A 53,544-nucleotide genomic window follows, 5' to 3' on the forward strand; every position below is an offset into this window, starting at 1 on the left:
CCGCTTCGGCGTCCTCCTCATGGTGCGCCGGCCGCTTCGGCAGGGCGGACATCAGCAGGAAGATCGCGCCCATGATCCCGGCGACCCACCACAGGGCGTGCTGGAAGGCGTGCACGAAGGCCGGGCCGACCTGGGCCGGGGCCAGCCGGTCGCCGATCTCACCGAAGAAGACCACCGACACGAGCCCCAGGCCGAGCGCGTTGCCCATCTGCTGCACCGTGTTGATCAGTCCGGACGCGGACCCGGCGTGCTCGCGCGGCACCTCCGACAGCACCGCGTCCGTCAGCGGGGCGACGATCAGCCCCATCCCGGCACCCATCACGACCAGCGGCAGGGCCATCTGCCAGGAGGCGATGGCGAGGCCGTACCGGTGCGCCTCCCAGAGGTAGAGCAGTACGCCCGCGGCCATGACCAGCGCGCCCGCCTGGAGCACCTTCCGCCCGAACCTCGGGACGAGCTTCTGCACCGACATCCCGGCCGCCGTCGACACCGCGAGGGAGAACGGCACACCGGTCAGCCCGGCCCGCAGCGGCGTCCAGCCCAGGCCGATCTGCATGTACAGCGTCCAGACCAGGAAGAAGATGCCGAGCGCGACCCCGAAAACGGTCTGCACGGCGATGCCCGCGGCGAAGCTCTTCACCCGGAAGAGGGACAGTTCGACGAGCGGGGAACCGTCCCTGGCCGCCTTCCGTTTTTCGTACGACACCAGCGCCGCGAAGACGACGAGCGCGCCGGCCATGCAGAGGTACCCCCACAGCGGCCAGCCCAGCTCGCGGCCGCGGGTGAGCGGGTAGAGCAGCATCAGCAGGCCCAGCGAGACCAGGGCGACACCGACGAGGTCCAGTTTCAGCGCCTTGGGGGCCTTCGATTCGGTGATGAAACGGCGTCCGAGCAGCCAGGCCAGGATGCCGACGGGGAGGTTGATGAGGAAGATGGGCCGCCATTCGAGCCCGAAGAGGTTCCACTCCGTCAGGAGAGCGCCGAGCAGCGGTCCGGAGACCGCGCCCAGGCCGACGATCGCGCCGAACAGGCCGAACACCTTGCCGCGTTCATGGGCCGGGAAGGTGGCGTGCACGATCGACAGCACCTGCGGCACCATCATCGCCGCCATACCGCCCTGCAGGATGCGGGAGGCGACCAGCATCTCCGGGTTCGCGGCGAAGCCGCACAGGGCGGAGGCGAGGGTGAAGCCGCCGATACCGAGCAGGAACAGCCGTTTGCGGCCATGGATGTCGCCGAGACGTCCGCCGGTGATGAGGGCTGCGGCGAAGGCAAGGGCGTAGCCCGCGGTTATCCACTGGATCTGGCTGACCGACGCGTGGGCGCTCCGCTGGATGGACGGGATGGCGATATTGACGATCGTCACGTCGACCAGGTCCATGAAGGCGGCGGCCATGACGATGGTCAGGGCCAGCCAGCGGGTTCGGTCGGGGGTGGGTTCGGGCAGCGCCGTGGCGCTGGGTGCGGTCTCCTGGGTGCCGGTCGTCCGGGGCTTGTCGTGCCCCGCGGCGGGGCCGCTGATCGACGCGGTTTCGCGCCCCTGGAGTGTCTTGTCGTCGCCGTGGGTCATGCGCTCAAGGTAGGAGGCCATTAGGTCAGATCGTGTCCTACTTGTGCGGCATCCTCGTACTCATGACGACAGACACCCCGGCACGGCTGTTGCAGCTCCTCTCCCTGCTCCAGACCCCCCGTGAGTGGCCCGGCGGTGAGCTGGCCGAGCGGCTCGGGGTGTCCCGGCGTACCGTGCGGCGGGACATCGACCGGTTGCGGGAGCTGGGCTATCCCGTGCAGGCCAGCAAAGGGGCCGACGGCGGATACCGGCTGGTCGCCGGCAAGGCGCTGCCGCCGCTGGTGCTGGACGACGAGGAGGCGGTGGCGATCGCGGTGGGGCTGCGGGCCGGTGCCGGGCACGCGGTGGAGGGCGTGGACGAGGCGTCCGTACGGGCCCTGGCCAAGCTGGAGCAGGTACTGCCGGCCCGGCTGCGCCACCGGGTGTCCACGCTCCAGGCCGCGACGACACCGCTGACCAGTGGGGACGGGCCGACCATCGCGCCGGAGACGCTGACCGTGATGGCCTCCACGGTGGCGGGGCACGAGCGGCTGAGGTTCGCCTACCGCGACAAGGACGGCAGCGAGTCACGGCGGCTGACCGAACCGCACCGACTGGTGTCGACCGGGCGCCGGTGGTACCTCGTCGCCTACGACCTCGACCGCGCCGACTGGCGGACCTTCCGGGTGGACCGGGTGAGCGAGCCGTTCGCGACCGGAGTCCGCTTCGCGCCACGGGAGTTGCCGGCCGGAAGCGCGGCGGAGTACCTGCGGCAGTCCATCCACCGGCGGCAGGAGACGTACGGGTTCGAGGTGCGGTTCGCCGCGCCGGCGGAGCAGGTCTCCGCGCGCCTGTCGGCGTGGCTCGGGGTACCGGAGGACGACGGCGCGGGCGGTTGCGTGCTGCGGGGCACCTCCGGTGATCCGCTGGAGTGGCTGGCGGTGCGGCTGGCGATGACGGGGTACGAGTTCACGGTCGGAGGGCCGAGTGAACTGGCGGAAAACATAAGGGAGTTGGGCGGTCGACTGAGTCGGGCCGGGGGCGGGTGAACTCGAGGAGGCCGCCGAGGCAGGGTCGTTCGGTGACGGACTAGGGCCTGGCGTTGCTCCAGCCGAAGTCCCGCAGGGACGCGAGGTTGCGCAGCGCCAGGGCCGCGGGGCCTTCCGGACCGGTGGGCGGGGAGGAGGTGGCGGCCCAGGACTCCACGGCCACGCGGACGGCGGCGCCGGCGACGGCCGCGGCGAAACGGAGGTCGGGGGTGACCGGTGCGGGGGGTATGGGTTCCGGGGCAAGGTTGTTGCGCCCACCAGGGCGCCCATCGCACCCGTCGCGCCTATCGCACCCATCGTGCTCACCGTGCCCGTAAGCGCCAGTTGACGCGATCCGGTTCGCGAGGATCTCGGCCAGGGTCTGCTCGGACGCCTGGCAGACCTCTGCCCAGACCTTGCGCAGGGCGGGGCTGGCGTCGGCCAGGCGGATCAGGGTGCGGACCCATTCCCAGGACGCCGCCGAGACACCGACACCGGGGGTGAAAGTGTGCCGTACGGCGTGCTCCAGGGCCTCGGGAACACCGAGGTGGGCCGGGGCCGAGCGGACCGCTTCCGTCCAGCGCTGGGCGCCCGCCCCGTAAAGGGGGGCCACCGCTTCCTCCTTGGTGGCGAAGTAGCGGTAGAAGGTGCGCGGCGCGATGCCGGCGGCCTGTGCGATGTCCTCGGCGCGGGTCGCCCGCAGGCCCTGGCGGACGAACAGGGCGGCCGCCGCCCGGGCGATCTCCGTGCGGGTCTCGGCCTTCCGGCGTTCGGTCAGTGAGACCGGCGCGGAGGCGGAAGGCGGCTGGTGGGCGGTGCCGGGGGTGGTACTGGGGTTGGTGCCGGGGGTGGTGCTCACTCCGGCAGGCTATGCCCATGTGGCAGAATCTGCCATCCGACGGTCCACCCCGGGGTTCAGGTACGGGGTGGGCCGTCGTTCCAGGATGTCCGAGTGCCCCCACCGGCCCACCACCCGTGCAGACTTGAGTCTCCCGCAAGGGGAGACCGGAAGGTGGGCTCATGCACGGCGGCACCTCTCACTCGCACGGCGACACCTCTCACTCCGGCGTCTCGCACTCCGGCGTCTCGTACTCCATCGGTGAGCTGGCCCGGCGTACCGCGCTGTCGGTCAAGACGATCCGCTTCTACTCGGATCAGGGTCTCGTGGTGCCGGCGAGCCGTACCCCGGCCGGTTACCGCCGCTACGGACCCGAGGCGGTCGCCCGGCTGGCGCTCGTACGCACGCTGCGCGAACTCGGCCTCGGCCTGGATGTGATCCGGCGGATCGTGGACCGGCCGCTGTCCCTCGGCCGGGTCGCGGCGGAGCAGGCTGCCGCACTGGACGTGCAGATCAGTGTGCTGCGCCTGCGCCGGGCGGTGCTGTCCGCCGTGGCGGCCAGGCGTGACCCGACCCTCGAGGAGATGGAGCTCATGCACCGGTTGGCGACCCTGTCCGAAGCGGAACGGCGACGCCTGATCGACGGTTTCCTGGACGCCGTATTCGAGGCGCCGCTCCGGCCCTCCCCGGCCGAAGTACCCGAGCCGTCCGAGGTGCCCGGCCCCTCCCCGGCCGACGTGTCCCACCGGGCCGAGGCCGGGCTTCGGCGTTCTCTCACCCCCGAGTTGCCCGACAACCCGGCCGAGGAGCAGGTGACGGCATGGGTGGAGCTGGCCGAGCTGTCGCTGGACGACGGGTTCCGTGCGGCCGTACGAGGCCTGGTCCAGGAGCAGGCCAGAAACCGGCGCGGGGCCGAGGGCGGAGTCGGCATGCCGCCCGTGCCGGATGTCGTCGCTGTCGCCCGGGATGTCGTGGACCACGCCCTGGCCTCCGGTACCAGGCCCGAGGCACCGGAAGCGGACCCCGTCGTCGCGGCCCTCGTCACCCGGTGTGCCCGCGCCTGCGGGCACGCCGGCCCCGCCGAGCCGCACGCATGGCTGGTCCAACGCCTCGAAGCCGCGCGCGAACCCCGCAGGGACACCTATCTCCGCCTGCTGGCCCTCGTCAACGGCTGGCCGGCCCCGGAGCCGGTGACCCCGGTGATCGACTGGGCGGCCGCAGCGCTGCGCGCGCGGGTGGTGGCCTGATGACAACGTTCGGACAGGGATGGCCGGTTGATGGGCGCGGTCCGGGGGACCCGCAACTCACCTGCGATCAGGCACATACGGACGGGGGCACACCTGGACACACATGAAGCCGGGCCCCGGCACCCGGGGGGGATGGGTGCCGAAGCCCGGCTGGGAAGGTCCCGGCGCCGGGGGGGATGTGCGTCGGGACCTGGCTGTGTGGCTCGGGTCGTACGGGTGGGCGCGTGGGGTCGGCCCGTCTGCGCGGTGCGTGGGGAGTGCGGTTCCGAGGCCTGGCTGCTGTGGGGCCCGGAAGGGTTGTTCCCGCGGGCCCGGGAGTTGAAGCGATGGGACCGCGCCATGTTTGCGCCGCCTTCCGTCACCGGCGTGCGCTCCCTCAGGCACCGTACGCCCACAGGCACCACAGGTTGCCGACCGCCGCGCCCCGCCTCACCCCACAGGCAACCCCCTCACAGCACCGGCACGGCACGGGCACGGGCCCGCACCGACACCGGCACGCCGCAACTTCCTTACGCCGCCGCGTCGAAGCCGGTCTGGCGGGCCAGCTTCTTCAGTTCGAGCAGAGCGTGCTTCTCGATCTGGCGGATGCGTTCGCGGGTCAGGCCGTGCTCCTTGCCGACCTCGGTCAGGGTGCGCTCGCGGCCGTCCTCGATGCCGTACCGCATCTTGATGATGGAGGCCGTGCGCTGGTCCAGGCGGCCGATCAGGTCGTCCAGTTCCTCGCTGCGGAGCAGGGTGAGCACCGACTGCTCGGGCGAGATCGCGGACGTGTCCTCCAGCAGGTCGCCGAACTGGGTCTCGCCCTCGTCGTCCACCGACATGTTCAGCGAGACCGGGTCGCGGGCCCAGTCGAGGACGTCGATGACGCGCTCCGGGCTGGCGCCCAGCTCCGCAGCGATCTCCGCGGGCTCCGGGTCGCGGCCGTGCTCACGGTTGAACTCCCGCTGCACGCGGCGGATACGGCCCAGCTCCTCCACCAGGTGGACGGGGAGCCGGATGGTGCGGGACTGGTCGGCGATGGACCGGGTGATGGCCTGACGGATCCACCAGGTGGCATACGTCGAGAACTTGAAGCCCTTGCGGTAGTCGAACTTCTCGACCGCGCGCACCAGGCCGGCGTTGCCCTCCTGGATCAGGTCGAGCAGGGGCAGACCGCTACGCGGGTAGCGCCGGGCCACCGCCACGACCAGGCGGAGGTTGGAGCGGATGAAGACGTCCTTCGCCCGCTCACCGGCGGCCACCAGGGCCTCCAGCTCCTCGCGGGAGGCGTCCGCGGCCGACTCCTCCTCACCGTCGAGGATCTGCTGCGCGAAGACACCCGCCTCGATGGTCTGGGACAGCTCGACCTCCTTGGCGGCGTCGAGCAGCGGCGTGCGCGCGATCTCATCGAGGTACATGCCGACCAGGTCGCGGTCCGCGATCTCGCCGCCATGGGCGCGAACACTGCTTGCCGAGTCGACCGTCTCGCCGGTGGCGGACTGACGACGGGCGACGGCACGGGTTGCCATGCGTGCTCCCTTGCGATGGTGGGCTGGCGGGTGGTCCTGCTGAACGCTCGGCATCGGGGGAGGGTCTGTGGCGACTCTCTCCGAGTGCCCTGCATCCGTGGGAAACAACGACTGGAATCCGGACAGAATTCCCAACCCGTCCCCCAATTTTTCTGATCATGCAGTACCCTGTCCGCCACGCGGGGAGGCCAGATGCCGACGGAACGCACAGAGGTGCAGGTCAGGCCGGGAGCCGAGGGGGATCTCGACTCCCTCACGGCGATCTACAACCACTACGTACGCGAGACGGCGATCACTTTCGATACCGCGATCTTCACTCCGGAAGAGCGCCGCCCTTGGCTGCTCTCCCACCCGGAAGACGGCCCGCACCGCCTGATGGTTGCCACGGACGCGCGGTATGAATCTGGTACAGCGGCGCGAAGCGCCTCGTTGAGGGGTGGCGGCCGGGAGACGGGTGGGCAGATTCTGGGCTACGCCACATCCAGCCCTTACCGGCCGAAGCCCGCGTACGTCACATCCGTGGAGGTCTCGGTCTACGTCGCCCCGGATGCCGGCCGTCGCGGGATCGGGTCGCTCCTCTACGACGCCCTGTTCAAGTCCCTGGGTGACGAGGACGTGCACCGCGCCTACGCCGGGATCGCCCAGCCCAACGAGGCCTCCGAGCGGCTGCACGCCCGCTTCGGCTTCCGGCATGTCGGCACGTACCGCGAGGTCGGCCGCAAGTTCGGCCGCTACTGGGACGTGGCCTGGTACGAGAAGGAGCTGTGATCCACGGCGCCCTCACTCGCCCTCACTCGCCATCACTCACCCTCACTCGCCCTCATCCGAACTGCACGGACCGCTTCGCCATTCCCATCCAGAACCCGTCGATCACCGACTTCTGCGCATCCAGCTCGCCCCCGGCCTCCGCCGCGCCCATGGTGACGAAGAGCGGGGCGAAGTGTTCGGTGCGCGGGTGGGCGTAGCGGCCGGCCGGGGCCTTGTCCAGGAAGTCCAGCAGGGCGTCCCAGTCCCGGGCCTCCAGGGCGCGGCGGCCCCAGTCGTCGAACTCGGAGGACCAGCTGGGGACGCCGTGGCCCGCGTACCGCAGGGCGGCGAGGTTGTGGGTGAAGAAGCCGGAGCCGACGATCAGCACGCCCTCGTCGCGCAGCGGCGCGAGCCTGCGGCCGATGTCCATCAGGCGCACCGGGTCCAGCGTGGGCATGGATATCTGCAGGACGGGGATGTCGGCGGCGGGGAACATCTCGACGAGGGGGACGTAGGCGCCGTGGTCGAGGCCGCGGTCGGGGATGTCCTGGACGGGGGTGCCGGGGGCGCGCAGCAGCTTGCGGACGGACTCGGCGAGCCCGGGCGCGCCGGGGGCGGCGTACTGCACCCGGTAGTAGTGCTCGGGGAAGCCCCAGAAGTCGTACACGAGGGGGACGGTCTCCACCGCGCCCAGCGCGAGCGGGGCCTCCTCCCAGTGGGCGGAGACCATCAGGATCGCCTTCGGCCTGGGCAGGCCCGCGGACCAGGCGGCGAGCTGGCCGGGCCAGACGGGGTCGTCGGCGAGCGGCGGGGCGCCGTGGCTGAGGTACAGGGCGGGCATGCGCTCCGGGCTGCTGGTGGACATGGCGGCGACTCCCGTGGGCCGAGTTTGCTTTAACTCTCAAGTTCTGCGCTCAACCGTACGCCCGACTTGTTCAACTTTCAAGGAGCTGCCTCGTACAGTGGGACCCATGAACACGGCATCCGACTCCGCCGCACGGCCCCGCTGGCTCACCAACGAGGAACAGCGCATCTGGCGTGCCTACCTGCACGCCACCACCCTGCTGGAGGACCACCTCGACCGGCAGCTGCAGCGCGACGCGGGCATGCCGCACATCTACTACGGCCTGCTCGTCGGCCTCGCCGAGGCCCCTCGCCGCCGGCTGCGGATGACCGAACTGGCGATGCAGGCGAAGATCACCCGCTCCCGGCTGTCGCACGCGATCGCGCGGCTGGAGAAGAACGGCTGGGTGCGCCGCGAGAACTGCCCCTCCGACAAGCGCGGCCAGTTCGCGGTGCTCACCGACGAGGGCGCCGAGGTGCTGGCGCGCGCCGCGCCCGGCCATGTGGCGGCCGTACGGCAGGCGCTGTTCGAGCGGCTCAGCCCCGAACAGCAAAAGGCCCTCGGCGCGATCATGGAGATCGTCGCCGAGGGCCTCCAGCCCGATGAAGCGGGTGCGGACCTGCCCTGGCTCCGCTAGATCAGCGCACGGCCACGCTGGATCAGTACACGGCCACGTGCCGTACGGCCGGTCAGTGGGCCACCACCGGCACCGGCACCTCGTCCTCGACGCCCTCGCCGGAGATCACCTCGGTGGTGCCCGGGCGGCCGGCGTTGACGAAGGTGAAGGCGATCAGGGCGGCGAGGCCCAGGATGCCGACGGCGAACCAGATCGCCGCGGTGTAGCCGTGCACCAGGCCCTGCAGCTGGACCAGTTGCTGCTGCGGCTTGGCGGCCGCACCGGCGATGTGGTCCTTGACGTACGACGTCGTCGCGGAGGCGGCGATCGTGTTCAGCAGGGCGGTGCCGATCGCGCCGCCCACCTGCTGCGAGGTGTTGACCATCGCGGAGGCGACGCCCGCGTCCCGGGGCTCGACGCCCATGGTGGCCAGGGACATGGCCGGCATGAACGCCGTACCCATACCGAGACCCAGGAGCAGCATCGCGGGCAGCAGCAGCGTGAGGTAGGAGGAGCCGATCTCCAGCTGGGTCAGCAGCAGCATGCCCACGCCGGCGACCAGGAAGCCGGGGCCCATCAGCCGCCGGGCCGGGATCCGGGTCATCAGCCGGGCGCCGATCTGGGTGGAACCGGTGATCATGCCCGCGATCATCGGCAGGAACGCGAAGCCGGTCTTGACCGGCGAGTAGCCCTTCACGACCTGGAGGTAGTAGGTCAGGAAGAGGAACAGGCCGAACATGCCGATGATCGCGAGGCCGAGGGAGAGGTAGATGCCACCGCGGTTGCGGTCGGTCACCACGCGCAGCGGCAGCAGCGGGGCCTTGACCCGGGACTCGACCGCCACGAAGGCGAGCAGCAGCACCGCGGCCGCGATGAACATGGACACGGTGATCGCGTCGCCCCAGCCGTCGGACTCGGCACGCGTGAAGCCGTACACCAGCGCGACCAGGCCGAGCGTGGACAGCAGGACGCCCGGGATGTCCAGCGGGTTGCGGTTGCGGCCGCCCTCGGGCTCACGGATGACGAAGTAGGCACCGGCCGCAGCGACGATGGCGAACGGGATGTTCACGAAGAAGGTCCAGCGCCAGTTCAGGTACTCGGTGAGGAAACCGCCGAGGATCAGGCCGACGGCACCGCCGCCGCCCGCGATGGCGCCGTAGATGCCGAACGCCTTGGCGCGTTCCCTGGCGTCGGTGAACATCACGGCGAGCAGCGACAGCGCGGCCGGGGCGAGCAGGGCGCCGAAGACACCCTGGAGGGCGCGGGCACCGAACATCATCGCCCCGGAGGTGGCGGCACCACCGAGCGCGGATGCGGCGGCGAAGCCGGCCAGACCGGTGACGAAGGCGCGCTTGCGGCCCCACAGGTCGGCGATCCGGCCGCCGAAGAGCAGCAGACCGCCGAAGGCGAGGGCGTAGGCCGTGACGACCCACTGCCGGTTGCCGTCGGATATGCCGAGGTCGCTCTGGGCGGAGGGGAGGGCGATGTTCACGATGGTGGCGTCGAGGACGACCATCAGCTGGGCGAGCGCGATGAACACGAGCGCCTTCCAGCGGTTGGCGTCGCCGGCACGCGCGGCGACGCCGGTCGGCGCGGTGGCGCCGGGAGCCTTGCGGGCTGTTTCGGACATGGAGGTACCCACTTCGGGACTTCGTGACGGAAAGTGACGGGAAGTGACGGGAAAAGTGATGGAAGAGTGCAATAAATCGGCTGTGCCGTACGCAGCCGCAGGGATGGACCGGGATCGGCAGCCGAACTAATCGGTCAAGGACTCGCGCAGGCATCGGTCTGATCGGTCAGGGACTCGCGCAAGCGATCGGTCTGATGGGTCAGGGACTCGCGCGGCTAATCGGTCAGCACTCGCGCAGCTCCTTGATGGTCACGGCCGTGCCCGGCAGGGCGGAGCGGGCGGGCGCCCGCAGGCCGTCGAGGAACAACTGAAGGTGGCGGTGGACAAAACGGTCGCCGCGCAGGCAGTCCGTGCCGGCCGGGGGCCGGCTCAGCTGGGCCACGACGATCAACAGGTCGCCGACGCCGACGTCGGGCCGGAGCTGCCCGGCCGCCTTGGCCCGGCCCATGACCTCCTCGACGAGCTGCTCGACCCGCTCACGGGAGGCCTCCAGGTCGGGGTGGTACTGGTCGAAGGTGCTGGAGATCATCGGGCACAGCGCGCTGATCCGCTCGTCGGCGGCGACGTGCACGAAGTGCTCCAGCGCGGCGAAGGCGTCCCCCGTCTCGGCGAGGGCCACCTCGGCCGCCTCGGCCGTCCGGTCCATGACGGAGCAGACGACCTCGCGGACGAGGGCCTCGCGGTCGGGGAAGTTGCGGTACACCGTGGCGTTGCCGACACCGGCCCGGCGGGCGATCTCGTCGAGCGGCACGTCCGGGCCGTGTTCGACGAACATCTCCCGGGCGGCGGTGACGATCCGCTCCCGGTTGCGCACGGCGTCGGCGCGGGGCCGGGGCACCTTGCGCAGTACGGGGGTGGTCGCGGTCGGCACGGTGGACTCCTCTGATGCGATGTGGACGCGGTTCCGGACGCAACGCGGTCCGGACGGGGTTCGGAAGCGAGGCTCGGAATCGATGGGGGCGATCCGGGGAAGCAGTCCCCGTTTCGCTCGGACACAGGACTAAACGGGGAGAGGTTCCCCGGTTATTTCCCGCCCGCGAAAAGAACCTCTGTGACCTGAGACACACTCCTCTCCGGCCGGGATTCACCCTCGTGCGGACCGGCATTCCCACGATCGGTCTCCTCCAGCGCGCGCCCCGCACCCCACCGACACAGGGTGAGCGCAAGGGTGCAGCCGGAGACTGGCGGCTGCCGCGGAGCGAAGGGTCCATGCATGCAGCCGCAGCCGCCCCGCCGCATACCCCTTCCCCAAGAAAGCACCGCCGGCGGAGCCCTTCCCCAGGAATGCCCCGCCACGGGAGAGCCTCCCCGGGAACCCCCCACCACCGGAGGGCCTCCCCAGCAACCCCCCACCACCGGAGCGCTTACCCAGGGACGCCCCACCACCCGGGCACTTCCGCACGGGCATCCCTCCACCGGAGCACTTCCGCACGGGCACCCCTCCACCGGAGCACTTCCGCACGGGCACCCCTCCACCGGAGCGGTGCAGGGGCGCTCCGCCCGCGCAGGCCGGTCGCACGTACGCCGTCGCATACGTCCGCGCCGGGCGGCCGCTCTCGCCTCGGTGACCGCACTGACCCTGGCGGTCGGCACCTCGGCCGGGACCGGACACCTGACGGCGCCCACCACCGCCGGGCCCATCGGAACGGCCCGCTCCGCCCTCGCCCCCTGCGCGGTCCAGGGAAGCGTCGAGGTCCAGATGACCGAGGGCATACCCACCCCGCACGGCTACGCCCACTCCACGGGCACGCTCCACGCCCTGACCCTGATGGTCGACTTCTCCGACGCCCCCGGGCAGGGCAGCGCCATGGACCGCTTCCACGAGTTCTTCCCGCAGACCCAGGACTGGTTCCGCACCGCGTCGTACGGCCGCCTCGACTACCGGCCGGAGACTCCGATCACCACCTGGCTGCGGATGCCCAAGCCCTTCAAGGGGTACGGCATAGAGCGCGGCGCCCCCTTCGACCCCGGCTACCGGCAGCTGGTGCGGGACATCGTGGCCGCCGCCGACCCGGTGGTGGACTTCCGCTCGTACGACATCCTCAACGTCCTGATCACCCCCAACGCCGGCCCCACCGCCCTGGACACGGTCCTGTCCGTGACCTTCGCCGGCAACGGCGACGCCCCGGTCGCCGACGGCATCCCCATCTCCAACGCGTCCTTCATCTACTCCCGCCAGGACGACGGCTCCGGCTCCCTCTCCCACACCGGCTACCGGGTGCTCCCGCACGAGAACGGCCACACCTTCGGCCTGCCCGACCTGTACACACAGGACGGCGGGGGCGCGGTAGGGCACTGGGACATCATGAGCGAGGACTGGGGGGCCAACAACGATCTGCTCGGCTGGCACAAGTGGAAGCTGGGCTGGCTGGACGGCTCCCAGGTGGGCTGCGTGGCGGCGCGTAGCAGCGTCGAGTACGACCTGACACCGCTGTACAAGCGGGGCGGCGGGAAGCTGGTCCTCGTCCCCGTCGACGCGCGGAGTTCGTACGTGCTGGAGGTGCGCGAGCAGGGCGGCAACGACGAGGTCGTGTGCCGGCCCGGTGTGCTGATCTACAAGGTGGACGGCACGATCGACACCGGCCGCGGACCGGTCACGGTCTACGACAGCCACCGGGGCAGCGGCGGCTGCACCCGCAGCCCCAACGTCCACGCAGAACTCTCCGACGCCCCCTTCTCCCCCGGTGAGACCTTCAAGGACCCCGGCCACGGCATCACCGTCCAGGTGGTCAGCAGGGACGTGGACGGGAACTACCGGGTACGGGTGACGAGGAAGTAGAGGCGTCGGGCACTCCTCGGGCACTCCTCGGGCTCGCATCGGGCTCGCATCGGGCTCGTATCGGGCTCGTATCGGGCTCTCTACGGGGGACGGGCGCCGGGTGGCGGTCTACCGTAGGCGTGCCCGTATGCCGTACCGGAGAGCCGATGCCCGCGCCGATGCCCGCGAAGACCGCACTTGATGCCGACGCCGCCCGTGTCGAAGCGGCGCCTCCGGACGAGGCGGTCGGTCCGTTGGTGCGTGGGGTCGGGGTGCTGCGGCGGCTGACCGAGGCGGGCGGCACGCTCAGCCCGAGCGCGCTGGAACGGGCCACGCGCCTCGCCCGCTCCACGGTCGACCGCATCACCGCGACCCTCTCCCGCATGGGCTACGTCCGCCTGGACGGCCGGGACGTCGTACTGGCTCCCCGCGTCATGGAACTGGGCAACGCCTACCTGGCCGCCCTGCGGCTGCCCGCGCTGCTCGGCGCCCACGCCGACGCCCTGGCCGACGAGCTGGACGAGTCGGTGTCGCTCGCGGTCGCCGACCTCGACGGCATCCGTTTCATCCACCAGGCCACCCGCCGCCGCGCGATGTCCGTCAGCTTCCGCATCGGCGACCTGCTCCCGGCCGAACGCACCGCGCCGGGCCCGCTGTTCGCGACCGAGTGGACCGAGCCGGACTGGACACGCTGGCGCGCCCGGCGCGCCGCGGACCCGACGGACGCGACGTTCCCCGCCATACCGCCCCTCCACCCGCCCGCCGACGACGCCGCCTTCGTGGAACGGGTGGAGCGGGCGCGCCGGGACGGCTGGGCGGTGGACGACCAGCTGATCGAACCGGGCCTGGTCGCGGTCTCCGTACCCGTACGGCACCCCGGCACCAGCCGCGTGGCCTGCGTGGCGAGCGTGGTCAGCCACACCAGCCGCCACTCGGCGACCGACCTGCGCACCGCTCTCCTCCCCCGCCTTCGTACGGCGGTGACGGCGATGGAGTCCGTCCTGCGCACGGCACCGCCGCCCGAGCCGGGGCCACCCCCCGCGGGCCTCGCGACCTGGACGACGGCGTCCAAACACCAGCTGGGCCGGGACTTCGTGGAGTCCCTGGCGCGCGGCCTGACCGTGCCGGCCGCCTTCGGCGAGGGCCGCTCGGCGCTGTCCCTGAGCGAGGTGGCACGCGCGACCGGCCTGGCCCGGGCCACGGCCCGCCGCGCACTGCTCACCCACGAACACCTGGGCCTGGTGCGCGCGCACCCCGACCGCACCTTCGCCCTCACCCCCCGCGTCCTCGACCTCGGCTTCCCTCCCCTGTCCCGCGCCACACTCCCCCGCCTGGCCGAGCCCCACCTCCGCTTGCTGGCGGACCGGTTGCACGAGCCGACGGCGCTGGCGGTGCTCACGCCCGACGGCACGGAGATCCAGTACACGGCCGGAGCGAGCGCGAGCCGTGTCCTCACGGTCCACATCACCGTCGGCGCCCGCCTGCCCGCCGCCGAGACCTCCCTCGGCCGAGTCCTCCTGGCGGACACCACGACTCCCCACCCCCCGGCCCTCGCCGAGGTCCGGGCCCGGGGATACGCCCTGGTCGACGAGGAACTGGAGTCGGGCCTGCGATCCATCGCCGTACCGGTACGGGACCGGGCCGGCCGCACGGTCGCCGCCCTGAACGTCGCCACCCACGCAGCCCGCCGCACCCTCGAGGACTGCGTCCACCAGATCCTCCCCAGCCTGCGCACCACCGCCGACCACATCGAGTCAGACCTCCGCACAGCCTCCCGCTTCACCCACATCCCCGCATCCTGACCCCCACCTCCCCAGCCCGCCGTACAGCACCGCCCCACCCGCTACACTGTCGGCGGTGGCTCCATCACCACCGATCGCAATGCCTTCGTAGCTCAGGGGATAGAGCACCGCTCTCCTAAAGCGGGTGTCGCAGGTTCGAATCCTGCCGGGGGCACCAGGCAAAAGGCCCCGGACCGATCATGGTCCGGGGCCTTTGACATCTACTTTTGACATCAACGCGGGTGGTCGCGGGCGATCACTGACGACCGGGGCGCCTCCTGAGCAGGCGGTCCATGTGGCTCATGGCTTCGCGCTGCGTGTCCTGGACGACGTGGGTGTAGACGTCCATCGTGATGCTGATCTGGGAGTGGCCGAGGATCTCCATCACTACGCGGGGCGCGACTCCGGCAGCGGTGAGAAGCGTGGCCGTGCCGTGGCGCGCGTCGTGCAGCCGGATGACGCGGAGGCCGGCGGACTCCGCGACGCGAGTGAACGAGCGGTAGAGGTTGCGCGGCTCGATCGGACGGCCGGTGCGGGTGGCGAAGACGTAGTCAGACTCCTGCCACCTCTCCCCCGCCTTGGTCCGAGCTGCTGCCTGCCGCATGCGCTGCCAGCGCAGGGGCGCGATGCAGAGGGCGGGCAGCGGGACGGCACGGCGACGGCGGCTCTTGGGGTCGTCGTCGTACAGGACGCCACGGCGACGCTGGACCTGGTGGCGGACGTAGAGGACGCGGTTGTCGAGGTCGACGTCCGACCAGCGAAGGCCGACGATCTCTCCCCGGCGGAGGCCCATGGCGATGGCGAGCACGAAGGCCGCGTAGAGCGGGTCCTTGCGGGAGGCGGCGAGGAAGTCGAGCGTCTCGTCCAGGGTCCAGGGGTGCAGCTCGGGTGTGTCCGAGCGAGGCGGCTCGACGAGCTTGGCGACGTTGCGCGTGATCAGTTCCTCCCGGCAGGCGGAGGACAGCGCGGAGCGGAGAACTCGGTGTGATTCCTTGGCCGTTGCTGCGGTGGTGTCCTTCTCCAGGCGCACGAGGAACCGGCGGACGTCGGCGACGCCGAGGGATTCGAGCCGCTTGGTACCGAGGAGGGGCACCAGGTAGAGCCGGACGTGCGCCTCGTACTTGTCGAAGGTGCTGAGCTTCCGCCGGGGCTTGACGACATTGTCCAGCCAGTACGGCAGCCACTCCGAGAGCTTGGCCGACTTGGTGGGCACGGGCACGCCCTGGTCCACCTTGTCGAGCAGGGCCCGGCGTTTGGCGTCGCATTCCGCCCAGTCCTTGCCGTAGGCGAACTTGCGGGCGCGGGTGCCGTCCGGCTGGAGCACGTAGACCGCGCACTGAAAGCGACCGTCCTTGCGCTTGGTGATCGTGCCCGCGCCGTTGGGGTTCCGCTTGCGTTGCTGGGCCATCAGGCCGCCGCCTCCAGTTCGTTGGTGATGTATTCGCGGACAGCCCGTGCCGGGATACGGCGGCACCGGCCGATGGTGATCGAGGGAAGACGCCGGGAGCGGATGAGGTCGTAGACCGTGGAGCGGCCGAGCTTGAGCCGCGCCATGACGTCCGGGACCGTCAGCAGCTCGTCGTCATGCACGGGTGGGTTCTCCTTCCGTTCCGGGGGCGGGTTCGAGGGATGCGGCAAGCCAGGCTTCGGCCTCGGAAAGTCCGGTGCCGGCGAAGACCCAGTGGGCGAGGACGAACGTCGTGTCGGTCGGGCGTTCGTCGGTTGCCGCCTGGGCGCGGCGCCATTCGGCGCGGGCGTCGCGGAGGGCGCCGAGGGTGGTGGAGTAGCGGCGGGACTTGGTGGAGAAGTGGCCGCGGAATCCGAGCATGTGGGCCCAGGCGCGCAGGCGGAGGTGTTCCAGGTCCTTGCGGGCGCCGAGGGTCCAGGCGGTTCGGATGAGGCGGCGGGCGTGGTCGCTGATGTCGAACTGGGCGAGTTCGGCGGCGAACTTCAGCGGGCGATCGAGAGCGCCCGTCGCGGTCTCGGCCCCCTTGATGGCGTACTTGGCGATGTACGCCGCTACGGCCCGCTCGGTCAGCTCCTGGCCGTCGTTGAAGTCGGCGGAGCAGATAGTGCGGACGTCGAGTTGGCGGCCGAAGGCGAAGGCGTGCGCGCGGCCGTCGATCACCGGGCCATCAACGCGGACCTTGTCGGCGGCAGCCTCGATGGCGTCGGTGAGCAGTTCAGCAGTCGCCCAGGCTGGGGGCGGGGTCTCTCCCCCGCCAGGGCCGTCGATGCGGATCACGGCGTGGAAGTGGACCGCACCACGCTTCTGGTACTCGGCGACCTTGGCGAAGGAGACGCGGGCGTGTTGGCGGAAGCGGCGTTGTGACAGGCCCGCGCGCTTGGCGACCTCGCGGCGCAAGTAGACGGAGAAGCGGCGCCAGAGCTGCCCGGCGTGGGCGTTCCACAGCACGGCTGCCTCGTAGTCGTACGTGTCCGGGTGAAGCGGGGTGCCAAGGGCGTCGTCGTCCTGGTCGTGCTGGGTGCCGCAGCGGCAGGGGCGGCCGTCGGTGCGGCGGTTGTGGACGGGACCGAAGCCGGGGGCGGTGAAGGTGGCGAAGACGCGGGGGTGTGCGGCGACGCGTTCCGGGGTGCCCTTGCCGCCGCGCAGTCCGGCGGTGATCAGGTGGAAGGTGTCGCGGCGGTAGACCTCGGCGCAGGCCGGGCAACGGGTGGTGCGGCGGTTGTTGCAGCGGACGAGGAGTTGGCCGGCCGGGAGGGTGGTCGAGTCGAGGTGCTGGAGGACTCGGCCGATCTCACCGGTGGTGGTGTCGACGTCGTACTCGGTGCGGTGACCGTCGAGGCGGATCGGGTTGGTGCAGCCGCCGAGCCCGGAGAGCTGCCGGAGGAACTCGGGCAGGGTGCCGTGTTCAGCCAGCCTTGCGAGTTCCGGGAGCGGGGGCGGCGTGGTGCGGGTGAAGATGGCGGTCTCCTTCTGACTGACTGGTTCGGTCGGGAGAGACGGGCCCCGGGGCGGCGGATGCTTGGCGGTATCGGGCCGCCCCGGGTGTCAGGCGCTGTTCTTCAGCGCCGGTGCTGCTCGCGGAGCAGGGAGCGCAGGACCACGGCGGCGACGGCTACCGAGATGGCCGTGACGGCAACGGCAGCCAGGAGCGCGGTGAGGACCACCCCGCCGACGATCACGGTCGCGATCGTCTTGTTGTCGATGGACACCGATGGGAGCGAGCGCCGGACGGGCGCCGGTTCGGCCGGGGTGTGGGTGTGCGCGGGCGGCGGAGTCGGGCTGTCGGGGTACTTGGGCAGGAACACGGCCTCTCCTTATCTACTCGTCTAGGTATGTGAGCCGTTTATGACGGTCACGCCGGAGCGCGTGCCGGACTCGATGGCCGGGCCCATGAAGGTGTGCGAGAGCCAGAAGCCGAAGAGGGCGATCAGGACGACGATCCACGGGCGGACGCCGAGGAACTTGACCGCTCCCCAGGCGAAGAGGCCGAGGACAAAGACCAGCGGCAGGCTGACGGTCACGGTGGGCAAAGTCCTTTCAGCGGACGGGGCAGCGGTGCGTGCGGGCGGCGAGTTCGGCGGCGGCGCGGCTGTCGTAGTCGGCGGAGAAGCCGCAGCGCGGGGCGGTGCAGGCGGCGGTGTGCTTCTCGCGGCCCCGGTTGTCGTAGGCGGTGCCGACCTGGACGGGGCCGATGCGGGTGACGTCGCGGAAGCGGCGGTTGGCGGGCATGGGTTCAGTCCTCCTGTCGCAGGCTCGTGCCGGGGAAGGCGTCGAGGATGCGGGCGGCTTCAGAGGGGTCCGGGGTGAGTTCGGCGGCGGCTTCGGCGAGGAGCCGGGCGAGCGTCGTCCGGCCGCTTGCGGCCATCTCGCGGGCAGCTTGGAGGTAGTCGGCGGCGGCGTTGAAGGTGAAGAGGGGCACGGTCAGCTCCCTGCTGGGGTTAGGTGGGCGGCGATGGCTTCGGCCATGGGCGCCGGGACGCCGAGGCGGGCGCGGAGGGTCGGGGTGTCGATCGGCGTTCCGGTGCGGGTGTGGTGGTCGGCAGCGACCTTTCGGGCGTGTTCGACCAGGGCGGCCGGGACTGGCACGGCGGACGGGGCGGGGCGTTCGTCGGGTGCCTCGATGGCGGGTTGGGCGGGCGGCTCTGGCGAAGGTTCGGGCTCGTCGCCCTGGTCCTCGGTGCCGAGGGCTGGTGTCGGCGTCGGTGTGGAGTGGGCGAGGAGCGTTCCGCCGAGGAAGGCGACCGCGGGCCAGCCCGCGACGAGGATGCGGAGCCATGCCGACACCTGGTGCATGTCGAGGAGTCCGGCGGTGGCGACGTTGGCGCCGAGGGACGCGGTGAGCGCGATGACGAACCAGCACCATCCGGCGGTTTTCGTGTCTCCGGACCGGAGCCGACGCCAGGCGGCGACGAGCAGCAGGTCAACGCTGATCGGGTAGGCCCACGCTTTCCACCCGTCCTGTCCGGCGGCTGAGGCGATGTCGTGCAGGTGGGCGAAGGACAGCGCGGCGGCGATGGCCGCCTGGACGAGTACCGCGTCGACGCGGGCCAGGTGGGCGCGCATGCTGCGGCTCCTTTTCGGGATCGGACATGGGAGGGGTAGGGACTTGGCGTGAGTCGGTCAAGCCGACCGAGTAGGAGCGAAGGTCAGTCGGTCACCGGTCGTGGCTTGACCAGCGAGACCGGGGCCTCGGCCGGTCGTGCGGGTACGTCGGGCCGGAAGGGCTTGAGCGAGGGCAGGTCGGGCACCAGGTGCGCCGACTCGCGGCAGGCTTCGGCGGCGTCGCCCAGGGAGAGGTACGGCGTGCGGATGCGGGACCAGCCGCCGGAGGTGTCACCGGCCACGGCCAGGCCGGGACGCTCGGGGGCGATGGCGCAAGCGGCATAGACCGCTTCCGGTGCGATGTCGCCGAGCGCCATCTTTGCGGAGGCTTCGTCGTTGACGCGGTGGCAGACACGGCCGGTCAGCTGGGCCCGGAGCATGGTCGCGCCCTTGCCCAACTCGGCGCCGAAGCGCTGTCCGCAGACCTCCAGGTAGATGCCGGCGGCGCGGCCGAGCTGGGCGAGGCGGATGAGCTGGGTGACCATCTCGTCCCGGCGTTCCTCGTCCTTCTTCGTGGCGACGAGGAAGAGTTCGGCCACCTCGTCAACGAACAGCACGATGGGCACCGGGCGTTGTTTCTCGGGCAGGCCCCAGATGTCGGAGGTGATCTCCTCGTCCGGTGTGTCCGGCGCGATCCCCTGTCGGGCCTTGATCAGGTCGTATCGGTCCTCCATTTCCTTGACCAGCACGGGCAGCAGTTCGGATGCCTGTTCCGGGTCGGTGGCCAGCGCCGAGAGCCGAGCGGCGAAGGGTGCCAGCTCCACGCCCCGCTTGCAGTCGATGCCGACCAGGGCGACGGGCTGAGGGGCGAGTCCGACGATCAGGTGTCGCAGGTACATGGATTTGCCGGACAGGGTGGCGCCGAGGGTGAGTTGGTGCGGGATGGTGCGGTAGTCCCGGACGAACGGCATGGCGTCTTCCCGAAGCGCGACCGGAACCTTGCGGGGCATCCGCACCCGTCGTAGCACGTCGTAGCCGACCAGCCGCAGCTCAACCACGCCTGGCTTGACGGTCGTGACGTACACGGCGTGCACGCCCCAGGCATGCCGCAGCCGTTCCGCCGAGGCGGCGACGTCGGCGGGTTCCTGCCCCGGCGCGAGCCGGAGCCGGATACGGAGACCGGTCGAGGCGGGCCGGATGAATCCCCGGCGGGGCGACACCGGCCGAACCTCACGGTTGGTCGTGGCTTTCACAGCGAGGATCCGGAGCCGGGAGGGCGCCACAGTCAGGCCGCACGCTTCCATGACCGAGCTGTACGAGCCCAGCAGCCGAGCCGTGGATATCGGCAGGCCGACCGTGGACCAGTACACCGCCGGGTGCTTGGCCCGGGTGTAGGCGGCCCCACCGCCGAGCGCGGCGAGGGGACCACCCACCTCCAGGAGCGTCGTCAGATCGGTCATCAGGCAGCGGCCCCGGTGGCGGCCGGGAACGCGGCCGGGGTGACGGCGGCGGCCCGGTAGGCGATGCCGTGTCGCTGCTGCCCGTTGAACACGGACTCCCACGGCCGGGCGACCAGCCCCGGCAGCGAAACCGGCGCCCCGAGGGTAAGCCCCTCGGAGATACCGCCCTCCGGGACGGTGACCTTGATCAGCGACGACTCGCCGTCCTCGATGTAGACGACCCCGATCGTCATCAGGGCCTCACCGCTGTTCGCGTCCTTCGCGATCTCGCCCGTCTGCCGGTCGCGGACCTTCGGCTCAGGGGCCTCGGTGAGGAGGATCGTCGCGGCGGAGGTCTCAACACGGATGGTACGCAAGGAAGTTCCCCTATCTACTCGTCTATACAAGAGTCTGCCTGTGAACCCGATCTCCCGGGTCCGTGCGGACCACTGTGCCACACAACTTGCCCACTCGTCTATACGAGTAAGCGTGTTGGGGTGTACGAGTTCGGGAAGGCGCCCCCGCGCACCACCGCAGACCACCCCGTTCAGGTAGCCGGGAGCTGGTACGACAGGACGTACGCGTCCGCCGCCATCACCGTGTCGCAGACCTCGACGGCTCGCCCCTCGCTGTCGAAGGCGGTCCGGATCAGATGGATGACAGGCACGCCGGCCGCCAGGTGCAGCGTCTTGACCTCGGCGGGCGAGGGCATCCGGGCGCGGATCTCTTCCTCGAAGTGATCGAGGTGATGGCCCAGCTCTTCGAGGCGGGCGTAGATGCCACCGGGACCGGGGTTGGGTTCGGCGATCGGCGTGCCCCGCGCGATGTCGAGCGGGAGGTAGGAGGTCGCGAACTCGACGGGTCGACCGTCGAGGAGGTAGCGCCGCCGACGGGCGAGCACTCGCCGGACGGACCCGAGCCGCGTGGAGATGTCCTGGCTGGCCTTCTCCTCCTTGACCTCAAGGCTGTCGACCTGGGGGTGACTGCCGGCGGCATCGGCCTCGACGATGAAGGCGGACTTGCCCTGCTCCCGGTGCCGACGGGCGAAGCGGTCGGAGGCGAGTCGGCGCACGGGGGGACGCGGCCGGACAAAGACACCCTTGCCGTGCTCGGCGTGGACCAGGCCCTCGCCCGTGAGGATGGAGAAGGAGTTCCGGACGGTCATCCGGGACACTCCGTAGTGCTCGACTAGCTCAGCCTCGGAGGGCAGCTTTTCGCCCTCTCGGAATCGCCCACGGTCGATGGCCTCGCGCAGCTGATCAGCGATCTGACGGAAGACCGCGCGATCGCTCGTGGGGTCGAGATCGCCGAGGAGGCCGGAAGGGAGAGGGCTCACGTTGAGTACTCCTTTAGGTATCTAGACGAGTGGGCGAGTGTTGTTGCTACGGTGGAGAGCCTAGCCAGCCGAGAGGGCCGAGGATCGTGAGCATGGACCGCCCGCACTCCGTGAGCGTCGCCGGAGTCGTCGTCGACGACCACGGCCGCGCCCTCCTGATCCAGCGCCGCGACAACGGCAAGTGGGAACCCCCGGGCGGCGTCCTCGAACGCGAGGAGACCATCCCCGAGGCCCTGCAACGCGAAGTTCTCGAAGAGACCGGCATCAAGATCGCACTTCCCGCGACCCTGACCGGCGTCTACAAGAACATGAAGGGCTTGATCGTCTCCCTGGTCTTCCGTTGCGAGGCCGCCGACGGCACGCCCACCACCGGTGACGAGACCCGCGCACTGCGCTGGGCCACCCGTGAAGAGGTCACCGAGCTTGCCGACGAGGCGTACGCGATCCGCGTCCTGGACGCACTCGACGCGGCGTCCCCGCCGGCCATCCGCGCCCACGACGGCGTGAAACTCGTCTAGCCCGAACCCGCTGCACATGGCGGCCTACCAGCACGAAGGAACTTGTATGCACGAGTATACGAGTACAGCCCGGGTCTGGGGGCTGAGTTGCCCAGGATTCCCGGAAGAAGTGAGCCGGGCCCGCCGCTGGACCCGTGACATCCTGCGTGGATCGCCCTTAGCGGCGGATGCCGAGCTGATCGTGAGCGAGCTGAGCGCCAACGCGATCCTTCACACGGCCAGCGGTCTGGAGTCCGGCAGGTTCCACCTGGCCCTCGCGGTCTCCCCACAGGTGATCGCCCTATCCGTCACAGACGACGGAGGCGCGGCGATGGCCCCGAAGGTCGAGGACCAAGCCGAGGAGGCCGAGCACGGCCGAGGTCTGAGCATGGTCACCACGATCGCTCACCGGGTCGTGGTCCACGACAGCGACGGCGGCCACACGGTCACCGCGGAACTCTTCGCACAGCCCGGCCCAGAGGGACAGTCATGCTGACGTCGGCCCTTGTTGAGGACCTACATGCGGCCGGGCAGTACGGCTCTTATCAGTGCTGGGCCGCCGCCTACCCCTTGCACGAAGTCCGCGCCATCACACTGGGGTCCCACGCCGCCACAAGTCGCCGTCTGGCGCTGCGTTGGCTTCAGGAGCGCACGAGTCACATCACGGACCAGCTCGACGCCGCATACGCACGACCAGGCCGCCACTGGCTCACCGACGAGCCGGAGCACGAACGAGCCCTTGCGTATCTGGCCGCAGGAACGGCCTACCAACTCACCTTGTACGACGAGAACACGCGCTACGTGCTCGTGGCGTATCCCAGAGGAGCGGCATCGTGACGGAACTCGTACGCGGCTACTGGTGCGAGTGCTGGACTGAAGACCTCAGCAGCGGCCAGCCGTCGGCGCTCCGGGCAGCTTTCGACGCGCACTCGGCACCCCAGGCAGACAGGTGGGTCGCGGTCACACTCCGCACGATCTCACCGGCGCTGGACTCCGACGCCTCCGACCTTGCGTGGGCTTGGCTGTCCCAGGGCCGGATCGCAACGCGACGAGCCCTCTTGCGCTTCGAGCCTTGCTCGGTCACGGTCACTCAAGACCACACACGCATCACGTGGACAATCCGACCGGTGCTCTTTGTGCCGGTCGCCCACCGCCAAGGGGTGGAACTTCCCGCCTGCGCATACGACTTCAAGCCCCACGCAGCCGACTGAGTTACAACTTTCTCTACTGGTTCAAGGCGGCTCGCTCCGCTCCCCGCGCGCGGCCCGACCCCCGGCCGGGCCTGCGCTCCTGTCTCCGCCCCGCTCCAGCCCGGCCGGCGCCCGTCCCGCGCGCACAGCAATCAGCCGCCTGCCGTCAGAGAAGGGGTACGTCGTGGCTAGGGCGGTCAGCTCCACGGCTTTACGGAGCCACTTTGGCGCGAGCCTCGAAGATCATGGCCCCAACGTCGTGCTTTACCGGGCAGGTCCACAGACTGCCCGACGCGCCGCAAGCTTACGGGGCCATGATCACTCGCGCCAAAGCAGCGCCACCCCAAAGCCGCTACGCCGACCTCTGTGTGCGACCTGTATCAATCTCTTTCCGGCTCTTCAACAACGAACGAATGCCGCCCTGAACACCATGCAGGAAACCACGACGGGACTATATCGTCACGCACAAAGGAGCTGAGCTCTGACTGCGAGAAAGTCTGAGGCATGTCGCACGAAAGTTCCCCAACCCCATTCAGACGTGTTGAAGCAGCCCGCTCGAACCATTCCTGCCCATACACATAGCCAACAAGTTCATGGAAGTCATGGAAGCTTGGAGCCAATACCTCGTAGAGAAAGCAACTAACCCACAAAATAAGGTCACGATCGCTTTTCTCAAGCTCTAGGTCAGAGAACTCTGAGGCGTCCAGAGAAGGAAGGTCAGAAGCGAAGAGCCTGCACGGAAACAGCAACTCCTGCCCGTGTAGCATCGTTGGAATCAGACCCCGCTCAAGGGAACGGGATACCAGTGTTTCACCAGCGCATACTTCCCGCCGCCACACTCTCCGCCTTAGGTCCATGAACAACGGCCCGGGAGTGGAATCGCCGAAGGCGCGAGCATACAGCAGCCAGGAACTCGGAACTCTTTTAAATTGATCGATGGACACAATTCGATTGTCCAGCAGATACGCAAATAGAGCAGCATCGTCGATCTGCTCGAAAGACTGCTCAGAGGCAACATTCAGCAGATCCTCGCCCCATGCAGAATCAAACATAGAGGTTTCATTTCTGCAATAGAATCTAGCCCACCGCAGCAATGCCGATTTTGCCCGCTCGGGCTGCTCCCTGAGAGCAGAGACAAACCTGTTTCGCGGATCTCTGTACAGATCAAAAGTCGCCATCGCCGTGACGTGATCGGACTCAGGCGAACCATCCCCCCAATGCTGGAACAACGCATCAAAGATGAGCTTTGTTGAGTCAGGCGGAAGTGGTGCAGCATTCATGATACGCAAGCACAATGAAATGTACTTCGGTGCATTCTTCCAGCCAAGGCCGCGAGCCTTCTCCATAAGTCCGGCTACGACTTCACGAGCGCCACCATCGTATTTATCATCGGCACATTGGAAGATGACGTCAGCGAGCACGGAGCTAGCATCCGCCTCGTAAGCACGCGTGATCTCCTTCACGATCTCATCGATAGATCGCGAACGCCGCACAATAGCTTCGGCAGCGAAATACTCCATAAAGGTTCGGTGTGTGAAGCCGAATAGACGCTGGTCCCGATCGTCAGTACCCTGGTAGGTCAGAAGCCAGGCACGATCGGCGCAGAAATCGAGGAAGTCCTGTGCGCGGCTACCAGCATCCACCTCATCAACAGATGCCGTCGCGGTGAAGAACTGTGAAATGATTTTTCTTAGCTGCTTCTCTTGCACGCCAGCTTGAGCACTTTGGCTCTTGTAAAAGAAAAGAGCCAGTTCCTGCATTAGCCGTGTCCCATATTGCCGATGGTCTACGGGTTGCTCGATATGACGCATCGCGTCCCATCGCTGAAACAAGAGGTCGGCACAAGCCTTATAAACTTCACGCCGATTCCTCGGAATGTACCCGCGGGCACGATAAAGGGCGCACAACAGCGAAAGCATGAGCGGGTTCGTTCGCACATCTGGGACATTTTCCGTCTCCCGCAGGAAGGCATCCCTCTCTGCCGCACTTCTCTCTGTGGCCTGAAACCACTTACCCGTGTATTCCGCGACTTGGTCGTCCGAGAAATCATCCAGCTCGTAGACCGAGAATTCGCTACTGAAGGGCGCTTTCCCGTAACCGACGCGGCGAGCTGTGACCAATACGGGGATGAGCGGATACCGCGCAGCAAAGGATTCAATAACGCGAACGAACTGTTTGCGACGGACTATGTCGATGATCTCGTCGATGCCATCGAAAATGACGAAACAGCGCCCAAGTGTGGCAAGGTCGTTCAGGCCCTGATCACTGATATCGAGCTGGAGATTTTCCTTTATCGACTTACTGATGGCGCCCAGAATATACGCGCTGCCATCTGTGTTGGATACCTCCTTGCAAGCGACAACAACAGCCGCATATGCGTCGTTTGACGCATCGTCCTTCGACAACTGATGGACTAGATGCTGAGTCATGGTGCTCTTACCCACACCAGGACTGCCAATCACGACACATCGCGGTCGGCCAGTAGGTGAAGTGAGAAAAGAGTCTCCACGCTGGATATAGGCGTTCTGCAGCCTAAGCGTCCGGGAAACGTAGAGCGCTCCGTAGTCGAAGCGGAAGTTCTCTACAGAATGACTAATAGCATGGGCTAGATTAAGTTCCGCATAGTGACGCTCAGATGCGGCCCGAATATCGGTCAGATAGTTCCTGGCTTTCGCAAAACGAGCAGGGTCGCCCAGGATGTCAACGATTTCGCGAAACGCGATATTAGCTGGACGCGACCTCCCTTCAATCTTCTCCGTGGAACCGACATAAGCTGTAATTCTCGCCAATTCGCCATGGCTGATATGCGACAGGGCCTTTTCGCTCGGAAATACGCTCTCCATGTGCGAAGAAATGATCTCCCAAAGGTCTCCCGCGAGGTTTGCCCAGATATATCCCCTCTCGATGCAAAATTCATCGGCCTGGATAACGAACGTCTCGCGATACTCTTCGGAGATCTCAGCGAAGATCTCCTTTTCCCTCACTCCCAGCCTTGCGATCAGCATGAACTGGAAGAGGGCTACCGACTCTGGGAGTTCGACGAAAGTTCGAATCTGCTCGACCTGGTCCTGGGTCAGCAGTGTCAGCGGGTTACCTTCGAGATTCTCTAGGAGGAGGCCACCCCGCTCGTCTGTCTCTTCCGACCAGTCGTCAACTACTGACGCCTTGTCGCGGACTGGAGCCGACGATCTCTGCACCGCCGCTGCCGCAACCCGCCCCACCGCACCGATGACTGCCGGATCCACCATCTCATCTCCCCTCGCCGTGACCACATCCTGGCACTGATGCGCTACGCCATGCAGCCAGATGCCTTGAAGATGGTCATCAGGCGCGCTCGATGGCCCGGCCGGCCAAGCAACACCTGGGCAGGCCGATGGTGTCTGGCCTTCAGCACTTTACGAGGACGACCGTAAACGGCTGTTCCAGGACGAGGGGGAACAGGAGACACAGTGGGTGCGTTGACTTAGCACGACAGTGCTTGCGTTGTCCAGCGGTTCGCACTCGTCACTGACTAAGCGATAGTTTCCCATCAGGCCACCGCCGAGGAACGCCCGAAAGGGTCCCGCCAGCCGGATATGGGCAGGCCGCTACCTGCTCCGCCGTCCCTCGTCCTCGGGAGGGGCGGCCCAACGCATCCGCTGCTCACTGCCTGGGCTAGCGACGACACGAGCAGCAACGTGGCTGATGCCGGTGTGGGTGCCCGAGGCACACGCGTGCCCAGTCGATCGGCGCACCCTTTCTTCGTGGCTGACTGTCGTCGGCTGAGGTTCGTGCCACAGCCATGCCAGATACAGGGGCAGCCAGGGTCAGTGGGGGCGCACTGCGGTCCAGTTGCCGGATGCCGCACCAGGTATCAAGGCCGCAGGTCAGCGGCACCAGTACCCACCCTCTCTCCTAAAGCGGTGATCGGTGGCATCCCGTCACCTTCGCGTGCCCAGCCTGGCCCGGCGAAACCTCAGCCCGACCGTTCACTCAGGTCAGCGAGCGACCCCGCGCAAATGATCGCAGCGTCCCAAGCTGAGAGCCCGACCGTCGCGGCTCCTCCTGATCGGCGGGAGACCGAGTAGTTGAGGCCGGTGAGGCGCAACCAAGGCACACGGCCGCCTGACAGCTCGACGCACCCGCCGTAGGGGCTGGCCGTCATCTGTTGGCGTCCAGGGGAGGCGTTGCCCTTCTGTCTATCCCACCAGCACAATCACAATGGTGTTGACCATTCCAGCCGGTTCGCCCTCCGCTTGATCCTGGCTGCCCTACCGTGAACCTCACGCACAGCAAGCAGGGGGGATCGTGAGCACACCGGAATCGCCGAAGAGACCACCGCGACCTGACGAAGTCGCCGCCTTCCATAACGGCGACACTCTTGAGAACATCCCCGTCATCCGTGACGCGCCACCCCATCGCTTTCCGTGGAAGGCCACGATCACGGGAGGCGCCCTGGCGGTGCTCCTCGGCGTTTGCGTAGCCCTGTTCTTCCACCAGCCAGTGGCAGGCGGTCACGCCGCCAATGCCGCAGCGGCTCCCCAGAAGGCGCACAGTGCTCCTGCTCACCGTGCGACGACGACGGTCTCCACCCCGTCCATGACTGCAACCTCCGGGGCGGGCACGGCCCCGTCTCTCTCGGCGAGCAGCGTGCCGGCATGCGTTCACGTCACATACAAAGCCCCTCACGGCGCAGCCAGCTGTAAGGCGAAGGCGGAGGTCTGTACCCCGGGGGCGCCCTGGTACGTGGCGGACATCGAGGCACTCTGCGGCGGGCCGGCGCCTCTTCAAGCCATTCACGTCATCTCGGAGCCACCCACAGGCGGCGATCCCGGCTCCAGCTACTGTCTGGCATGGACGGGCAGCAGCGACGGCACGGGGAAAGATGCCACTCTGCTCATGAACGCACCGGGATACCAGTGTGGGGCTGATCTGGTGGGCACCGACGGACAAGCCATCCGGGCGGACGGCACATCCGTCTTCTACGGCAGTCCTCCGGACTGCGCCGAGTCGTACCCCGACACCCGGATGACCTACCCGGCCGTCCTGGACTTTCCGAACGACGGTGGTGCGCAACCCCCTGAGTATGTCTGCGTCGTGGCCAATGCGGGTGCCTGACATGTGGATCCGAGGAGAGCCGCGATCCACCAGGCATCAGCTGCTGTACAGCAGCGGGGTACAGCAACCTCAGCAACCGACAGCGCCCAACGGCGTCCCTCACAATCCACCCGTACCCCCGTATGACCCTCGCTGACCGATCTCTCTAGAGCTACCGATCAGAAGGTGCGGCGGCGGTGTGCACACCACCGCCGCACAACAAGCGCACCAGATCGGGCGGGGAACAGCGGGGAATCACGGTGAACAGTGCTCAGCCAGCCCAAGCTACGTTCCAACTGTTCGCCGAGGTCGGCGCCCCAACCGGCTCTAAGTGCCCCCAGCTTCCCAAGCTGAGAGCTCGGCTGCCAGCGCCGCCTGCGTGCTTCCGTGCGCCCCCGGTCGCGCCGCTCCAACGCCCCTGGCATCACCGAACCATGACCTCGCATGAACGGAATTGGGAAGTACTGGGGTTGGATCGTCTTCGCAGTACTCATTGCGGGCTGGTTGACCTTCAACTTCGGACCAGTCGCGCTCATCGTCCTGTCCGGGATCAGCGCCTTCTACTTCTTCTTCAGCGTGCCCGTCTGGTGCGGTGCGGAGGGCCGCGGCGGCTCATGCCGCAACAACAGCTACGGCGCTCTCATGGGTTGCCACCTTCGCCAGCACAAGTGGCAGAAGCTCAAGATGCTCTCCTGGAGTGCGCGTTGGGCACGGCTCCGGCAGGAGCTGTTCCAGAACGCGACCACCACCCTGGCCAGCGTGGGTGGCATCCTGGCGATCACGTCAGGCATAGCCGCTACGTTGCAACCGCTGTTCGGTGGCGGTTGGTGACCGAGCCGGCTGACATCCACGTCTGACATCAACGACAGCAGACGTAGGCACCCCCAGGAGACCGTACGTGGCCCACCCACTCATGAGCTGCCAGGAGCTCCGAGCCGGGTGATCGAACTCCTAAAGCGGGTGTCGCAGGTTCGAATCCTGCCGGGGGCACCAGGCAAAACGGCCCGGACCGATCATGGTCCGGGCCGTTTTGACGGCAGCAATTGACGGCAGCAATTGACGGCAGTCGTCTTCTCGCGCCCCAACAGCGCTCATGGCGAGCAACCGCTACAGGGAAGCAGAAGGAGGGCCTGCCCCTCACTCCTTTACGGGGCCATGATCACTCGCGCCAAAGCAACTCCCGGCCAAAGTCGCTACGCCGACCGCTCTGTCTGGTGCGACCCGCACATGGACAGGAAGTTGTTGATCCAGAATGCATGCATGGACCTCACACCCCCTGAAATCAGCTGCTGTCGTGGCACTCGCGTTCGGTGGGGGACTGGCAGGCCTGACACAGTTCGTGCCGCCCTTCGAAAGTGATCACGCTTCCCCAGCCGTTGCACACCTCGCAGTCGGCAGCCAAAGCGGCGTTCGCGCGGGGGTTGGACTCGGGAGCGGCCATCGTTCCGTAGGTCATTGAGCTTCTCCTGGCGTCGGGGCTGTCCCGGTGTGCACCCCCTCGGCTGCACGATGCCCAGCTTATTCCGTTTAATGTCCGATTGTGCCCATTCATATAGATTTTATGACCGCTTTGCCTGTAGTGGCAGCCGGACTCGCCTGCGGCCGGGGAAATCGATCCCTGAAGTGGTGCCGTGGCGGGGTGGTCGGCCGACCGGTCGAGGGGGGCGTGGCAAGGTGCAGCTGTCGGCAGAGCGCTCGACCTTGGCGGCGACCACGTTCACCTGTCACGATCAAGCCGTGGTCAACCTTTCGAAGATCGCGAGGCAGGCAGACATCTTCCTCGACCTGATGGGCGTGGCGGTCGGTTCACTACTGCTGGTGATCGGTATCGAGACCTACCGCGATGGTGGGTCAGTGGGCTGGCCCATCGCCGGATCAGTGCTGTTCTTGATCAACCTCTGGGTAGCCTGCCGTCGATTCGTCCGGCGCAGGAAGCCGACTCTGTCGTCGTAGCCGCACGCAGCCAGCCCCCGTGCCCCATGCGTGCCCGATAGGGCGGCGACCGACGGGGAACAGCGGGGAACCACGGCGCGCAGCCCAGGAACGCGCAGGTCAGCGTTTTGCCAGCTCAGGCGGGATCCGCATACGCGATCTTCCAAACAAGTGCCGCAGAACCCGAGCAGCGGCGCTCGGCTGGGCCGCTGAGACTGCGTCGATCACGAGAGCCGGTGCGCCCCGTATGAGCCGCCTCAGGCCCTTGCCCTTGATCGATCCCGTTGATCGAGGTCCCCACTGAGCACACGCCTGGCAGTTTCGACGAAGGCCTGCTCAAGTTCCTCGCGGCGATCCGTGAACTCCGTGTAACGCACGGAGTGGATCTCTAGCAGAGCATCGCTCTCCGGGGCCGCTACGCGCAGGCATGCCTTGAGAGGGCCCGCCTGGCTGTTCCTGCGTGCAGGGCCGGGTCCCCGGTCAGGGCTTCAGCGCGGCACGGATGAGAGCGCGCAGTTCATCATCGGTGACGGCCGCCATGTCCGTGGACCGCAGCCGAATGGTGGCCTTTCCACTGATGAGCGTGGGATGGCGGGAGCTGAAGCCGCCATCGCGGTCCGTTCCCCACCCGTAGATCGAGACGCCGTGCTGCCAGACACCAATGTGCAGCCTGCGCTTTTCGACCCGGTAGGTGGGCATTCCGTAGGACAGCGCCACGCTCGTCCGCGGGAATTCCTCCAGGATCAGCCCGCTCACCCGGTCGAAGAGCCAACGGTGACCTGGCGCAATGGAGTCGACGTACTCCTGCACAGAGTCCATGCGACCCATTGTGGTGCTCCCGCGAACACCGCTGCTGCGGGCTCGGCCCCTCGCGCCCGACCGTCGCGGCTTCATGGCAGGGCAGGGGCGCGCGGCACCAGCGGACTGCTCCCGATCGTCAGGCGGCTGACCAGGGCCGATGGAGAACTGGGACGGGAGTATCTAGGGTCAGCACGTGGCTTTCATCATGGTGTGCGAAGACGACGCGGCGGTCCGCGACGTCCTCAAGCGCGCCCTGGAGCACGACGGCCACACCGTCTCCGTCGCCGCCACGGCCGACAGCCTGCTGCGGCAGCTCGCACCGGCGCCCCATCTGGTCGTCCTGGATCTCGGGCTCCCGGACGCCGACGGCCGCGACGTCTGCCTGGCTCTGAGGGCTCGCGGCGTCGACGCGCCGGTGTTGATGCTCACCGCCTTGGACGGCCTGCATCACAAGGTGGGCGGCTTCGAGGCCGGCGCCGACGACTACATGACCAAACCCTTCGACATCCCGGAACTGCTGGTCCGCGTCCGGGCGCTGCTGCGCCGGGCCACCGTCGCGCCCGCACCGCGCGAGGTCGTCCTCGATCCGGCGAAGCACGTCGTGACCTACGATTCGGTGAGCATGAGCCTGACCCCGACCGAGTTCCGGCTGCTGGGCCGCCTGATCGCCTCGCAGGGCGACGCGGTACGCCGCCACGCCCTCATCGCTGCCGGCTGGCCGCACGGGGCGCAGGTCAGCGACAACACCCTCGACTCCTATGTGCGCCGGCTGCGGGCCAAGCTCGGTCCGCTGGGTGTGGCCGAGCGTCTGGCGACCGTCCGCGGCGTGGGCTACCGATGGCAGTGACGGGATTCCGCAGAAGCGTCGTCGCGCTCACTGTGCTGATCGCAACCGCCGTGGTGGCGATACTGGTCGTGGTCTCGCACGTGCTGCTGAGCGGGGTGACGGATGCCGACGCGCGCGATCTGGCACGAACTCGCGCCGAGGCGGTCGCGGCGAACGTCACCGCCAAAGGCGGCCGTGTCGTACTGACGGAGAACAGCAGCGAGGCGCTGGACGAGGTCGCCTGGGTGTATGCCGACGGCCGCCTGATCGACGGGAACGTGCCGCCGAGCGTGGTCGATCGCGTCGAGGAGCTGGCGGACTCGGGGCGATCGCAGACCGCGTCGGTCGGCGATTACCTCCTGTACGCGCGCAAGGTCCCGATCGACGGCCACCACGTCATGGTGATCGTCCGGGTGGATCTCACGCCCTACGAGACATCCGAGCAGCGCAGCCTGACCTTGTCGCTGATACTGGGCGGCCTCACGATCCTCCTCGCGGGCGGTGTCGCACACCTCGCGGTGCGCCGCGCGCTGCGGGTCGTGCACGAGATGGCCGCCCTCGCCGACGACTGGAGCCATCGCGAACCCGGGCGCCGCTTCAACCTCGGAGTTCCCCGCGACGAGTTCGGGGAACTGGGGCGGACCCTGGACCATCTCCTGGAGCGCGTCGACAACGCGCTGGCGGACGAGCGCCGGCTCACCGATGAGATCGCCCACGAACTGCGGACACCGCTCACGGTCCTGCGGGCCGAGGCACAGCTGGCGCAGCTGTCCGGCGAGCCGGTGCCGCCGGAGGCGGTGCTGAGCGAGGTCGACCGCCTCGATGCGGCGATCACTACGATTCTGCGCGCCGCGCGCGCACGGACAGACGAGGGGACCCGGTGCGATCTGCGCTCCGCCGCGCGGCAGGCGATCGCCGGCCGCGCGGTCGAGGTCGCCTTTCCCCCGAAGGTCGAGGTCGCCGTGGCGGCCGACGTCGCCGTGTCGCTGCTGTCGCCCCTGCTGGAGAACGGCCTGCGGCATGCGCGGTCGCGTGTGTGGATCACCGCGCGCATCCAGGGTGAGGCAATCGTGGTCGATGTCCTGGACGACGGCCCCGGATTCGATCCCGCGGAGGTCGACCGGGTCTTTGAACCGGGTGTGACCGGCGGCGGCGGGTACGGGCTGGGGCTGCCCGTGGTCCAGCGCATCGCCACCTCGGCCGGTGTGGAGGTCCGCGCGATCGCGGACGGCCGCGGTCACGTCGAGGTGATGCTCCCGGCCGCGCGTGCGGCCACGTAGTCAGGTTGCGTGCAGGTTCGCCGCGTAAACCTCACCGCATGACAACGACAACGGAAGCACGCACGCGCAGCGGGCGGCTCATGCTCAACAAGGTTCCCGAGGTCACCATCTGGTTCTGGGTGATCAAGGTCCTGTGCACGACGGTGGGTGAGAGCTTCGCCGACTGGATCAACATGAAGCTGGGCGTCGGCCTGGTCAACACGGCCTGGATCTTCACCGCGGTGTTCGTGGTGGTCCTGGCCGTCCAGCTGCGGCTGAAGCGGTACGTTCCGTTCCCCTACTGGCTGACCGTGGTCGTTGTCAGCGTCACGGGCACCTTGTACACGGACATCCTGACCGACCAGCTGAACGTGCCGCTGTGGATCAGTTCCGCGGTCTTCTCGGTGCTGCTCGCGGTGGTCTTCGGCGTGTGGTGGGCGCGTGAGCGCACGCTGTCGATCCACTCGGTCACCACGCTCTCGCGGGAGTCGTTCTACTGGCTGACCGTCCTGGTCACCTTCGCGCTCGGCACCGCGACCGGCGACTGGACTCTGGAGCTGACCGGCTGGAGCCCGGGCGTCTCGGTGTTGCTGCCGCTCGGCCTCATCGCGGCGATCACGGCGCTGTGGAGGTTCGGCGCGAACCCGGTGCTGTCCTTCTGGCTCGCCTACATCCTGACCCGCCCGCTGGGCGCGAACATCGGCGACTGGCTCGCCTCCCCCAAGGCCGCCCAGAACCCGGGCGACCCGACCGGTCTCGCGCTGGGCACGTTCACCACCAGCCTGATCTTCCTCGGCCTGATCCTGGCGACGGTGGTCTACCTGACGGTGACGCGCCCGGACGTGACCGAGACCCACGAGGCGACCCACGCCGCACCGACCACCAGCAACCCGCGCAAGGAGCGCACCGCGCTTGCCGGCTTCGGACTGCTGGCCGTCGCCACCGCGGGCCTGCTGGTCTGGGCCCACGCCCAGCCGCACGTCGGCCCGGCGCCGGAGACCGACAACACCTCCGCCGTCCAGATGGCTCCCGGCCAGGCGGTGAAGAAGTTCCCGCCCGCCAAGGTCGGAGCGCTGCGGACCCTCGCCTCCACCTCGCTCAAGGACGCACGCTCGGGGAACGCGACCGGCGCGCACGCGGCCGCCCAGTCGCTGCGTGACCTGTGGGACGCCGACCAGGCCTCGCTGCAGCCGCTGGACCAGACCGGCTGGACCTCCATCGACGCCCAGATGGACAAGGTGCTCAAGACGTTCGGCATCGATCACTCGAACCCGCCGATGTCGCCTGCGCAGCAGGAGAAGGAGCTGAACGCCCTCCTGACGGACATGGGCTGACGGACCGCACAGCTCCCGGCCGGTCCACCCGGCCGACGGGCTCAGTGTGCCGAGGCGGCGCAGAGAACCGCGCTTCCTCGGCACACGCCGGCGAGCTGCGGACACCGCAATGCGGCCGGGGCCGCCTGCGGCAGCCCGGGCATGTCCGCAGACTCTCGTGGGGCGGTCGCTGACCGGATGGCGTCGGCCGAATGAGTGCAGACCCTACTGCGCGAACAGGCGAGGGCCAGTCAGCTCTTCGTCCCGGCCCCATCGCTCCAGCCACAGCGCTCGAGGCGGTAGCCATGCCCTCGGAGCGTGGTGATGTGAGGCAACCGGCAAGGGCGGGCGGACTTCTCGGCGGCCTGGGTGAGGCGTCGGCGCAGGCCGGCCATGGTGACGTCCAGGGTCTTGGTGGGGCCGAACCAGTTCTCGTCCCACACCTGTGCCATCAGCGTTTCGCGCGAGACGGCGGTGCCGGAGTTCCGGGCGAGCAGGGCGAGGAGGTCGAATTCCTTCGGCCGCAGCGGGACGTCCGTGTCGTGGAGGGTGCAGCGACGGGACGTGGTGTCGATGACCAGGTCGCCGAGCCGTAGTGGGGGCTGTGGCTGCGACGTGATGGTCTGGCGGCGCAGGTGGGCGCGGAGGCGGGCCAGCAGGACGGTGAGGCTGAAGGGCTTGACCAGGTAGTCGTCGGCGCCTGCGTCCAGGCCGGCGATGACGTCGATGTCGTCGGTGCGGGCGGTGAGGATCACGATCAGCAGGTCGGGGAAGCGCGCGCGCAGGGCACGGGCGAGGTCCAGTCCGTCGAGGTCGGGCAGGCCGAGGTCCAGGAGAACGGCGTCGTATGCGGTGCGGTCCGTCTCCGCCAGGGCCGAGGCGCCGGTGCGGCTCCAGGCGGGGGCGTAGCCGTTGACACGCAGGCCGGTTTCCAGGTGGCGTCCGATGGTGTCGTCGTCCTCGACGACCAGGATGTGCAGGCGACTGCGGTCCGGTGTGGCAGGCGTGCCCATGGCAACAGAGTAGACAGGTCGGTCCCCTGCAGGCGGGCTCACAGGTCGCGGACTTCCTCCACCGCGGGGCGCCGGGCGCCGCGGATGCCGTTCAGAGCTGCGGCCAGTACGGCGATCAAGGCGGCGAGTCCGGTCAGGGTCAGGTAGACGCCGGGCACCGCCAGAGCGGCGGGCGGCGGGTCGAACACGCCGGTAAGTACCTTGACCAGCATCTCCGACAGCGCCCATCCGATGACGGCGCCCCCGGCCAGGCCGCCTGCGGCCAGCAGGAGGGCCTCGGTGAGGACCATGCCGCGCAGCTGGCGTGTGCGTGCGCCGAGGACGGTGGCGATGGCGAAGGTCCGGCGGCGTTCGGCGAGCCCGAGGGCGAGGACCAGTCCCCCGGCTCCGGCGGCCAGCAGGACCGCGAAGGCGAGCTCGATGCGGGTGAGTCCGGCCAGGTCGAGGGAGGTCAGGCTGGTGCCGACGGTGCCACGGGTCTGGGTGAGGTCGCTGACGGTGGCGCTGGTGCCGAGCTGCGAGCGCAGGCGCGCGGCGATCTGCTTCTGGTCGGTGCCGCCGGTGTCGAGGAGGAAGGCGCCGACCGCGTCGCTGCCGGTCGCCTTGGCGATGTAGGCGGCGTTGGCGACGAAGAAGCTGTCCTTCGGTGCCGTGGGGAACTCCTTGGCGATGCCGGCGTAGTGGAAGTGGACCGTGCGCAGGGCCTTGGTGCGGGCGTCCTGGATGCGCAGGTTGACGGTGTCGCCGGGGACAAGCTGGAAGTCGTTGACGGTTTCGACGCTGACCAGCAGGTTGTCCGGGCGCTGGGCCAGCTTGCGCATGAGCTGCTGGGTGGTACCGCCGGCGAAGTAGGCGTCCTGGAGGGAGGTGGCCCGGGCGATGGTGTCGGGGCGGACGCCGTAGAGGTCCTGCAGGTCGGAGCCGACGTAGGCGAAGCGGTGCTGGAGGGGTTCGACGTGCCGTACGCCGGAGACTTTCAGCGAGCCGGCTGCACTGGGTGAGACTCGGGCGCCGGGTGGTTCGGTGACGGTGACGTCGGCGCCGTTGGTCAGGCGGGCGTCGACCTCGGCCTGCTGCCGGTAGGTGGCGTTGAAGACGGCGGTGGAGAGCGCGAAGGACACGGCGAGGGCGAGCAGCACCACCGAGCGGGCCAGGGGACGGCGGCGCCGGGAGAGGGTGGCGGCGGTGGTGCCGGCGAGGGTCGCGGTCAGCGGGCGGGCCAGCCGGGCCAGGGCGGGGCGGCCGTGGGTGAGGGCGAGGAGCGTGAGCCGCCACAGCAGCAGGGCGGCGCCGATCCACAGCAGAGCGGGGCCGAGGAAGGCCCAGTACGACACGGAGATGCTGGGCACGCCCTCCGGGGCGAGGACGAGGGCGTACTGGTTGCCGGAGGAGGCGCGGAATACCAGCCAGGAGCCGATCAGGAGGACGAAGTCCAGGCCGTACCGCATCCACCGGGGGTTTCGTGTGCTGCGGGCGCCGGACTCCTTGCGGGTTTCCGCGACGGTCACCGTGCGCAGGTCGCGCAGGGCCGGGACGAGGACGGCTCCTGCGGCCACGACCGCGCCGAGGACGAAAGCGATGCCGTACCAGGCGGCCCAGGTACCCGCGCCCGCTCCGAAGGAAACCGCACCGAAGGCGAGGCGGCCGGTCAGCGCGGCGACGCCCAGTCCGGCCAGGCCGCCGAGGAGACCGATCAGCGCCGCTTCCAGCCCGGCGAGGGCGGTGATCTGGCGGGGGCGCAGGCCGCGCAGCCGGAGCAGGCCCTGCTCCTGCCGGCGCCGCTCACCGCCGGCGGAGGCGACCGCGGCAGTCAGCGCGGCGGCCAGGACCGCGCCGGGGACGCCGAGGAAGAGGAAGAGGATCTGGGCATACAGGGCGTCCTGGCGGGCGGAGTCGAGGGCGGCGCCGACGTTGTTGCCGACGAGTGCGGCGCCCGCAGCGCGGGCCTCCAGGTTGTGGGCGGCGCGGGTGACCGCGGTGAAGGCGGCGGCCGGGTCGGAGGGCAGGCGGGCGTCCTCGCGCGCCACGTGGATCTGGGTCGTGACCGCGGAGGCGCCCCGAGTCAGCGCGGCGAACCTGGCGGCGGGCAGCAGGACGACGTTGTCCGGGGGTGCGGTCGGCTGGGACTGGCTGGGTGCGCCGACGGTTTGGAAGAGGGAGTCGGCCTGGGGCAGGTCGATCACGCCGTCCACCCTCACCGGCCTCAGCCCGACGCCGGGAAACTGGATGGCGATGGTGTCGCCGGGAGCGGCGTGCAGGTTCGAGGCGGTCTGCTGGGCCAGCAGACCGCCGGTCGGGGAGCCGGAGAGGGTTCGGATGGCGTCGGGGAAGAGGGCGCGGTAGCCGTCAGGCAGGCCGAGGGCCATGCCGGGGCCTGTGGTCTGGGTGCTGCCCTGGATGCGCGCGGTGAAGCCGGTGGTACGGGCGAAACCGACGGGCAGGGCGGCGCGGGTTCCCGGCGCCTTGCGGACCAGGGACATCACCGCGCCGGGGTCGACGCCTGGCTGTACCTGGACCTGCCAGTCGACGGCGACCGAGCGCACGGCACGCTGGGTCATGGTCGCCTTCGACGCGGTGAGGAAAGAGCCCAGCGCGGCGACCAGGGCGACCGCGAGGGCGATCCCGGCCAGCGCAGCCAGCAGACGTCCGGTGCGGCGGCGGGCCAGGCCGGCCGTCCACGAGCCGATCACGGCACCTCCTCGGGTGCGAGCAGCCGGCCGTCACGCATGGCGCGCCGGGTGGTGAGGCGGGCGGCCACGGCGGGATCGTGGGTGGTGACGACGAGGGCCGCGCCCGTGTGGTCGGCGGCGGTGAGGAGGGCGGCGAGGACACGGCCGCCGGTGGCGTGGTCGAGGCGGCCGGTAGGCTCGTCGGCGAGGATCAGGCGCGGGGACTGGGCCAGCACCCGGGCGACGGCCACCCGCTGGGCCTGACCACCGGAGATCTCCTCGGGCAGCCGGTCCGCCAGATCGGCCGCGTCCACCAGCGCGAGCGCCGCGAGGGCCGCCCGGCGGGCCTCTTGCTCCGTCAGGTCGGCGAGGACCAGGGGCAGGGCGGCGTTCTCGACCACGTTGAGCGCGGGGATCAGGCTGTCGCCCTGGAAGACCAGACCGATGTCGTACGGCCCCAGGGAGGCGGCCCGGGTCACCGTGCCGCTGGTGGGTTGCTCGAGCCCGGCCAGCAGATGCAGCAACGAGCTCTTGCCCGACCCGGAGGGGCCGACGACGGCGAGCCGGTCGCCGGACCCGATCTCCAGGTCGGCGCCGTGTACGGCCACGATCGCCTGTGTGCCCCTGCCGAAGGTGAGAGCCGCGTCGGTGCAGGTCACGAGCGCTTCATCCCGTGGCATCGGGCGCCCCCAGCGCCGCGGGACAGGCGGCGTCGGTTGCCCTGCCGTCCTCCAGCGTGATCACCCGATCCGCGCTCCGGACGACTTCCGCGCTGTGCGTCACGATCAGCACCGCGCACCCCTGTGCGGCCCGCTCCCGCAGCATGGCGAGGACCACCCGCTCCGTCTCTCCGTCGAGTTCGCCGGTCGGCTCGTCGGCCAGCAGGACAGCGGGCGCGTTGGCCAGCGCCACGGCCAGCCCCGCCCGGGCCAGCTCGCCACCGGACAGCTGCCGGGGCAGCGCATGCATCCGTTCGCCGAGGCCCACCTGGGTCAGCAGCTCCCTGGCCGAGGTGACGGGTTTACGGGCCGCGGCGCGCTGCGGCAGGCGGACGTTGTCCCGCACACTCAAATGCGGCAAGAGGTTGCGGGTCTGCAGCAGTACGCCGATGTGCCGGGCGCGCAGCCGTGCCCGCTCGGTCTCGGGTCGGTGGCTGATGCGTACGCCGTCCACGTGGACCTCGCCGCCGGAGGGCTCGTCGAGCCCGGCCAGACAGGCCAGCAGGGTGGACTTGCCGGATCCCGAGGGACCCACGACCGCCACCGTCTCGCCCCGCCCGACCCGCAGTGACACCCCGCGCAGCGCGAGCGTCTCCTCCTCGCCGGCCCGGTAGAAGCGGTACAGCTCACGGGCAGCCAGCACCGGCTCGGACGCCATGGTGCTCACCGCCAGGCGAAGGAGTCGCTGATGATCCGCCACGGGTCGACGTTGTCGGCGTTGACCGGGCCGGACAACGTCAGATCCACCTCGTGGCCCGGCTTGTAGAACGCATACCGCTCGAACCCGTCGCGCACCACCTTGCCCGTGACCGGGTCCTTCGCCGAGTCACCCTGATAGGTCAACCGGACGACACGGCCCGCGTGCCGAGACACCTCCGACACCTTCGGCGCGGCGAACTTCGGCACCTGGGAGCGCAGCTTGGGGACAATCGTCTTGGTGACCGAGTCGACCGTGGGCGCGGTGGACGCGGGGACCGCCGTGATCCTCACGGTGTTCAACTTGTCAGTGAACACCGTGCTGCCGCCCTGCTCGGTACGGGCCCAGCCCTCAGGCACCTTCACCGTGAAACCGGAGAAGGACCCACCGGCCGGCCGATAGCCGACGTACACCTGGTTGTCGGGGATGTCACCGGGCGGATTGGACTCGGTGGGAGCGGGTGCCGGGTTGTTCTGCCCGTTTCCGACACGCGCCGAGGAAGCCGGCGGTGATGACGTCGTCGAACCAGAACCGGAGTGCGAGCCGGAGCCGGAACAGCCCGCGGTCACCGCTGCGACGAGCACCAGCCCTACTGTCGCGGACGTCCGTGCGTGTGCTGCCATCACCACTGCCCTCCAAGGGATACCCCGGACCGGACGGTCATGGCACCCACGCTAGGAAGCGGCCGGTTAACGCCCTGCTCGCCGAGGGTTAGACGACGGCAAAAGCGTGAGCCCAGCCCCGCGCGCCCCGCCGAACCGCCGCATGATGAGGGCATGAGACAGCGCGTGGTGCGAGTCGCCCTCACCGCCGCGTTGGTCGCCGTGGTCCTGCTCGCCGTCCCCCTGGCCCTGACCATCAGGTCCTCCCTGTACGCCGGACAGCACGACACCCTGGAACGCGCGGCCCTCGCCGCGGCCGTACGGGTGAGCCCGGACTATGCGACCGGTGACCCGGTGGAACTGCCCAGGGCGCCGGCCGGGGGGCATCTGGGCCTGTACGACCCGCAGCAGGCCAAGCGGGCGGGCAGCGGCCCTGAGATGGCGGACGCGCCGGTCCACCGCGCCTTTGACGGAGAGGTGGTCCGGGGCCAGTCGGGCGGCGATCTGGTCGCCGCCGTACCGGTCTCCCACGCCGAGCAGGTGATCGGCGTGGTCCGCGCGTCCTCCCCCGCTGACGCCGTACGCGACCGGGTCCTGGCTGCGTGGGGCGTACTACTCGGCGTGACCGTAGTCGCGCTGACCATCGCGGTACTGGTCGCCCGCCGGCAGGCTCGGGCGCTGGCCGCCCCGCTGGAGGACCTCTCCCGCCACTGCCGGGCCGTCGCCGAAGGGGACCTGAACGCGCGGGCGGCCCCCAGCAGCATCGCCGAGATCGATCAGGTGGCCCGCACGCACAACGCGATGCTTCGCAGCCTGTCCGAACTCCTGCGCCGCGAACGCGACTTCGTCACCAACGCCTCCCACCAGCTGCGCACCCCGCTCACCGGCCTGCACCTCACTCTGGAGGCGGGCCTCGCCCAGGACGACGACGCCCGGCTACGTCCCGCCCTGACCGAGGCACTGGACACCACCCATCGCCTCCACCAGACCGTGGAGGAAGTGCTGCGCCTGTCCCGCCCCCCGGACCGGCCCCGCCCGGCCGCCGGCGACATTGCGGTGGCACACCTCCTTCAGGAGACGCAGGAGCACTGGCGCGGCCTGTTCGCCGCCGACGGCAGACGCCTGGAGTGCGGCACACATGACGCACCCGCGGATGTCCTGGTCCCCAGCGGCCCCATTTCGGAGGTTCTCGGCGTCCTGCTGGACAACGCACGGGTGCACGGACGCGGAACCGCGCGACTGGTGGTGCGGGACCTGAACGACGCCCTCGCCTTCGACGTGAGCGACGAGGGAGCCGCGAAGGGCGAGCCAGCGCAGCTGTTCGACCGCGGACACACCGGTGGCGGCCACGGGACGGGCATCGGCCTCGCCCTCGCTTCCGAACTGGCCCACTCCATCGGCGGCCGACTCTCCCTCACCAGAAGGGCTCCGGCCACGTTCACCCTCCTCGTCCCGGTCCGCGGGGCCGGCACCGAAGGCAACGCACCGGCCTGCAGATGAATGCCTCTCTCCGACATGCTCGGCTCCGGGGTGTGGCTTGTTCGCCTGCCCTGGTGTCGAGCCGGTCCGGTGGGCCCGGATCCACGACGGCCACCCCGCACAGACGGTGGACCTGCGATACCGCCGGGCTTGACAGTCCCGCAGCCGTGCCCTCGCCGAAGCGGGCCTTCCCGACGCGGAGGCCCGCTCCGGCATTGCCGACCGATGCCGACGTGCGTGCGCGATGCGTGAGCGGACTGTCCGGCACAGGCCACCACGAGCCGGATGAAGCACCCAGCCGCGTGCCGCTGACCAGGCGAGACAGCATCACACGGCAGCGCCGCGCACGACCCGGCAAGGATCCGATCCCACTCCTGAAGCGGGTGTCGCAGGTTCGAATCCTGCCGGGGGCACCAGGCAAAAGGCCCCGGACCGATCTTGACCCGGGGCCTTTGACATCTGCTTCTACCGCTGCCGACTGGCTCACCCCCGAGGAGGTCAGCGAGCGCATGTCCGAGGTCTTCGCCATCCGGCTCTTGGGACGCTCTGGACGGCAACGGGCCTCAGGTGCGAAGCCACGACGGCCGCGAGCTTCTCGGCGCCTGACGCTCAGGCCTCCAGCCAGGCGCGCCGGTGCCGGGCGACGGAATAGGTCTGCTCCACCTGCTCGGCGGACCACACGCCGGTCAGCGCGGCCAGAGCTGCCACCTCACACTCGCGATACGCCTCATTGTCATGAACGCACCCGCAGATGCATCGAGGCGGGGTTCCTACCCGACGACGCCCTCGGCCACGAGCTGCTTCGCGGCGGCCAGCATGCAGTCGCGCGGCACGATGACGGCCAGCTCGTCGGTGCCGATGGAGGCACCGAGCCGACGCAGCTCCTCGGCGTCCGGCGTCTGGTCCGCCATGACGACCTTGCCGATGATGAAGAAGTTGCCGTCCTCCATCTCGAAGACGTCGGGGCAGTTGTTCGCTCCGACCGACCCGCGCTCGGCGGGCGTCGATCCGATGCGGCGCATGAGGCTCCTTGCAGTGACAGGATTGGTGTTATGAACACCAATACGGACTGGGCGTTCCGGGTGTTCGAGCCGCACGGCTCCGAGGGCTGGCGCCCCTACGGCAGCGACCCCGACCGGTGGCGGGGCGCGATCATCGCCCCCGACTCGGCCGAGGGAGCCAAGCACGCCATCGGCCGCATCGTCGCCGACCTGATGACCGAGTGGGAGAGGACCGGCCTCCACCACGCGATGCACGTGCGGCTCTTCCTCTGGCACGACGAGGAGGGCGACCTCAAGGATGCGGACTTCGTCGTGGACGTCCGGCCCCGGTCGGACTTCGACGCAGCGTGACAGTTCGGGCGGTTCGGCGGCTCGAATCCGCGTCGACGGCGTTACCCACCGGTGGGCACCCGAGACCCTGGATCAAGGCCACAAGAGCCGATCGGGACAAGACTTTCCCTGCTTCATACAAGGCCCGCCCACGGCGCGCGCGCGACGCCTCTGCGGCGCGCCGCCCTTCTTCTCACGCACGAAGATCAGCCCGTAAGGTCCCGGCCCGGTGAATCGGCTACCCACGTCGATCGGCCGCGCTTGGCCGGCTGGCGGCCACCAGGACGACCGTGATGCTGATCAGCAGGGACCAGGCGCCGAACTTCTCCACGCTGACCGGCTGCCAGCCGTGGAGCTGGTAGGGGTAGCGCCACGCGCCCACGTAGGTGGCGAGGTTCTCCGCCACCCACAGGAAGAAGCCGATCAGGACGAACGACAATGCCAGCGGCATTCGGCGGCGTACCCCGCGCACCGTGAACCGCGCGGAGGTGCCCGCGGTGACGGCCACCAGCAGTCCGGCCAACGGCCAGCGCACATCGGGCAGCCAGTGATGACTGAAGAAGTTGAGGTAGATGGCCGCGGCCACCGCTGCTGTCGCCCTGGGCCGGTAGCGGGTCAGTTCAAGGTCGAAGAGATGCCAGGCCCGGCAGATGTAACTGCCGACGGCCGCGTAGAGGAACCCTCCGTACAGCGGTACGCCGGCGAACTTCAGCACGGCCGGCTCCGGGTAGCTCCACGAGCCGAGGGACACCTTCACCAGCTCGAAAGCCAGACCGATGACGTGGCAGACGGTGATGACAGCGATATCCCGCCCGGTCTCCCAGCCCCGCAGCCAGAACAGCATGGTGAGCAGCACGCCGTAGACGACGAGCAGGTCGTATCGGGCCACCGGCAGGCCTGACAGCAGGGTGGACACCGCCACACCGGACAGAAGGGCGATGGCGAAAGCGCAGGCTCGGGTCTGCGTCCAGGCGAAATCGAGCAGCTGGCGAACCGATGAGGTCAGGGGGCCGGTGAAGTATGCGCTGAAGCTGAACATGTTGCACTGGAGGACGAGCGTCCACCCAGGGAAGGTTCCAGTGGGCCCACGGCAGCGCGGAGCACTGCAGCCGGTCCGGCGTCCGTGATCCCATTCCGCCGATACCAAGGTCGAAGTCGGCAGGCAGCCTTGGGGGCGGTCGTATCAGGCTGACATCCACGAATGACGTCAACGACGCGGGACGCCACAACACTTGCCTGCCCCAGAGTGGACTCCGCCACCGCAGAACGCCGCGACCGGAGCGAACGCGGATCGAACTCCCAAAGCGGGTGTCGCAGGTTCGAATCCTGCTGGGGGCACCACGCATCACCGCTCTGACCTGGGGTTCATCCCCAGGGAGGGGTTCTACTCGGCCTCGGACGTCTCGTCGGGGCCGTTCGCGTGGGCGGACGGGTTGCCCCAGGCTCCGAAATCTCTCCCGCCTGGTCAGCGCCATCCGGCACGGACTCCCCGCCGCCTTGTCGGGCTCAGGCGCCGTCGCCCCACTCCGGCGCTGCCCTCCTGTTCCGGGCCCGGCGGCTCACGAGCTCGAGGGTCTCCCACGACACTGTGGCCATGGCGACCAGCGCCAGGAGCAGGTAGAAGACGAAGAGTTTGCGCAGGTCGTCAAGGAAGTACCAGATCGACGCGGTGGCACTGAGCCAGAAGGCGACCAGTGAGCCGACGGCGCGCTCCGGGCTGCGTACGGCGCTGACGAGGCAGCAGGCGGCGGCCAGGGCCAGCAGCGCGGCGATGGCGACGTACGAGTGGCCCCAGCCGATGTCGGCGCGCCGCAGTTCGGAGTTGACCGCCACGGCCTCGGCCACCGGTCCCCAGCCCACCGCGCACGACAGGCGCGTCGACCACGGCAGCGTCACCAGACCCAACACTCCGGCCGCGATGGCGACCCGGCCGAAGTGGGCGGTGTCCACCAGTTGGCCACGTGCGCACAGCAGCGAAAGGAGGCACCCGAGCAGGGCCAGAGCGCTGTCGGCGGAAGGGCGCAGTGAGATACGGAACTTGTCCCGGAGAGCGGTCCGGCCACGGGTTGGAGCCGCCGGGGGCCCGGGAGTGCCGGCCTGGACCGTCGGCATGTAGGTCTGTGTCAGGGCGTCGGCGAGGGCTGCGCGCATCTGCCCGGCATCGGCGAACCGCTCCTCCGGGTCCTTGGCGAGGGCGCGCAGGATCACCGCCTCCACCGCCGGCGGTATCTGCGGTCGGAGCCGGGCGACCGGCTCGGGTGCGGCGAACAGGTGCTGATGCATGACGGCGAAGGGCGATTCGCCACGGAACGGGGGCTGCCCGGTCAGCAGTTCGTGCAGCAGACACCCCATCGCGTACAGATCGGCCCGATGGTCGATCTCCGCACCCTTGATCTGCTCAGGGGAAAGGTAGGCGGGAGTGCCGAGCGCCGCACCGCTCCCCGTGATGCGGGTGGCGGCCTCGGTGAACGCCTTGGCGATGCCGAAGTCGAGGACCTTCACGGTGTCGGGTCCGGTGAGCATGATGTTCGAGGGCTTGATGTCCCGGTGCACGATTCCGCACTCGTGGCTGTGCCGCAGCGCGTCCAGCACCGCGCATGCCGCGTTGATGGCGTCGACGACAGGCAGTGGGCCGCCTCGCAGGACCTCGGCGAGAGTGGCGCCCTGCACGTACTCCATGACCAGGTAGGGACGTGGGCCGTCCGGATGCGGCTCCTCGCCGACGTCGTGGATGGTGGCCACCGCCGGATGATTCAGCGCGGCAGCCGCGTGCGCCTCGCGCCGGAAACGGGCTCGCGACTGCGGATCATGGGCCAGCATCGAGGAGAGCAGCTTCACCGCGACAGCGCGGCGCAGCCGACGATCCACCCCGCGATGGACCGTTCCCATGCCACCTTGACCGAGCTTCTCGACCAGCTCGTACCGGCCGCCGAGCAGCATCTCCCGCCCCACTGACGCCTCCCCGTGAATCAGAACCCCATCAGAACCCGGCGCAGCTTACGGCGCGAACCCGACGGGCCGTCCGCCTCCCTCTACCGCGCGATACATGAGGAGCCCGACCCCTCCCACCTTCCCCACGGAATGCACGAGTTGGTGCGACTCTGCCTGGCCCAGAACCCCGTGGACCGGCCGGGCACAGCCTGGCTGATCGAGGCCGCCCGCAGCCACCCCGTCACCGGCGGCGGAGACGAGACGCGAGAGCTCGCCGCCGGCCCTGATCCCCAGCAACCGATCCAGAACCGGCAGCCTTGCTGGGCGGCCCGTCGATCCACCGCTGTCAGAGACCTTCCGGGGTGAGGAACCTGCCCGGCTGGTCGGCGCCGAACTCGGTTCCGCCGGTCACGGCAATGAGCCAGGCTGCGGTCTTTCGCTCGCGCCATCCTCCGTCGAGGAGGATGCCCAGTTCACGAGGGCTGATCTCACGGCCGGCCTTGGCCCGGTTCCTCCGTGAACGTGTCACGGTCGCGCCCACTCATCCGGAGAAGGCCGCCACCAAGTTCGAGGTACTGCCGGTCGGGCGTGACGTAGCGGCTTTCAAAAGGTGGTCGCGGATCGCTTGGTGCCGTGTTCGTTCCGGCTCGGGCAACCCCCGCGAGCACAGGTCAGTCTTGCCGGGTGCCGGGGGCGGGGCAGTGCCCTTGCCGGACGCCGGCATGTGGGTGGAAGACGATTTGCCGAGTGCCCGGGTGAAGGTGGAGATGACGAATCTGAACACCGTGGTGACGTGGGTTGACGCACGCGAGAGGCTGCCTCGGAGCGGTACACCGGTGGCAGCGGCGATCACGGGCCGGTATCCAGCTGACGGCGCCACTGGGTCCGGGGCCGATACGGCGTCGGGTGAGGAGTTCTGGCTGGTGAGGCCGATGGTCTTCACGACTCTGCACTGGAGTGAGGACGGGGCGGAGCACAGGGACTGCTTCGTCGATTCCGACGGGGTTGTCCGTTTGCCTCACGGCCTTGCCAGTGATGAGACCGTGACTCACTGGGCTGAGCTGCCCACCCTTCCAGGCGGGATGACGCACCTGGTTCTTGGGGAAGACGTGCGGTCAGCTCTCCAGAACGCGTGGGACGCTCGCCCCATCACCTGACCCATAGCGGACACCTTGAGCGAGTGCCTCGCTCTCCCGATGGGCCCGGGCCGTGGCCATCAGGCCGTCCAACGCGGCCCGGGTCCGCACGAGTTCGTCGATGTGCTCGGAGAGCCGGTTGCGCTCCTGCGCCATCCGCTCGAGAGCGGCGTCGTAGTTGCCCTCGCTGGGCGTGTCGACGCAGGGCAGCAGCTCGGAAATCGTACGACTGGACAGGCCCGCCGTGTACAGGCGCTGGATGAAGCGCACCCGCTCCACCTCGGCCTCCGTGTAATGCCGCTGCCCACCGGCGCTACGGCTGCTGGTCAGCAGCCCCTGCTCCTCGTAGTAGCGCAGCGACCGGACGCTGACGTCGGTACGCGCCGCGAGCTCGCCGATCCGCACGACTGCCTCCCATGGTGAACCACGCCACACCGCTTGCCTCTGACATCCATGTCAGGTTTTAGCGTAGCGCTGTGCCCGGCATCCGGGCACACGATACGTACGGAGGAGCCCGACGTGACGACGTTGTTCAGCAGTTACCGACTCGGCGACCTGACCCTGCCCAACCGGACGGTGATGGCCCCGATGACCCGCGTCAGGGCCGCGACCGGCGGCCTCGCCACACCGTCCATGGCCACGTACTACGCGCAACGCGCGACGGCCGGACTGATCGTGTCCGAGGGCGTGCAGCCCAGCCTCATCGGGCAGTCCAACCCGGGCACGCCGGGACTGCACACCGATGAGCAGGCGGCCTCATGGCGTGCCGTGACCGACGCCGTACACATCAACGGCGGGCGGATCTTCGCCCAGATCATGCACGGCGGCCGGGTCTCGCACCCCGACACGTCCGGCCACCAGCCCGTCGGCCCCTCGGCGATCGCCGCAGTGGGGGACGTCTTCACCCCGGCCGGCCCGCAGCCCGCGCCCATGCCCCGCGCACTGGACACCGCCGAGGTGCCCGAGCACGCCCACGCGTACGCCGAGGCGGCTCGCCGCGCGATCGACGCCGGCTTCGACGGAGTCGAACTCCACGGCGCCAACGGCTACTTGATCTCCCAGTTCCTCTCCTCCAACGCCAACCGGCGCACGGACCGCTACGGCGGCACGATCGCGGGCCGGATCCGGTTCGCCGTGGAGGCCGTCGCCGCGACGGTGGACGCGATCGGGGCGGCCAGGACGGGCATCCGCCTCTCCCCAGGGGGCGGCTTCTGGGGCGTCGAGGAGACGGACGCACTCGCCCTCAACACCGCGCTGCTGACCGAACTGGCCCGGCTCCAACTCGCCTACGTCCACCTGGAGCTGACCACGGACGAGGAGGTGCTCCTGGGTCTGCGCCGTGCCTGGCCCGGCACCCTGGTCGTCAATCCGGTCCTCCCGATGGGCCCCAAGCAGACCGGCCGTGCGGAAGCCGACCACTGGCTGGGCCTCGGCGCCGACCTGATCAGCTTCGGCCGCGGCTTCCTGGCCAACCCCGACCTCGTCGAACGCCTCCGCACCGGCCTGCCGATCGCCCCCGTCGACGAGGCCACGTACTACCAGGGCGGCGACACCGGCTACCTCACCTATCCGGCCTATCAGCACACCGCCTGACGCCCGCGCGGGCGGGTCTCTCCGGAGGAATTCATCTCCGCGGCAGCCGGCGTCTCGTACATGTGCTCACTGGACACGGACGCGTTCGCCGACTCCGACGGGGAGACGCCTGACAACCATGCGTCAGGTCCTCCGTCGTCCAGCGACCCCGTGCACGGCCGGCGATGGGACGTCGAGCTCCTGATCGTCGACCGCCCAACCGCAACCATGCACGGGGTCGTCAGCCGGCGGCCTTGGCGATGACGCGCTCCATCTCCTCTCGGTCGAAGGCCCGCAGCGTCGTGGAACGGACGTTGCCCACCCCGCCGAGTTGCAGGAGTGCTGCCGCGGCGGTTTCGTCGTCGGACGCCTCGACGACGGCCACGAGGTCATACGGACCGACGGTCCAGTAGATGCTCAGGAGCTTCGCCCCGAGCTTCTGTAGCGCCGAGCCGAAGGTCTCGGCGCGTTTCGCGGTGTCCTTGTAGTTTCGGACCCCTTGTTCAGTCCAGCTCAGCAAAGCGACGTACGTCGGCATGTTCTTCCACCTTCACGAGGAGACACATCGCGAAGTCAAGCCTTGGCACCTGCGGCAGAACCCGCACGAGATACGCACCCGAACGAGCCATACGAGCGGCCACGGGGAGGAGACGGAGCGGACCCCGGCCGCGGACGGCGGGCCTGCGGGCATGCACCGGTCTGAACTTCTGACACCTGGTTGGCCGCACAGCGTCACACCTTGGATATACACGGAATGCCGGTTATGTGAGCCATCGGTACGTTCGTCGCAGGTCGGTCGTCCGGCCGACGCACGTACGAAAGAGAGAAGTGCCCATGCCCTCGCGTGCTTTCGCTGTGGTCGGCGCCGGAATAGGCGCGACCGTCCTTGCAGCCGCCGGCATAACCTATGCCTCGACCGTCGAATCCACCCCGGCTTCCCCGCCTGTCCACCGGGCAGCCCAGCCACCCCACCACCCCGCCCAGCCACTCCACCACCCTGCCCAACCGGCCCACCACGCCGCCCAACCGGCCCACCACCCCGCCCAACCGGCCCACCACGCCGCTCAGCCTGAGAACGGGGGCGGAGGCGGAAACGGGGGCCGCGACGGCGGTGGACGTGACGGCGGCGGTGGACGCGGTGACGGCAACAGGCGAGCCGGAAGGATCTTCATCAACGAACGTTCGTACCCCGCCTTCATTGAGGGGTGCATCACCGCGGCCGGCGGACCGGGCGCGCACAGCTTCAATGTCCTCAACGAAAGCAGGAGGACCGTCGAGGTCTTCCGGGGCTTCAACTGCGACGGTGGCCCTCCGGTCGCCGTCGTGGGACCCCGCAGCGAGACCTTCGGCGTGGTGCCCCATGACCACGGCGGCGAATTCGGTTTCGACGGCGATGGCGCATTCGGTCACCACGGCGTCGTCGGCAGCTTCCGGGTGGTCTGCGACCACAACGGGTGGTGGTGACAGCACCGTCCACCGAGGGGCTGGGAGGGGCAGCCGTTGCGCCCCGTCGCACCCGGTGAGAGGCGCTCCGGCCCGAGGTCGGACGCCCGTCCGGGTTGCTCTGGCGCAGGTGCGCGGTACGGGCCGGGCAACCCCGGCGACCGCCCATGAGGAGCCAGTGGAGGACTGGCGAAAGGCCGGTGACGGCGCCGTACCCCCCGTGCGCTTCAGTGACGCCGGGGACGGCGGCGCCACCGTCGGCGGCCACGGTGTGACGGTCTCCTGAGCCACGGAGACCACGTTCGACGCCCGGCAGGGCCGCCCGGTCAAGGTCTCGCTCAGCCCGGACCCGGGCAGCGGATACGACCACACGGTCAGCGCGTACGTCTGCACCCAGTCCCCACCAGTCGGCGACCGCGGCTGGTACGTGGTGCCGTAGGACAGCTCGTACGCCTTGCTGCTCGACGGGATGACGTACAGGTCACCCGCCTCCGCCGAAACACCCATGCCGGCAGGGCTGTTGTCGGACGCCGACAGCGGACCCACGGCTACGCGGCGGGCAGGACGACCTCGCTGGCCCTCGGCCACGCCGTCCGGGGGCCCGGTGGGCGGCTGCCCAACTCCTGGTACCGCCGGCTGTACTTCGGGTCCATGTACCCGTTCGCCGACCCGACCCTGCCGGAGGGTGGAACGCTTGCCGGCGGCACCGTGAAGCTGACCCATGCGGGCAAGACGCTCTACTCGCACAGTTGCACCCCGTCGAACGGCATCGACGCACATCCGGTGATCCCCGGCGCGGGTTGGTACACGCTCAGTGAATGCGGCCGACGCGGCCTGCCGTCCGGCTCGCTGTCGACCACCTCCGGCCTCACGGAGATCACGTAAGCACCCCGCGCCGCCACCTGGCCGGCTCATGGCGTCACACCCTGGACATGTCCGGAATGCCGCCCATACAAGCTGTCGGTACGTTCGTCGCAGGTCGGTCGCACGGCCGACGTCCGTGAGACAGAGAGAAGTGACATGCCCTCGCGTACTTTTGCTGCCGTCGGCGCCGGTGTGGGCGCGACCGTCCTTGCAGCTGCCGGTATCACCTACGCCTCGACCGTCGGATCCGCTCCGGCGTCGCCGTCTGTACACCGAGCGGCCAAGCCTGTTCATCCAGTGGCCAAGCCTGTTCATCGAGCGGCCAAACCTGCCCACCGGGCGGCACAGCCCGTCCAACGAGCCGATTCGGCCGCGGCTCCCTCCGGGAGTAGGAGCGGAAGCGGGGAGAGGAGAGAGGGCCGCGACGGTGGCCGGCGCGGTAACGGCCACGAGGAAGAGGGGAGGATCTTCTTCAACGAACGTTCCTACCCTGCCTCTGTCGACGGGTGCATCACCGCGGCCAGCGGGCTGGGCTCGAACAGCTTCAGTGTCTTCAACGACAGCCGCAAGACCGTGGAGGTCTTCCGGGGCTTTGCCTGTGACAACGGCGGTCCGGTCGCCACCGTGGGTCCCCACGGCGACACCTTCGGGGTGGTGACCCCTACCGAACACGAGGGCCTGTTCGGTGACGACGGCGCCGTGGGCAGCTTCCGGGTCATCTGCGAGCACGACGAGTGGTGACAGGAGTGGTGACGGCGCCGCAGTGGCTATGAGCGGTGTTCGCCGTGCTCGAAACGGTGGTGCGGGCCGCAGCAGAAGCCGGGGACGTGCCGGAGGTCACCCGTCGGCGTCAAGCCCGCGGCGCCGAGCAGCGTCGCGCACTGTGCTCGCTTCGCGCTGTCGACCATGCGGTCACTGTCGGACGCGGCGTTGGCCAGGCTCGCGCAGCACACGGACAGCAGGACGGCGCCGGCCAGGAAGGGCAGGCTTCGGCGGGCGGGCGGCGGCGCCAGCAGGGCCCGTACCCGCTGCGGGACTTCCCCGCCGGTCGCGGCCAGGAGAGCGGGGCGGGACGCACCGGCGGACGCGAGTGCCGCGCGCCCGACCGCGCGGGCGACGACCGCCCGGTCGCCCACCTGCGCGGCGGCCTCCTCGTCGGCCCAGCGTTCCAGGACGTAGGCGCCGGTGTCGGCCAGGGGACGCAGCAGCGGGTTCAGGGCCGCCGTGAGCCGCCACAGTCCCAGGAACAGGTGGTGCCTTCGGCGCAGATGGGCCCGCTCGTGCGCCAGCAGGGCCTCGCGCTCGTCGTCGCCGAGACAGCACAGCATGCCCCGGGACACCACGATGCGTCCGGGCGCGCCGGGCAGGGCGAACGCCAGCGGAGCGTCGTCGTCGACCACGGCCAGTTCCGTGTCACCGCGCAGCCCCTTGCACTCCCGCCGCACCCGCGCGATCTGGCGGGCCTGGCGCAGGGCGGACACGCCCAGCGAGACGACGCTCGCGGCGAGGACGAGCGCGCTGACGGCCGCGACGACGGCGTACACGGGGTCCTCGGCGCGCAGCGCGGCCACCGACCAGTGGCCCTCGGCCGCGACCTGGGGAATCTGCGCGATGCCGGTGAACGCCAGCAGGGCGAGCGAACCGGTCCAGCCGCCGGCGGTGACGAGCGCGGCGCAGGCCAGGGCCCAGGCCGCGGGACGCGGGGTGAGCCGGCGCGCCAGGCGCGGTGCGAGCACGCTGATCACGGCGGTGACGGCGAACGGAACGTAGACGCTGATCAGCACCGGCTCACCGCTTTCCGTCGGAACGCTCGTCGCGGGTGTCGTGCCCGGACAGCAGCTGGTGCAGCAACTGCTCGTCCTGCGCGGAGAGTTCGGACACGAAGCGGGTGAGCACGGCCTCGCGGTCGGAACCCTCCTCCAGCAGCGACCGCATCCGCCGGGCGGTGTGCGAGGCCTCGTCGCGGACCGGGGTGTAGGCGTATCCGCGGCCCTTCCGGTTCCGTACGAGCATGCCCTTGTCGTGGAGGCGGGACAGGATCGTCAGCACGGTGGTGTACGCCAGGTCGCCCGGCAGTCGTTCGAGAACCTGGCGTGCGGTCAGCGGGGCGTCGGCGGCCCACAGCGCGGCCAGCACATCGCTCTCCAGCTCACCGCGCGCCCGCCTGCCGGAACCGCCTGGGGTCCCCTCGTCCGTCGGGTCGCTCACCCGTCCGCCCTTCCTCGCCCTCGTCAGCAGAGGCTACCCGGTAACCCTCCGGCCGCCGCCGGCCATCTCCTACTAGTTGTAGGAGGTATGCTCCGGCCCCGAAGTCTGCCCGACCTGCTGCCCGCCCGGCCCGCCCGGCCCGCCCGGGCCGGGCG

55 protein-coding genes, 1 tRNA gene and 2 pseudogenes (1 of these 58 running past the window's edge) are annotated in these 53,544 nt (G+C 69.4%); 24 read left to right on the top strand and 34 right to left on the bottom strand.

What is annotated here, in order from left to right; all coding sequences use genetic code 11:
* A protein-coding gene (locus ACWGJ5_RS20095; protein WP_453311062.1) for an MFS transporter crosses the window boundary here: on the bottom strand, window positions 1–1,396 show its 5' portion. It extends 41 nt beyond the left edge of the window; 1,396 of the gene's 1,437 nt are visible here — the first part of the coding sequence; the start codon lies at window positions 1,394–1,396; its stop codon lies beyond the left edge, outside the window.
* A 236-nt stretch (window positions 1,397–1,632) separates the two neighbouring features.
* On the opposite strand from ACWGJ5_RS20095, the gene ACWGJ5_RS20100 reads away from it, so the two are divergent.
* Entirely contained in the window at window positions 1,633–2,598 is a 966-nt protein-coding gene (locus ACWGJ5_RS20100; RefSeq protein WP_453311004.1) for a helix-turn-helix transcriptional regulator, read from the top strand.
* Window positions 2,599–2,638: 40 nt separating this feature from the next.
* On the opposite strand, the gene ACWGJ5_RS20105 is transcribed toward ACWGJ5_RS20100, so the two are convergent.
* Window positions 2,639–3,436 carry a TetR/AcrR family transcriptional regulator gene (locus ACWGJ5_RS20105; RefSeq protein WP_453311005.1) on the bottom strand — a complete coding sequence of 266 codons (798 nt, stop codon included), beginning with the start codon at window positions 3,434–3,436 and terminating at the stop codon, window positions 2,639–2,641.
* 161 nt (window positions 3,437–3,597) lie between these two features.
* Between ACWGJ5_RS20105 and ACWGJ5_RS20110 the strand changes: the two genes are divergently transcribed.
* Entirely contained in the window at window positions 3,598–4,662 is a 1,065-nt protein-coding gene (locus tag ACWGJ5_RS20110) for a MerR family transcriptional regulator (protein ID WP_453311006.1), read from the top strand.
* Between the two features lie 509 nt (window positions 4,663–5,171).
* Here the strand turns inward: ACWGJ5_RS20110 and ACWGJ5_RS20115 are convergent.
* A complete protein-coding gene (locus ACWGJ5_RS20115; RefSeq protein WP_228623280.1) occupies window positions 5,172–6,170 on the bottom strand; it encodes a sigma-70 family RNA polymerase sigma factor in 999 nt (332 codons plus the stop codon).
* A gap of 192 nt (window positions 6,171–6,362) precedes the next feature.
* On the opposite strand from ACWGJ5_RS20115, the gene ACWGJ5_RS20120 reads away from it, so the two are divergent.
* The gene (locus tag ACWGJ5_RS20120) at window positions 6,363–6,938 is read left to right on the top strand and encodes an N-acetyltransferase family protein (RefSeq protein WP_453311007.1); all 576 of its coding nucleotides are present in this window, start codon (window positions 6,363–6,365) and stop codon (window positions 6,936–6,938) included.
* Window positions 6,939–6,990: 52 nt separating this feature from the next.
* Here the strand turns inward: ACWGJ5_RS20120 and ACWGJ5_RS20125 are convergent, their stop codons facing one another.
* On the bottom strand, window positions 6,991–7,782 hold the full coding sequence (locus tag ACWGJ5_RS20125) for a dioxygenase family protein (protein WP_453311008.1): 792 nt from the start codon (window positions 7,780–7,782) through the stop codon (window positions 6,991–6,993).
* Between the two features lie 106 nt (window positions 7,783–7,888).
* Between ACWGJ5_RS20125 and ACWGJ5_RS20130 the strand changes: the two genes are divergently transcribed.
* On the top strand, window positions 7,889–8,398 hold the full coding sequence (locus ACWGJ5_RS20130) for a MarR family winged helix-turn-helix transcriptional regulator (RefSeq protein WP_453311009.1): 510 nt from the start codon (window positions 7,889–7,891) through the stop codon (window positions 8,396–8,398).
* 52 nt (window positions 8,399–8,450) lie between these two features.
* Here ACWGJ5_RS20130 and ACWGJ5_RS20135 read toward each other — a convergent pair whose 3' ends face one another.
* Window positions 8,451–10,007: an MFS transporter gene (locus ACWGJ5_RS20135; RefSeq protein ID WP_453311010.1), complete on the bottom strand. Its 1,557-nt coding sequence runs from the start codon at window positions 10,005–10,007 to the stop codon at window positions 8,451–8,453.
* Window positions 10,008–10,230: 223 nt separating this feature from the next.
* Complete coding sequence (locus ACWGJ5_RS20140; protein ID WP_453311011.1) at window positions 10,231–10,878, bottom strand: TetR/AcrR family transcriptional regulator; 648 nt, start codon at window positions 10,876–10,878, stop codon at window positions 10,231–10,233.
* A gap of 693 nt (window positions 10,879–11,571) precedes the next feature.
* Between ACWGJ5_RS20140 and ACWGJ5_RS20145 the strand changes: the two genes are divergently transcribed.
* From ACWGJ5_RS20145 to ACWGJ5_RS20155, 3 genes are all read left to right on the top strand, one after another.
* Window positions 11,572–12,786, top strand: coding sequence for a M6 family metalloprotease domain-containing protein (locus tag ACWGJ5_RS20145; protein ID WP_453311012.1), 1,215 nt, complete (start codon window positions 11,572–11,574; stop codon window positions 12,784–12,786).
* 158 nt (window positions 12,787–12,944) lie between these two features.
* Window positions 12,945–14,567 carry an IclR family transcriptional regulator domain-containing protein gene (locus ACWGJ5_RS20150; protein ID WP_453311013.1) on the top strand — a complete coding sequence of 541 codons (1,623 nt, stop codon included), beginning with the start codon at window positions 12,945–12,947 and terminating at the stop codon, window positions 14,565–14,567.
* Window positions 14,568–14,648: 81 nt separating this feature from the next.
* Window positions 14,649–14,724, top strand: a tRNA-Arg gene (locus ACWGJ5_RS20155).
* Window positions 14,725–14,802: 78 nt separating this feature from the next.
* Here ACWGJ5_RS20155 and ACWGJ5_RS20160 read toward each other — a convergent pair.
* From ACWGJ5_RS20160 to ACWGJ5_RS20210, 11 genes are all read right to left on the bottom strand, one after another.
* Entirely contained in the window at window positions 14,803–15,954 is a 1,152-nt protein-coding gene (locus tag ACWGJ5_RS20160; protein ID WP_453311014.1) for a tyrosine-type recombinase/integrase, read from the bottom strand.
* The gene (locus tag ACWGJ5_RS20165) at window positions 15,954–16,136 is read right to left on the bottom strand and encodes a helix-turn-helix domain-containing protein (RefSeq protein WP_030250171.1); all 183 of its coding nucleotides are present in this window, start codon (window positions 16,134–16,136) and stop codon (window positions 15,954–15,956) included. Before ACWGJ5_RS20165 ends, ACWGJ5_RS20160 begins: the two co-directional genes overlap by 1 nt.
* Window positions 16,129–17,427 carry a replication initiator gene (locus ACWGJ5_RS20170; protein ID WP_453311063.1) on the bottom strand — a complete coding sequence of 433 codons (1,299 nt, stop codon included), beginning with the start codon at window positions 17,425–17,427 and terminating at the stop codon, window positions 16,129–16,131. Before ACWGJ5_RS20170 ends, ACWGJ5_RS20165 begins: the two co-directional genes overlap by 8 nt.
* A gap of 146 nt (window positions 17,428–17,573) precedes the next feature.
* Window positions 17,574–17,819 (bottom strand): SpdD protein, encoded by a 246-nt coding sequence (locus ACWGJ5_RS20175; RefSeq protein ID WP_453311015.1) that lies wholly within the window; start codon window positions 17,817–17,819, stop codon window positions 17,574–17,576.
* A gap of 21 nt (window positions 17,820–17,840) precedes the next feature.
* On the bottom strand, window positions 17,841–18,035 hold the full coding sequence (locus ACWGJ5_RS20180; protein WP_071375220.1) for a hypothetical protein: 195 nt from the start codon (window positions 18,033–18,035) through the stop codon (window positions 17,841–17,843).
* 16 nt (window positions 18,036–18,051) lie between these two features.
* Complete coding sequence (locus ACWGJ5_RS20185) at window positions 18,052–18,243, bottom strand: mobile element transfer protein (protein ID WP_453311016.1); 192 nt, start codon at window positions 18,241–18,243, stop codon at window positions 18,052–18,054.
* A 4-nt stretch (window positions 18,244–18,247) separates the two neighbouring features.
* Window positions 18,248–18,433 carry a hypothetical protein gene (locus ACWGJ5_RS20190; RefSeq protein WP_453311017.1) on the bottom strand — a complete coding sequence of 62 codons (186 nt, stop codon included), beginning with the start codon at window positions 18,431–18,433 and terminating at the stop codon, window positions 18,248–18,250.
* A gap of 2 nt (window positions 18,434–18,435) precedes the next feature.
* The gene (locus tag ACWGJ5_RS20195) at window positions 18,436–19,077 is read right to left on the bottom strand and encodes a DUF2637 domain-containing protein (RefSeq protein ID WP_453311018.1); all 642 of its coding nucleotides are present in this window, start codon (window positions 19,075–19,077) and stop codon (window positions 18,436–18,438) included.
* Between the two features lie 83 nt (window positions 19,078–19,160).
* Window positions 19,161–20,516 (bottom strand): FtsK/SpoIIIE domain-containing protein, encoded by a 1,356-nt coding sequence (locus ACWGJ5_RS20200; RefSeq protein WP_453311019.1) that lies wholly within the window; start codon window positions 20,514–20,516, stop codon window positions 19,161–19,163.
* On the bottom strand, window positions 20,516–20,872 hold the full coding sequence (locus ACWGJ5_RS20205) for an SCO3933 family regulatory protein (RefSeq protein WP_030740373.1): 357 nt from the start codon (window positions 20,870–20,872) through the stop codon (window positions 20,516–20,518). The genes ACWGJ5_RS20200 and ACWGJ5_RS20205 overlap by 1 nt, the downstream gene beginning before the upstream one ends.
* Window positions 20,873–21,042: 170 nt before the next feature.
* Window positions 21,043–21,831 carry a GntR family transcriptional regulator gene (locus ACWGJ5_RS20210; protein ID WP_071375225.1) on the bottom strand — a complete coding sequence of 263 codons (789 nt, stop codon included), beginning with the start codon at window positions 21,829–21,831 and terminating at the stop codon, window positions 21,043–21,045.
* A gap of 110 nt (window positions 21,832–21,941) precedes the next feature.
* On the opposite strand from ACWGJ5_RS20210, the gene ACWGJ5_RS20215 reads away from it, so the two are divergent.
* The 4 genes from ACWGJ5_RS20215 to ACWGJ5_RS20230 are packed head-to-tail and all read left to right on the top strand — an operon-like array spanning window position 21,942 to window position 23,539.
* The gene (locus ACWGJ5_RS20215; RefSeq protein WP_453311064.1) at window positions 21,942–22,349 is read left to right on the top strand and encodes an NUDIX hydrolase; all 408 of its coding nucleotides are present in this window, start codon (window positions 21,942–21,944) and stop codon (window positions 22,347–22,349) included.
* A 46-nt stretch (window positions 22,350–22,395) separates the two neighbouring features.
* On the top strand, window positions 22,396–22,824 hold the full coding sequence (locus ACWGJ5_RS20220) for an ATP-binding protein (protein WP_453311020.1): 429 nt from the start codon (window positions 22,396–22,398) through the stop codon (window positions 22,822–22,824).
* Window positions 22,818–23,165, top strand: a complete 348-nt coding sequence (locus tag ACWGJ5_RS20225) for a hypothetical protein (RefSeq protein ID WP_453311021.1) — start codon at window positions 22,818–22,820, stop codon at window positions 23,163–23,165. Before ACWGJ5_RS20220 ends, ACWGJ5_RS20225 begins: the two co-directional genes overlap by 7 nt.
* Complete coding sequence (locus ACWGJ5_RS20230) at window positions 23,162–23,539, top strand: hypothetical protein (protein ID WP_453311022.1); 378 nt, start codon at window positions 23,162–23,164, stop codon at window positions 23,537–23,539. Before ACWGJ5_RS20225 ends, ACWGJ5_RS20230 begins: the two co-directional genes overlap by 4 nt.
* 359 nt (window positions 23,540–23,898) lie before the next feature.
* Here the strand turns inward: ACWGJ5_RS20230 and ACWGJ5_RS20235 are convergent, their stop codons facing one another.
* On the bottom strand, window positions 23,899–26,766 hold the full coding sequence (locus ACWGJ5_RS20235; RefSeq protein ID WP_453311023.1) for an NACHT domain-containing protein: 2,868 nt from the start codon (window positions 26,764–26,766) through the stop codon (window positions 23,899–23,901).
* Between the two features lie 1,477 nt (window positions 26,767–28,243).
* Between ACWGJ5_RS20235 and ACWGJ5_RS20240 the strand changes: the two genes are divergently transcribed.
* Together ACWGJ5_RS20240 and ACWGJ5_RS20245 are read left to right on the top strand one after the other, a co-directional pair.
* On the top strand, window positions 28,244–28,615 hold the full coding sequence (locus ACWGJ5_RS20240) for a hypothetical protein (protein ID WP_453311024.1): 372 nt from the start codon (window positions 28,244–28,246) through the stop codon (window positions 28,613–28,615).
* A 423-nt stretch (window positions 28,616–29,038) separates the two neighbouring features.
* Window positions 29,039–29,425 carry a hypothetical protein gene (locus tag ACWGJ5_RS20245; protein WP_453311025.1) on the top strand — a complete coding sequence of 129 codons (387 nt, stop codon included), beginning with the start codon at window positions 29,039–29,041 and terminating at the stop codon, window positions 29,423–29,425.
* Between the two features lie 451 nt (window positions 29,426–29,876).
* Here ACWGJ5_RS20245 and ACWGJ5_RS20250 read toward each other — a convergent pair whose 3' ends face one another.
* Window positions 29,877–30,050, bottom strand: a complete 174-nt coding sequence (locus tag ACWGJ5_RS20250; RefSeq protein ID WP_453311026.1) for a hypothetical protein — start codon at window positions 30,048–30,050, stop codon at window positions 29,877–29,879.
* Window positions 30,051–30,268: 218 nt separating this feature from the next.
* Here ACWGJ5_RS20250 and ACWGJ5_RS20255 point away from each other — a divergent pair, with 218 nt between their 5' ends.
* Entirely contained in the window at window positions 30,269–30,547 is a 279-nt protein-coding gene (locus ACWGJ5_RS20255) for a hypothetical protein (protein WP_453311027.1), read from the top strand.
* A 459-nt stretch (window positions 30,548–31,006) separates the two neighbouring features.
* Here ACWGJ5_RS20255 and ACWGJ5_RS20260 read toward each other — a convergent pair whose 3' ends face one another.
* Window positions 31,007–31,345 (bottom strand): DUF1801 domain-containing protein, encoded by a 339-nt coding sequence (locus ACWGJ5_RS20260; RefSeq protein WP_453311028.1) that lies wholly within the window; start codon window positions 31,343–31,345, stop codon window positions 31,007–31,009.
* 175 nt (window positions 31,346–31,520) lie between these two features.
* On the opposite strand from ACWGJ5_RS20260, the gene ACWGJ5_RS20265 reads away from it, so the two are divergent.
* Genes ACWGJ5_RS20265 through ACWGJ5_RS20275 form a run of 3 tightly spaced genes read left to right on the top strand, consistent with a single transcriptional unit; the run spans window position 31,521 to window position 34,746 of the window.
* On the top strand, window positions 31,521–32,174 hold the full coding sequence (locus ACWGJ5_RS20265; protein WP_450672837.1) for a response regulator transcription factor: 654 nt from the start codon (window positions 31,521–31,523) through the stop codon (window positions 32,172–32,174).
* The gene (locus ACWGJ5_RS20270) at window positions 32,165–33,433 is read left to right on the top strand and encodes a sensor histidine kinase (protein WP_453311029.1); all 1,269 of its coding nucleotides are present in this window, start codon (window positions 32,165–32,167) and stop codon (window positions 33,431–33,433) included. The genes ACWGJ5_RS20265 and ACWGJ5_RS20270 overlap by 10 nt, the downstream gene beginning before the upstream one ends.
* Window positions 33,434–33,471: 38 nt before the next feature.
* On the top strand, window positions 33,472–34,746 hold the full coding sequence (locus tag ACWGJ5_RS20275; protein ID WP_453311030.1) for a COG4705 family protein: 1,275 nt from the start codon (window positions 33,472–33,474) through the stop codon (window positions 34,744–34,746).
* 230 nt (window positions 34,747–34,976) lie between these two features.
* Here ACWGJ5_RS20275 and ACWGJ5_RS20280 read toward each other — a convergent pair whose 3' ends face one another.
* From ACWGJ5_RS20280 to ACWGJ5_RS20300, 5 genes are read right to left on the bottom strand one after another with little or no spacing between them, the layout of a single operon-like run.
* Window positions 34,977–35,738: a response regulator transcription factor gene (locus ACWGJ5_RS20280; RefSeq protein ID WP_453311031.1), complete on the bottom strand. Its 762-nt coding sequence runs from the start codon at window positions 35,736–35,738 to the stop codon at window positions 34,977–34,979.
* Between the two features lie 38 nt (window positions 35,739–35,776).
* The gene (locus ACWGJ5_RS20285; protein ID WP_453311032.1) at window positions 35,777–38,428 is read right to left on the bottom strand and encodes an FtsX-like permease family protein; all 2,652 of its coding nucleotides are present in this window, start codon (window positions 38,426–38,428) and stop codon (window positions 35,777–35,779) included.
* Entirely contained in the window at window positions 38,425–39,087 is a 663-nt protein-coding gene (locus tag ACWGJ5_RS20290) for an ABC transporter ATP-binding protein (RefSeq protein ID WP_453311033.1), read from the bottom strand. Before ACWGJ5_RS20290 ends, ACWGJ5_RS20285 begins: the two co-directional genes overlap by 4 nt.
* Window positions 39,074–39,784: an ABC transporter ATP-binding protein gene (locus tag ACWGJ5_RS20295; protein ID WP_453311034.1), complete on the bottom strand. Its 711-nt coding sequence runs from the start codon at window positions 39,782–39,784 to the stop codon at window positions 39,074–39,076. The genes ACWGJ5_RS20290 and ACWGJ5_RS20295 overlap by 14 nt, the downstream gene beginning before the upstream one ends.
* Window positions 39,785–39,789: 5 nt before the next feature.
* Window positions 39,790–40,446, bottom strand: a complete 657-nt coding sequence (locus ACWGJ5_RS20300) for a hypothetical protein (protein WP_453311035.1) — start codon at window positions 40,444–40,446, stop codon at window positions 39,790–39,792.
* 153 nt (window positions 40,447–40,599) lie between these two features.
* Between ACWGJ5_RS20300 and ACWGJ5_RS20305 the strand changes: the two genes are divergently transcribed.
* Both ACWGJ5_RS20305 and ACWGJ5_RS20310 read left to right on the top strand, forming a co-directional pair.
* Window positions 40,600–41,925: a sensor histidine kinase gene (locus ACWGJ5_RS20305; protein WP_453311036.1), complete on the top strand. Its 1,326-nt coding sequence runs from the start codon at window positions 40,600–40,602 to the stop codon at window positions 41,923–41,925.
* Between the two features lie 434 nt (window positions 41,926–42,359).
* Window positions 42,360–42,510: pseudogene (locus ACWGJ5_RS20310) on the top strand (NUDIX hydrolase); the annotation flags it as partial.
* Between the two features lie 164 nt (window positions 42,511–42,674).
* Here ACWGJ5_RS20310 and ACWGJ5_RS20315 read toward each other — a convergent pair.
* Window positions 42,675–42,926 (bottom strand): hypothetical protein, encoded by a 252-nt coding sequence (locus ACWGJ5_RS20315; protein ID WP_453311037.1) that lies wholly within the window; start codon window positions 42,924–42,926, stop codon window positions 42,675–42,677.
* A 30-nt stretch (window positions 42,927–42,956) separates the two neighbouring features.
* Between ACWGJ5_RS20315 and ACWGJ5_RS20320 the strand changes: the two genes are divergently transcribed.
* On the top strand, window positions 42,957–43,256 hold the full coding sequence (locus tag ACWGJ5_RS20320; RefSeq protein ID WP_453311038.1) for a hypothetical protein: 300 nt from the start codon (window positions 42,957–42,959) through the stop codon (window positions 43,254–43,256).
* A gap of 217 nt (window positions 43,257–43,473) precedes the next feature.
* Here ACWGJ5_RS20320 and ACWGJ5_RS20325 read toward each other — a convergent pair whose 3' ends face one another.
* The 3 genes and pseudogenes from ACWGJ5_RS20325 to ACWGJ5_RS20335 all read right to left on the bottom strand — a co-directional run.
* Entirely contained in the window at window positions 43,474–44,274 is an 801-nt protein-coding gene (locus ACWGJ5_RS20325; protein WP_453311039.1) for a DUF817 domain-containing protein, read from the bottom strand.
* Window positions 44,275–44,741: 467 nt separating this feature from the next.
* Entirely contained in the window at window positions 44,742–46,187 is a 1,446-nt protein-coding gene (locus ACWGJ5_RS20330) for a protein kinase domain-containing protein (RefSeq protein ID WP_453311040.1), read from the bottom strand.
* Window positions 46,188–46,557: 370 nt separating this feature from the next.
* Window positions 46,558–46,641 (bottom strand): annotated as a pseudogene (locus tag ACWGJ5_RS20335) (DUF6000 family protein); the annotation flags it as partial.
* Between the two features lie 292 nt (window positions 46,642–46,933).
* Here ACWGJ5_RS20335 and ACWGJ5_RS20340 point away from each other — a divergent pair.
* Window positions 46,934–47,323, top strand: a complete 390-nt coding sequence (locus ACWGJ5_RS20340; RefSeq protein ID WP_453311041.1) for an AQJ64_40280 family protein — start codon at window positions 46,934–46,936, stop codon at window positions 47,321–47,323.
* Here ACWGJ5_RS20340 and ACWGJ5_RS20345 read toward each other — a convergent pair.
* Complete coding sequence (locus ACWGJ5_RS20345) at window positions 47,282–47,707, bottom strand: MerR family transcriptional regulator (protein ID WP_453311042.1); 426 nt, start codon at window positions 47,705–47,707, stop codon at window positions 47,282–47,284. The two genes, ACWGJ5_RS20340 and ACWGJ5_RS20345, sit on opposite strands and share 42 nt — an antisense overlap.
* Window positions 47,708–47,821: 114 nt before the next feature.
* Between ACWGJ5_RS20345 and ACWGJ5_RS20350 the strand changes: the two genes are divergently transcribed.
* A complete protein-coding gene (locus tag ACWGJ5_RS20350) occupies window positions 47,822–48,895 on the top strand; it encodes an alkene reductase (protein WP_453311043.1) in 1,074 nt (357 codons plus the stop codon).
* 220 nt (window positions 48,896–49,115) lie between these two features.
* On the opposite strand, the gene ACWGJ5_RS20355 is transcribed toward ACWGJ5_RS20350, so the two are convergent.
* Together ACWGJ5_RS20355 and ACWGJ5_RS20360 are read right to left on the bottom strand one after the other, a co-directional pair.
* Window positions 49,116–49,412, bottom strand: coding sequence for a GYD domain-containing protein (locus ACWGJ5_RS20355; RefSeq protein ID WP_453311044.1), 297 nt, complete (start codon window positions 49,410–49,412; stop codon window positions 49,116–49,118).
* Window positions 49,413–49,606: 194 nt separating this feature from the next.
* The gene (locus tag ACWGJ5_RS20360; protein ID WP_453311045.1) at window positions 49,607–50,323 is read right to left on the bottom strand and encodes a hypothetical protein; all 717 of its coding nucleotides are present in this window, start codon (window positions 50,321–50,323) and stop codon (window positions 49,607–49,609) included.
* A gap of 645 nt (window positions 50,324–50,968) precedes the next feature.
* Between ACWGJ5_RS20360 and ACWGJ5_RS20365 the strand changes: the two genes are divergently transcribed.
* Both ACWGJ5_RS20365 and ACWGJ5_RS20370 read left to right on the top strand, forming a co-directional pair.
* Window positions 50,969–51,202 carry a hypothetical protein gene (locus ACWGJ5_RS20365; protein WP_453311046.1) on the top strand — a complete coding sequence of 78 codons (234 nt, stop codon included), beginning with the start codon at window positions 50,969–50,971 and terminating at the stop codon, window positions 51,200–51,202.
* A gap of 171 nt (window positions 51,203–51,373) precedes the next feature.
* Window positions 51,374–51,922, top strand: a complete 549-nt coding sequence (locus tag ACWGJ5_RS20370; RefSeq protein ID WP_453311047.1) for a hypothetical protein — start codon at window positions 51,374–51,376, stop codon at window positions 51,920–51,922.
* Window positions 51,923–51,948: 26 nt separating this feature from the next.
* Here ACWGJ5_RS20370 and ACWGJ5_RS20375 read toward each other — a convergent pair whose 3' ends face one another.
* Both ACWGJ5_RS20375 and ACWGJ5_RS20380 read right to left on the bottom strand, forming a co-directional pair.
* The gene (locus ACWGJ5_RS20375; RefSeq protein WP_453311048.1) at window positions 51,949–52,965 is read right to left on the bottom strand and encodes a M56 family metallopeptidase; all 1,017 of its coding nucleotides are present in this window, start codon (window positions 52,963–52,965) and stop codon (window positions 51,949–51,951) included.
* Between the two features lie 4 nt (window positions 52,966–52,969).
* Window positions 52,970–53,389 (bottom strand): BlaI/MecI/CopY family transcriptional regulator, encoded by a 420-nt coding sequence (locus tag ACWGJ5_RS20380; protein ID WP_453311049.1) that lies wholly within the window; start codon window positions 53,387–53,389, stop codon window positions 52,970–52,972.
* Between the last annotated feature and the right edge of the window lie 155 nt (window positions 53,390–53,544).

This window comes from Streptomyces sp. NPDC054783 (genome assembly GCF_053611725.1).

Bases quoted from the DNA above. Each gene is read 5' to 3' on its own strand.
- ACWGJ5_RS20100 (WP_453311004.1), top strand. From the start codon at position 1,633: ATGACGACAGACACCCCGGCACGGCTGTTGCAGCTCCTCTCCCTGCTC.
- ACWGJ5_RS20270 (WP_453311029.1), top strand. From the start codon at position 32,165: ATGGCAGTGACGGGATTCCGCAGAAGCGTCGTCGCGCTCACTGTGCTG.
- ACWGJ5_RS20120 (WP_453311007.1), top strand. From the start codon at position 6,363: ATGCCGACGGAACGCACAGAGGTGCAGGTCAGGCCGGGAGCCGAGGGG.
- ACWGJ5_RS20225 (WP_453311021.1), top strand. From the start codon at position 22,818: ATGCTGACGTCGGCCCTTGTTGAGGACCTACATGCGGCCGGGCAGTAC.
- ACWGJ5_RS20365 (WP_453311046.1), top strand. From the start codon at position 50,969: ATGTACCCGTTCGCCGACCCGACCCTGCCGGAGGGTGGAACGCTTGCC.
- ACWGJ5_RS20195 (WP_453311018.1), bottom strand. From the start codon at position 19,077: ATGCGCGCCCACCTGGCCCGCGTCGACGCGGTACTCGTCCAGGCGGCC.
- ACWGJ5_RS20220 (WP_453311020.1), top strand. From the start codon at position 22,396: ATGCACGAGTATACGAGTACAGCCCGGGTCTGGGGGCTGAGTTGCCCA.
- ACWGJ5_RS20250 (WP_453311026.1), bottom strand. From the start codon at position 30,050: ATGACCTACGGAACGATGGCCGCTCCCGAGTCCAACCCCCGCGCGAAC.
- ACWGJ5_RS20160 (WP_453311014.1), bottom strand. From the start codon at position 15,954: ATGGCCCAGCAACGCAAGCGGAACCCCAACGGCGCGGGCACGATCACC.
- ACWGJ5_RS20290 (WP_453311033.1), bottom strand. From the start codon at position 39,087: ATGCCACGGGATGAAGCGCTCGTGACCTGCACCGACGCGGCTCTCACC.
- ACWGJ5_RS20295 (WP_453311034.1), bottom strand. From the start codon at position 39,784: ATGGCGTCCGAGCCGGTGCTGGCTGCCCGTGAGCTGTACCGCTTCTAC.
- ACWGJ5_RS20200 (WP_453311019.1), bottom strand. From the start codon at position 20,516: ATGACCGATCTGACGACGCTCCTGGAGGTGGGTGGTCCCCTCGCCGCG.
- ACWGJ5_RS20115 (WP_228623280.1), bottom strand. From the start codon at position 6,170: ATGGCAACCCGTGCCGTCGCCCGTCGTCAGTCCGCCACCGGCGAGACG.
- ACWGJ5_RS20280 (WP_453311031.1), bottom strand. From the start codon at position 35,738: ATGGGCACGCCTGCCACACCGGACCGCAGTCGCCTGCACATCCTGGTC.
- ACWGJ5_RS20135 (WP_453311010.1), bottom strand. From the start codon at position 10,007: ATGTCCGAAACAGCCCGCAAGGCTCCCGGCGCCACCGCGCCGACCGGC.
- ACWGJ5_RS20110 (WP_453311006.1), top strand. From the start codon at position 3,598: ATGCACGGCGGCACCTCTCACTCGCACGGCGACACCTCTCACTCCGGC.
- ACWGJ5_RS20245 (WP_453311025.1), top strand. From the start codon at position 29,039: ATGAACGGAATTGGGAAGTACTGGGGTTGGATCGTCTTCGCAGTACTC.
- ACWGJ5_RS20235 (WP_453311023.1), bottom strand. From the start codon at position 26,766: ATGGTGGATCCGGCAGTCATCGGTGCGGTGGGGCGGGTTGCGGCAGCG.
- ACWGJ5_RS20315 (WP_453311037.1), bottom strand. From the start codon at position 42,926: ATGCGCCGCATCGGATCGACGCCCGCCGAGCGCGGGTCGGTCGGAGCG.
- ACWGJ5_RS20275 (WP_453311030.1), top strand. From the start codon at position 33,472: ATGACAACGACAACGGAAGCACGCACGCGCAGCGGGCGGCTCATGCTC.
- ACWGJ5_RS20125 (WP_453311008.1), bottom strand. From the start codon at position 7,782: ATGTCCACCAGCAGCCCGGAGCGCATGCCCGCCCTGTACCTCAGCCAC.
- ACWGJ5_RS20150 (WP_453311013.1), top strand. From the start codon at position 12,945: ATGCCCGCGAAGACCGCACTTGATGCCGACGCCGCCCGTGTCGAAGCG.
- ACWGJ5_RS20320 (WP_453311038.1), top strand. From the start codon at position 42,957: ATGAACACCAATACGGACTGGGCGTTCCGGGTGTTCGAGCCGCACGGC.
- ACWGJ5_RS20130 (WP_453311009.1), top strand. From the start codon at position 7,889: ATGAACACGGCATCCGACTCCGCCGCACGGCCCCGCTGGCTCACCAAC.
- ACWGJ5_RS20300 (WP_453311035.1), bottom strand. From the start codon at position 40,446: ATGGCAGCACACGCACGGACGTCCGCGACAGTAGGGCTGGTGCTCGTC.
- ACWGJ5_RS20340 (WP_453311041.1), top strand. From the start codon at position 46,934: ATGACGAATCTGAACACCGTGGTGACGTGGGTTGACGCACGCGAGAGG.
- ACWGJ5_RS20305 (WP_453311036.1), top strand. From the start codon at position 40,600: ATGAGACAGCGCGTGGTGCGAGTCGCCCTCACCGCCGCGTTGGTCGCC.
- ACWGJ5_RS20260 (WP_453311028.1), bottom strand. From the start codon at position 31,345: ATGGACTCTGTGCAGGAGTACGTCGACTCCATTGCGCCAGGTCACCGT.
- ACWGJ5_RS20355 (WP_453311044.1), bottom strand. From the start codon at position 49,412: ATGCCGACGTACGTCGCTTTGCTGAGCTGGACTGAACAAGGGGTCCGA.
- ACWGJ5_RS20185 (WP_453311016.1), bottom strand. From the start codon at position 18,243: ATGCCCGCCAACCGCCGCTTCCGCGACGTCACCCGCATCGGCCCCGTC.
- ACWGJ5_RS20325 (WP_453311039.1), bottom strand. From the start codon at position 44,274: ATGTTCAGCTTCAGCGCATACTTCACCGGCCCCCTGACCTCATCGGTT.